At 33.2% G+C, this 45,171-nt stretch carries 46 protein-coding genes and 2 pseudogenes; 25 read left to right on the top strand and 23 right to left on the bottom strand.

Translation table 11 applies throughout. From position 1 onward, the window contains the following. The 4 genes from D0817_RS26310 to D0817_RS23645 form a co-directional block, all read left to right on the top strand. Positions 1–282, top strand: a 282-nt coding sequence (locus tag D0817_RS26310) for a helix-turn-helix domain-containing protein (RefSeq protein WP_238160938.1), incomplete at its 5' end; no start/stop codon positions are given. After that, the gene (locus tag D0817_RS23655) at positions 279–1,538 is read left to right on the top strand and encodes a site-specific integrase (protein WP_127340811.1); all 1,260 of its coding nucleotides are present in this window, start codon (positions 279–281) and stop codon (positions 1,536–1,538) included. The genes D0817_RS26310 and D0817_RS23655, both read left to right, overlap by 4 nt. Beyond that, positions 1,535–2,284: a hypothetical protein gene (locus D0817_RS23650; protein WP_127340810.1), complete on the top strand. Its 750-nt coding sequence runs from the start codon at positions 1,535–1,537 to the stop codon at positions 2,282–2,284. The genes D0817_RS23655 and D0817_RS23650 overlap by 4 nt, the downstream gene beginning before the upstream one ends. A 108-nt stretch (positions 2,285–2,392) precedes the next feature. Beyond that, positions 2,393–2,734, top strand: coding sequence for a helix-turn-helix domain-containing protein (locus tag D0817_RS23645; protein ID WP_127340809.1), 342 nt, complete (start codon positions 2,393–2,395; stop codon positions 2,732–2,734). Between the two features lie 1,156 nt (positions 2,735–3,890). On the opposite strand, the pseudogene D0817_RS23640 reads toward D0817_RS23645, so the two are convergent. The 11 genes and pseudogenes from D0817_RS23640 to D0817_RS23590 form a co-directional block, all read right to left on the bottom strand. Then, positions 3,891–4,931: pseudogene (locus tag D0817_RS23640) on the bottom strand (aldo/keto reductase). Between the two features lie 297 nt (positions 4,932–5,228). After that, positions 5,229–5,588 carry a cupin domain-containing protein gene (locus D0817_RS23635; RefSeq protein WP_127340808.1) on the bottom strand — a complete coding sequence of 120 codons (360 nt, stop codon included), beginning with the start codon at positions 5,586–5,588 and terminating at the stop codon, positions 5,229–5,231. A 109-nt stretch (positions 5,589–5,697) separates the two neighbouring features. Further along, a complete protein-coding gene (locus D0817_RS23630) occupies positions 5,698–6,420 on the bottom strand; it encodes an SDR family oxidoreductase (RefSeq protein WP_127340807.1) in 723 nt (240 codons plus the stop codon). Between the two features lie 161 nt (positions 6,421–6,581). Further along, entirely contained in the window at positions 6,582–7,430 is an 849-nt protein-coding gene (locus tag D0817_RS23625) for an SDR family NAD(P)-dependent oxidoreductase (protein WP_202866508.1), read from the bottom strand. 79 nt (positions 7,431–7,509) lie between these two features. After that, the gene (locus D0817_RS23620; RefSeq protein WP_127340813.1) at positions 7,510–8,079 is read right to left on the bottom strand and encodes a Crp/Fnr family transcriptional regulator; all 570 of its coding nucleotides are present in this window, start codon (positions 8,077–8,079) and stop codon (positions 7,510–7,512) included. A 527-nt stretch (positions 8,080–8,606) separates the two neighbouring features. Further along, positions 8,607–8,771, bottom strand: a complete 165-nt coding sequence (locus D0817_RS25750; protein ID WP_193555370.1) for a hypothetical protein — start codon at positions 8,769–8,771, stop codon at positions 8,607–8,609. Between the two features lie 251 nt (positions 8,772–9,022). Beyond that, entirely contained in the window at positions 9,023–9,355 is a 333-nt protein-coding gene (locus tag D0817_RS23610) for an antibiotic biosynthesis monooxygenase family protein (RefSeq protein ID WP_127340806.1), read from the bottom strand. Positions 9,356–9,457: 102 nt separating this feature from the next. Next, on the bottom strand, positions 9,458–9,862 hold the full coding sequence (locus D0817_RS23605; protein WP_127340805.1) for a DoxX family protein: 405 nt from the start codon (positions 9,860–9,862) through the stop codon (positions 9,458–9,460). Between the two features lie 35 nt (positions 9,863–9,897). Next, entirely contained in the window at positions 9,898–10,479 is a 582-nt protein-coding gene (locus D0817_RS23600) for an ester cyclase (protein WP_127340804.1), read from the bottom strand. A 94-nt stretch (positions 10,480–10,573) separates the two neighbouring features. Beyond that, positions 10,574–11,407 (bottom strand): helix-turn-helix domain-containing protein, encoded by an 834-nt coding sequence (locus D0817_RS23595; protein WP_127340803.1) that lies wholly within the window; start codon positions 11,405–11,407, stop codon positions 10,574–10,576. A 147-nt stretch (positions 11,408–11,554) separates the two neighbouring features. Then, a complete protein-coding gene (locus D0817_RS23590; protein ID WP_127340802.1) occupies positions 11,555–12,244 on the bottom strand; it encodes an aspartate/glutamate racemase family protein in 690 nt (229 codons plus the stop codon). Between the two features lie 450 nt (positions 12,245–12,694). On the opposite strand from D0817_RS23590, the gene D0817_RS26570 reads away from it, so the two are divergent. After that, the gene (locus D0817_RS26570; RefSeq protein WP_127340812.1) at positions 12,695–13,012 is read left to right on the top strand and encodes a DDE-type integrase/transposase/recombinase; all 318 of its coding nucleotides are present in this window, start codon (positions 12,695–12,697) and stop codon (positions 13,010–13,012) included. 77 nt (positions 13,013–13,089) lie between these two features. Here D0817_RS26570 and D0817_RS23580 read toward each other — a convergent pair whose 3' ends face one another. Together D0817_RS23580 and D0817_RS23575 are read right to left on the bottom strand one after the other, a co-directional pair. Continuing rightward, positions 13,090–15,612: an Ig-like domain-containing protein gene (locus tag D0817_RS23580; protein ID WP_127340801.1), complete on the bottom strand. Its 2,523-nt coding sequence runs from the start codon at positions 15,610–15,612 to the stop codon at positions 13,090–13,092. Between the two features lie 663 nt (positions 15,613–16,275). Beyond that, complete coding sequence (locus D0817_RS23575) at positions 16,276–16,584, bottom strand: LacI family DNA-binding transcriptional regulator (protein ID WP_262708243.1); 309 nt, start codon at positions 16,582–16,584, stop codon at positions 16,276–16,278. Positions 16,585–16,925: 341 nt separating this feature from the next. On the opposite strand from D0817_RS23575, the pseudogene D0817_RS26305 reads away from it, so the two are divergent. Together D0817_RS26305 and D0817_RS23570 are read left to right on the top strand one after the other, a co-directional pair. Next, positions 16,926–17,374 (top strand): annotated as a pseudogene (locus D0817_RS26305) (beta/alpha barrel domain-containing protein); the annotation flags it as partial. Between the two features lie 365 nt (positions 17,375–17,739). Continuing rightward, on the top strand, positions 17,740–18,744 hold the full coding sequence (locus D0817_RS23570) for a LacI family DNA-binding transcriptional regulator (protein WP_127340799.1): 1,005 nt from the start codon (positions 17,740–17,742) through the stop codon (positions 18,742–18,744). A 77-nt stretch (positions 18,745–18,821) separates the two neighbouring features. On the opposite strand, the gene D0817_RS23565 is transcribed toward D0817_RS23570, so the two are convergent. Together D0817_RS23565 and D0817_RS23560 are read right to left on the bottom strand one after the other, a co-directional pair. After that, entirely contained in the window at positions 18,822–19,535 is a 714-nt protein-coding gene (locus D0817_RS23565) for a LytR/AlgR family response regulator transcription factor (RefSeq protein ID WP_202866507.1), read from the bottom strand. Next, positions 19,532–20,668 (bottom strand): sensor histidine kinase, encoded by a 1,137-nt coding sequence (locus D0817_RS23560; protein ID WP_127340797.1) that lies wholly within the window; start codon positions 20,666–20,668, stop codon positions 19,532–19,534. The genes D0817_RS23565 and D0817_RS23560 overlap by 4 nt, the downstream gene beginning before the upstream one ends. A gap of 190 nt (positions 20,669–20,858) precedes the next feature. On the opposite strand from D0817_RS23560, the gene D0817_RS23555 reads away from it, so the two are divergent. The 5 genes from D0817_RS23555 (at position 20,859) to D0817_RS23535 (ending at position 26,055) form a co-directional block, all read left to right on the top strand. Beyond that, complete coding sequence (locus D0817_RS23555; RefSeq protein WP_127340796.1) at positions 20,859–23,345, top strand: outer membrane beta-barrel family protein; 2,487 nt, start codon at positions 20,859–20,861, stop codon at positions 23,343–23,345. Positions 23,346–23,595: 250 nt separating this feature from the next. Further along, positions 23,596–24,159 carry a Crp/Fnr family transcriptional regulator gene (locus tag D0817_RS23550; protein WP_127340795.1) on the top strand — a complete coding sequence of 188 codons (564 nt, stop codon included), beginning with the start codon at positions 23,596–23,598 and terminating at the stop codon, positions 24,157–24,159. Positions 24,160–24,233: 74 nt separating this feature from the next. Beyond that, positions 24,234–24,773 (top strand): YceI family protein, encoded by a 540-nt coding sequence (locus D0817_RS23545; RefSeq protein ID WP_127340794.1) that lies wholly within the window; start codon positions 24,234–24,236, stop codon positions 24,771–24,773. A gap of 83 nt (positions 24,774–24,856) precedes the next feature. Continuing rightward, positions 24,857–25,549 carry a helix-turn-helix transcriptional regulator gene (locus D0817_RS23540; protein WP_127340793.1) on the top strand — a complete coding sequence of 231 codons (693 nt, stop codon included), beginning with the start codon at positions 24,857–24,859 and terminating at the stop codon, positions 25,547–25,549. Positions 25,550–25,638: 89 nt separating this feature from the next. Next, on the top strand, positions 25,639–26,055 hold the full coding sequence (locus tag D0817_RS23535) for a DUF1761 domain-containing protein (RefSeq protein ID WP_127340792.1): 417 nt from the start codon (positions 25,639–25,641) through the stop codon (positions 26,053–26,055). A 347-nt stretch (positions 26,056–26,402) separates the two neighbouring features. Here D0817_RS23535 and D0817_RS23530 read toward each other — a convergent pair whose 3' ends face one another. After that, positions 26,403–26,762 carry a winged helix-turn-helix transcriptional regulator gene (locus D0817_RS23530; protein WP_127340791.1) on the bottom strand — a complete coding sequence of 120 codons (360 nt, stop codon included), beginning with the start codon at positions 26,760–26,762 and terminating at the stop codon, positions 26,403–26,405. A 126-nt stretch (positions 26,763–26,888) separates the two neighbouring features. Between D0817_RS23530 and D0817_RS23525 the strand changes: the two genes are divergently transcribed. Both D0817_RS23525 and D0817_RS23520 read left to right on the top strand, forming a co-directional pair. Further along, on the top strand, positions 26,889–27,833 hold the full coding sequence (locus D0817_RS23525) for an NADP-dependent oxidoreductase (RefSeq protein WP_127340790.1): 945 nt from the start codon (positions 26,889–26,891) through the stop codon (positions 27,831–27,833). A gap of 138 nt (positions 27,834–27,971) precedes the next feature. After that, the gene (locus D0817_RS23520) at positions 27,972–29,936 is read left to right on the top strand and encodes an L-dopachrome tautomerase-related protein (protein ID WP_127340789.1); all 1,965 of its coding nucleotides are present in this window, start codon (positions 27,972–27,974) and stop codon (positions 29,934–29,936) included. 469 nt (positions 29,937–30,405) lie between these two features. Here D0817_RS23520 and D0817_RS23515 read toward each other — a convergent pair whose 3' ends face one another. Next, a complete protein-coding gene (locus tag D0817_RS23515; RefSeq protein WP_127340788.1) occupies positions 30,406–30,810 on the bottom strand; it encodes a tRNA ligase subunit PheS family protein in 405 nt (134 codons plus the stop codon). 560 nt (positions 30,811–31,370) lie between these two features. Here D0817_RS23515 and D0817_RS23510 point away from each other — a divergent pair. The 9 genes from D0817_RS23510 to D0817_RS23470 all read left to right on the top strand — a co-directional run bounded on the left by D0817_RS23510 (position 31,371) and on the right by D0817_RS23470 (position 39,675). Beyond that, entirely contained in the window at positions 31,371–31,886 is a 516-nt protein-coding gene (locus D0817_RS23510; RefSeq protein WP_127340787.1) for an RNA polymerase sigma factor, read from the top strand. A 49-nt stretch (positions 31,887–31,935) separates the two neighbouring features. Continuing rightward, a complete protein-coding gene (locus tag D0817_RS23505) occupies positions 31,936–32,835 on the top strand; it encodes a FecR family protein (RefSeq protein ID WP_127340786.1) in 900 nt (299 codons plus the stop codon). A gap of 84 nt (positions 32,836–32,919) precedes the next feature. After that, complete coding sequence (locus D0817_RS23500; protein ID WP_238160936.1) at positions 32,920–35,370, top strand: TonB-dependent receptor; 2,451 nt, start codon at positions 32,920–32,922, stop codon at positions 35,368–35,370. 326 nt (positions 35,371–35,696) lie between these two features. Next, positions 35,697–36,602, top strand: a complete 906-nt coding sequence (locus D0817_RS23495; RefSeq protein ID WP_127340784.1) for a COG4315 family predicted lipoprotein — start codon at positions 35,697–35,699, stop codon at positions 36,600–36,602. 283 nt (positions 36,603–36,885) lie between these two features. Next, positions 36,886–37,290 (top strand): OB-fold protein, encoded by a 405-nt coding sequence (locus D0817_RS23490; RefSeq protein ID WP_127340783.1) that lies wholly within the window; start codon positions 36,886–36,888, stop codon positions 37,288–37,290. A 7-nt stretch (positions 37,291–37,297) separates the two neighbouring features. Then, complete coding sequence (locus tag D0817_RS23485) at positions 37,298–38,140, top strand: DUF5777 family beta-barrel protein (RefSeq protein WP_127340782.1); 843 nt, start codon at positions 37,298–37,300, stop codon at positions 38,138–38,140. A gap of 19 nt (positions 38,141–38,159) precedes the next feature. Then, on the top strand, positions 38,160–38,543 hold the full coding sequence (locus D0817_RS23480) for a c-type cytochrome (RefSeq protein ID WP_127340781.1): 384 nt from the start codon (positions 38,160–38,162) through the stop codon (positions 38,541–38,543). Between the two features lie 5 nt (positions 38,544–38,548). Beyond that, positions 38,549–39,103 carry a YceI family protein gene (locus D0817_RS23475; RefSeq protein WP_238160935.1) on the top strand — a complete coding sequence of 185 codons (555 nt, stop codon included), beginning with the start codon at positions 38,549–38,551 and terminating at the stop codon, positions 39,101–39,103. Positions 39,104–39,261: 158 nt separating this feature from the next. Further along, complete coding sequence (locus D0817_RS23470; RefSeq protein WP_127340779.1) at positions 39,262–39,675, top strand: hypothetical protein; 414 nt, start codon at positions 39,262–39,264, stop codon at positions 39,673–39,675. Here D0817_RS23470 and D0817_RS26565 read toward each other — a convergent pair. The 3 genes from D0817_RS26565 to D0817_RS26450 are packed head-to-tail and all read right to left on the bottom strand — an operon-like array spanning position 39,646 to position 40,161. Continuing rightward, a complete protein-coding gene (locus D0817_RS26565) occupies positions 39,646–39,801 on the bottom strand; it encodes a hypothetical protein (RefSeq protein ID WP_368773383.1) in 156 nt (51 codons plus the stop codon). The two genes, D0817_RS23470 and D0817_RS26565, sit on opposite strands and share 30 nt — an antisense overlap. Positions 39,802–39,832: 31 nt before the next feature. Continuing rightward, positions 39,833–39,961 (bottom strand): hypothetical protein, encoded by a 129-nt coding sequence (locus D0817_RS26455; RefSeq protein ID WP_262708242.1) that lies wholly within the window; start codon positions 39,959–39,961, stop codon positions 39,833–39,835. Further along, complete coding sequence (locus D0817_RS26450; RefSeq protein ID WP_262708241.1) at positions 39,958–40,161, bottom strand: SDR family NAD(P)-dependent oxidoreductase; 204 nt, start codon at positions 40,159–40,161, stop codon at positions 39,958–39,960. The genes D0817_RS26455 and D0817_RS26450 overlap by 4 nt, the downstream gene beginning before the upstream one ends. A 55-nt stretch (positions 40,162–40,216) precedes the next feature. On the opposite strand from D0817_RS26450, the gene D0817_RS26295 reads away from it, so the two are divergent. Beyond that, positions 40,217–40,495: a MerR family transcriptional regulator gene (locus D0817_RS26295; RefSeq protein ID WP_306462231.1), complete on the top strand. Its 279-nt coding sequence runs from the start codon at positions 40,217–40,219 to the stop codon at positions 40,493–40,495. Positions 40,496–40,805: 310 nt separating this feature from the next. Here the strand turns inward: D0817_RS26295 and D0817_RS23455 are convergent, their stop codons facing one another. The 3 genes from D0817_RS23455 to D0817_RS26560 all read right to left on the bottom strand — a co-directional run bounded on the left by D0817_RS23455 (position 40,806) and on the right by D0817_RS26560 (position 43,993). Further along, complete coding sequence (locus tag D0817_RS23455; RefSeq protein WP_127340778.1) at positions 40,806–43,208, bottom strand: T9SS type A sorting domain-containing protein; 2,403 nt, start codon at positions 43,206–43,208, stop codon at positions 40,806–40,808. 184 nt (positions 43,209–43,392) lie between these two features. Continuing rightward, the gene (locus D0817_RS23450; protein ID WP_127340777.1) at positions 43,393–43,752 is read right to left on the bottom strand and encodes a cupin domain-containing protein; all 360 of its coding nucleotides are present in this window, start codon (positions 43,750–43,752) and stop codon (positions 43,393–43,395) included. Positions 43,753–43,828: 76 nt separating this feature from the next. Continuing rightward, a complete protein-coding gene (locus D0817_RS26560; RefSeq protein WP_368773382.1) occupies positions 43,829–43,993 on the bottom strand; it encodes a T9SS type A sorting domain-containing protein in 165 nt (54 codons plus the stop codon). Between the two features lie 142 nt (positions 43,994–44,135). On the opposite strand from D0817_RS26560, the gene istA reads away from it, so the two are divergent. Beyond that, the coding region (istA, locus tag D0817_RS23440) for an IS21 family transposase (RefSeq protein ID WP_127340775.1) at positions 44,136–45,171 on the top strand (1,036 nt) is incomplete at its 3' end.

Below are 45,171 nucleotides of genomic sequence, written 5' to 3'. Positions count from 1 at the left end.
AAAAATATAGTTTTTAATCAAAACGGAGGTGCTCACTTTGCACCGGAATTAGGTGGTCATTTTGAACTGGAATCAGGTGCTCACTTTAAAACGGAATGGGGTGATCAATATAACCGGAATTTGCATTCTATCGGCGAAATAGCTGAAAGATTTCAAATTTCTGAAGGTTCTGTCTACAATCATATCAGGAAATATTCAATCCCTACCAGACAGATCGGAAAGTACGTATATGCCCCCAAAATGGAAATTGACAACTTGTATAACGGAAATGATTTTATATGAAGCAATTAGCAAAAACCAAGGTGACTGTGCGTCTTCGAAAAGCAGAAGACCGAAAAGAATGGTATGTTTACATAGAAAGCTATCCTGTAGAGATTTCCGAAAAGAAAGCTCCCCAGAGAATCCGTGAATATATAAACCGATCCGTAACAACAGTGGAGTGGGACAAAAAAAGAACTGCCCGGACAGATGCAGCTGGATCAAAGTCGTACAAACCCAGACGCAGCGATAACGGAATTATAATCTGCAGAAGCGAAAACGACCGTGAAATTATGCTGTATGCTGACGGAGTGCGTAAAATTCGGCAGAAAGAATACGATAACACAGATTTGTACAGTGATGCTGAGAACCTATTGGCTGAACAAAAAGAAAAAGGAAAAGAGGATTTTATTAGATATATTTCTGCCACTGCAGCTAAAAGACATGCCCGAAGTTCGAAATCTATTCAGATCAATTGGGAGCGGTCCAAAGAATTTTTAAAAAGCTATTCGAAAGGCAGCCTTATGTTTTCTCAGATTGACAGCAGAATGGCGGAAGATTTTAAACTATTTCTGCTAGGTGCTCCACTCGGAGGAGGCAAAAAAGGAACCATTTCCCGCAACACTGCGGGTACCTATTTTTCCATATTTAAAGCGGCTTTAAAACAGGCCTTTATCGAGGGATATCTAACAGTTGATTTATCTTCAAAAATAAAAGGCATCCCGGAGCAGGAGTCAAGACGTGAATATCTGACCATTGAAGAATTGAATACACTGGTATCAACACCATGTGAAAAAGACGTCCTTAAAAGAGCCGCACTTTTCTCAGCGCTTACAGGACTGAGGCATTCCGACATTCAGAAGCTCCGCTGGAAAGAGATTAGTCTGGAAGATGGTATGGCTAAACTGCATTTTACGCAGAAAAAGACAAAGGGCGTTGAATATATGCCTATTTCTCAGCAGGCTTTGCAGCTCTGCGGAGAACCGAGGCTTCCCGCGCAGCTTGTTTTTGAGGATCTGCCGGACCCATCGTGGATTTCGCGCCCTCTGAAAAAATGGGTTGAATCTGCTGGCATTAAAAAAAATATTACCTTCCACTGCTTCCGCCATACATTTGCAACACTGCAGTTATCGAGCGGGACAGACATTTATACGGTCAGTAAAATGCTGGGACATACCAACGTAAAAACTACTGAAATCTATGCAAAAGTAGTGGACGAGAAGAAAAATAAAGCTTCGCAGGCAATACAATTGGAATCTTTAAAGAACAAGCCGCAATGAAAACAAAATACTTTGAATATATTGTTATTTACCTGTCTGTTTTTTTAGTATGTGTTTTTGTCGGCATAATAGGAAGACTGGTGCTGCTGGAAAAAGGTGCGGATGAGTATACAGCCGGCGCTTTTTTTTGGATCAGCACTGGATTTGGAATTTTAATGTTTGCAATTCTAAGTTTATTTCTAAACGAATTGGCCGCTCGCGTACTGAATCGTTTTTTGAAGGTTAAAAAAAATGAATCGCCTGAAAACCATATTCCAAGTGAAGACCTTGAAAAGATCGAAGAGGAGCGTCAGGATACTTTAATTAAACCCGAATTGTCTGAAAATAAAAATTCAGCCAGATATATTGAACAGATAAGAGAGCAGCAGCAAAATGTAATCAAAAATCAAAAACAAGCCAGAATTGATATTGTAATTCGTTATACGCAGGAAAAATTTGCCATATATGCTGCAGATGATGATTTGAAACAATTGTGCAGGAATATAATAATATATGCTGAAGAGATAAATTTTGAAAATATTAAACAGGTAAAAGTAAAAGATTTGTCAAATCTCGATTTGTATCATTTTGGCTGGAATATCTGGAATTGTTTTAAAGTAGGAAAACAGGACAGTATCGCACAATTTTTAAAATTAACTTTTGCGGAATCCTTAAAGGATGTTGAAGAGAACAGCATTAAAACGCATCTGAAAGATGATGATCAAAAAGGCATTATAAAAATTATGGAAGACTTTACTTATTTCTAATTATCAGTAATTAGAAATGCACTGTGTTTTTTAAGTGTTTTTGTTGTGGCTTAGGACACAGTGAAAACACTTTTTTCATTTGCTCTATAACAATTAAAAACGATAGTTATGGACATAAATGAAATCTCATTTGAGAACCTGCCCAAAGCAGTAGCACAATTAGCGATTGAAATTGCCGAGATTAAACTTATGATTCAGAATGTACAAGTATATGAATCTAAAGAAAAAAGTGTTCCTATTGGTATTGAAGAAGTAAGCCGGTTAATAGGAAAAGCAAAGCCTACAATTTACGCTCTTGTAAGGCAAAGAAAAATCCCGTGTTATAAGTATGGTAAAAAGCTGTATTTTTTTGAAGAAGAGCTTTTAGAATGGATTTCTAAAGGGAAAAAGAAAACAATACAGGAAATCGAATCAGAAGTATTGAAATATAATCATAATCGAAATAAATAGATGGATTATAGCCAGGAAGAATACTTATTGTCATTCTATTAGATCATAGTGAAAAATTCATATTGTGGTTTCATGAATAATTAGGTCAGTAATACACAAATTTTGTTGATTATTAGATAGGAAATTTTCAACGGATAATTAGGGATTCGAATTCTTCTTTAGACCCAGTTAATATAGGTAATGCAATGCTGATTATTTCAGGGATACTTCTGAAATTTTAATAGAATAAATATACATTTTTTTATTATTTAATAGGTATTTTTGGATCAACTTGATGTGTAAAAGCTGGATAGAGTAGAGCAGGATTCGAACTTAATCGTTCAAACCCGTTTCTATGTTACGTTTTTATAATGTCTTAAACCTAAGTGCACCGATTCTGCACCTGAATTACAATTGTTGCTTTTTTACTGTTTATTTATTTCAAAAACAGCTTTGTTTTTATGTTTAACAGACTCTTATTCAGTGATATTATTCTGAATAATTTGTTTGTAAATATATCATTATTTTTCGATTATTAATAATTTAATTTTTGATGATTCTTTGTAGCGGGAAGCATTCAAATATTGATGATTATGCTAGTATTATTGAATGCGCATCTTAAATTTGATTTTGAAAAATTAGGATAACTTTTTTGAATAATAAAAATAAGCCTCACTATTTTGAAATATAAACTATTGAAAGATTAAAAAATTATTATTAAAAAATGAACCTTAATTTTTTCGATACAGAAAGTAATATTCCTTTATTTATAAGGTTTTTCCAACCATGAAATACAAATGAGGTACAAGTTTTTAGCTAATAAAACAAAGTAACAACAAATAAAAAATTATAGATATAAGGATCGTTTTTGTTTGACCTTTTTTACTTATCTCAAAGAATACATTAACCCAACGGTTAGCACGAATATATTTAAAATATTCTATTTCAATAGATTTTAATTGATCGCTTGTAGTCTATTGTATTAGATCTGATTCTTTTATTCAAATGACTTGTTTTTATTCTTTATACTATGATAGACATCATGTCTATGGCAAACCATTGAAAGTATGTAGCTCTTTTATCGAACTTATTTTGATGATATTTTGCTCAGAATTTTTCATATTTTAAAATTCGCAGACAGTTTTCAAATACTGTCTGCATTTAAAAATCTATAAATTTAAGCATTTAAAAAATTACTCCCAGATGCACTTCGGTCTTGTGTCATTACTTCTAAAACACCGCCCGGATATTCGCCTGGTAATTTGCTTACTTCATCCAGTTGTGCTAATTCTTCTTCTGTAAAAACCACATCAATTGCTTTTAAATTATCCTCTAACTGATGCTGTTTTGTTGCTCCAATGATCACACTTGTTACTACAGGTTGGTTTAAAGTCCAAGCCAATGCCAATTGTGCAATAGTTGTATTTTTTTCTTCTGCCATTGGCGTTAAAACGTCTAAAACATCATAAGCTCTTTCTTCGTGAAAAGATGGAAAAGGAAAATTATTTAAACGCCCTTCTTCTTTTTGTCCATCTCTTTTGTATTTTCCAGTAAGCAAACCACCACTTAAAGGACTCCAGATCATCATTCCAACTTTTTGGTCTAATAATAATGGAACTAATTCTCTTTCTGCATCCCTCACATCTAATGAATAATTTGCCTGTAACGAAGAAAAACTGTCTAAATGATTGTATTTAGAATAAGACAACGCTTTCATTAGTTGCCAAGCTGCAATGTTACTTGCACCAAAGTATCTAATCTTACCACTTCGCACCAAATCATCTAAAGTTCGAATAGTTTCCTCTATTGGAGTTAATGGGTCTGCTGTATGAATTTGATATAAATCAATATAATCTGTACCTAATCTTTTTAGACTGGCATCCACTTGTTGAATGACATGCTTTTTTGAAAGCCCGAGGTCGTTCTGGCTTTTACCCATTGTTCCTCTAACTTTTGTTGCCAAAACCAAATCGTCTCTGTTGATACCAAGGTTTTTTATAGCTTGACCAATCATTACTTCCTAAAGTCCTTCGGAATAAATGTTTGCAGTGTCAATATAATTAACACCTGCCTCTGTTACCGTTTTGATTTGTTCGTCCACTTCTTTTTGGTCAAGATTGCCCATATAACCAAAAAATCCTTTTCCGCCATAATTCATTGTACCTAAACAAATGGTTGAAACTTTTAACCCTGTATTCCCTAAAGTTTTGTACTTCATTTTTTCTATTTATTTAATTGTGAAGTACAAAGGTCAGCAGTTTAATAAATTTGGCTGTGTCCAAATAAAAGATATTTGTGTTCAAAATGAATTACATACAAGCTAATTAAAAGAATTTCTAAACTCTAATGGTGTAAAATTTGTTTTAGTCTTCTATACTTGTTAATTTCAAGCTTGTTTCAGTTTCCTACTCTTGTATGAATTCCAGATTTGGGAAATAGTTTGGCACCAATATTAAATGATATGGCAAATTGGGGCAAAGAAAATGTATTGAAAACAGAATGATAAATAACAAATTTAATAAGACTGTTGTTCGATTGATTTTGTTATTGCAGACTTAACTTCTCCCGTATGTTTTGTTGTTTTGGTTTCTATCAACATAATTGAGCATTCTTCAATAGATGAAACTCTATGATTAATACCTTTTGGGACTACAAACATATCTCCAGATTTCATAGTTAGATTAGCTTTATTTTCAATTTCCATTAAAAGTTCACCTTCTATAATGTAAAATAGTTCATCTTCGTTTTCGTGATTATGCCAAGGAACTTCTTGACCTTTAATTTTGGCAACTTTTACATATTGGTCATTAACTTCAGCAATGATTTTTGGAGAGAAGTAGTCTTTAACGTCTTCTAGTTGATCTTTTAAATTCATAATATAATATTTTAATAGTTTACCGTATATGTTGCTAAGTACACAATGCCGACAATCAATCCTGTTGCAATGGCAGACTGGTAAGCAAAATGGATATAATTTTCAATAACTATGGATTAAGCAGCTTCAGGTACTCTGAAATTGTTTCGTTGTTCGCTTTGGCTCTTGTTTCGCTGCTGCCAAAGGTCAGTTCGGTTTTGCCTTCTTTCAATTGCTCAAATATTGATGCCACAAAATCGCTCACTTCAGGTAAGCCTTTGTGAACTACTTGTCCGCCCAATGCTGTGTTTATTGCAGGCGGTATCAATTCTATTACTTCTATATTTTTGTCTTTTAGCTGATGGCGTAAAGAAATTGTGAAAGACCTTGTAAAAGCCTTCGTACCGCAATATACCGGCACTTTGGAAAATGGTGTAAACGCAAGTCCTGATGATACATTGATTATTGTATTTAATGAAGGAATACTTAAAAAGAGTTTTGTAAGATGGATAGGTGCCAAAATGTTTATGTCCACTTCCGTTTTAGCCCTTTCATAAAAGTCATCGTCAGACACATTCATCCAGTTTTGAACGCCCGCATTGTTTACAAGCACATTTAAGTCGGAATGATTTGCTGCAACCCATTCATATAATTCATTGCGGCCTTCTTCACCTTCCAGATCACATACTTTTGTGATAACGGAAGGAAATTTTTCTGCCACTTCTTTTAGTGCAGTTTCCCTGCGTCCACAAATAATAACTGTATTGTTTTCGCTGATAAATCTTTCCGTCAATCCTAAACCGATACCGGTAGCACCACCAGTAATTAAAATTTTGTTGTTTGCTAATTTCATTTTTTTTTATTGATATTGTTAAATTGGAAAATAATGTAAACCGTGCTTTAGAGCTTATATTTTTTTTTGTGTGTAAATAAGGTTATTTTATTTTAAATCACTCTTTTATATTTGTTAATTTTAAACTTGTTTCCCAAAGATTTTTTTGAAACTCCAAATTATTAAGAATCAACAGAAGATTTCACTACTTTGCCATCTGAAAAATAAATTCCTTTCAAATTGCTAAATTCTTTAGAAAACGCAAGGTTGGCTAATCGAGTTCCTGATTTTGACGGTGTGTTGGTATTTCGCTTAAAAAGCGTCATTGAGGGCATGATGTTTTTCCATACAAATCTCAAAATCGCAGGATAATTTTTTGCAAGTCCTGTTCCTGGAGTAAGTCCGGGATCAAAAGCATTAACCCTAATTTTTGTATTAGCTAATTTTTGTTGTAAGCTGTAAACCGTGAGTACATTTGATAATTTTGATGTTGAATACCTTCTTTGTCCTGTTGTCGTTTTCTTTTCATTGGTTTCCTTTGGATAAGCCAGCTCATTGGCACTTTTATAAACAGGTGGTTCTATTCCTGTTTTTTGTAATGGGTCGTGAGTATCACTTGCAGTAAAGGTTATACTTGCATTATTATCCATAAATGGTAAAAGTAATTGTGTCAACGCGAATGGACCTAGATGATTTGTTCCAAAAGTGATTTCAAATCCGTCAGCCGTATATTCTGTTTCACCAATATTTTGTATGCCTGCATTGTTTACTAAAGCTGAAATTACAGGTTCTTTTTCTTTACTAAAAGTACTAGCAAATTGACGGATAGATTTTAGTGAAGCCAAATCTAATTGTAAACATTTCAAATTTTGATGTCCTGTTTTATTCTTGATTATTTGAATTGCTTCGTTTCCTGCTTGTACATTTCTGCAAGCTAAAATTATTTGCTCGTTTGTTGCGATTTTTGCCATTTGTAAGGCGCACTTAAAACCAATTCCGCTATTGGCTCCTGTAATAATAATTGATTTCATTTTTTATATTTTTAGTTTATGATGCAAAATTGCCTCAATTAAAAATGAAATTATTTGCCATTTGGCAAAAAAAAACGATTTAGCGAATGTTTTTTCTAATTCTACTTAATGAAGATTGGGTAATTCCCAAATAAGAAGCCAAATAAGATAGTGGTATTCTATTAGCAAGGGTTGGGAATTTATCTAAAAATTCCTGATAGCGTGTAGTCGCATCTTCGGATAGCATCGGACTTAATTTATTTACTTTCTCTATTAGTGCTTTAGAGGTAATTTGACTAATTATATTGTCCCAACCGATAATCGTTAAAGACAATTCCGTTAATGCATCCGTTGAAAGGATTAAAAGTGAACAATCTGTGATGGCTTGTACATATTCTGATGATGGTATTTTTTGGTTAAAACTGTTTATGTCAACTGCAAAATTATGTTTGTCAATAAAGTATTTTGTTATTTCTTCGCCTTTGCTGTTGTAATAGCAAACCCGTAAAATTCCTGTGTCAATAAAAGCAACCCTTTTGGGTATTTTCCCAGCTTCAGAAAAATACTCGTCTTTTTTTAGTTCCAAAACTTTCGCTTTACTTTTAATTAAATCGATTTGTTGTTGATTTAGTTGACCAAATTGCAGTAAGTAGTTTATTAAATTATCCATAGCGATAAAGGTCATTAATTTAAATTTGTTTTAATTTGTCAAATGGCAAAAAAGATTATTGCAATACAATTTCTTGTTTTTTTAGACAAGGTTTGGCATAGTTTGAAGGTTTGCTCACAGCATTACGCATAAAGTTTCGACAACCTTTTTTATAGGCAGAATTTTTGTTTGCCTATATTTTTACAGAGGGCAACTTGCTGGTTCAGGAAAATATTCTTCACTGATAAATTTTCCGGTTGGACCATTTTCATCAATAGTAGCATATTTAACAATACGTTTCCCTGCTTCTTCTGGTGTACTTGTGCCTTGATGTCCTGTAAAGTCAGTTTGGGGATAACCCGGTCAAACCATATTGACTTTAAATGGATTATTCTGTAATTCCTGTGCCTTTTGGATGTCAATAAGTATTAACGCAGGTCTATCTAATTTTGTCATAATTATTTATTTTATTTACCGTCATATGATTTTTATATATGAAAATTTTTTATCAAAATGACGGCTTTGAATTTTAAAATCTATGACATATTTTATTTTCCGTAAATAGTTTTTAGAAATTCTTTTAGAGAAATTGGCTTTCTGCCTAACAACATTTCTACCTCACTTCGATTTGTATCAAATTCTCCATTTTTAATAGCTTCTGCAAAAGTGGCAAAAAAAGCAGCATTACCTTCTGGAACTCCTGCATTCACCAATTGTTCTATATATGTTTTACTGTCTGGTTTGTGATAATTAACCTCTTTACCAGTAATTTCCGAAAGAATTTCAGCTATATCCGAAAAAGAGTATGCAGTTTCATTAGCTATGGCATATTCCTTATTATGCCAGGGAACTTCTAGCCCTTTAATTTTGGCAACTTTTACGTACTGGTCATTAACTTCAGCAATGATTTTTGAACAGAAATAGTGTTTAATGTCCCTTAGTTGATCTTTTAAATTCAGTGAAATTATTTAGAGTTTGCTTCTCTTGTATCAAAAACAGTACACAAAAAACGCTGAGACGACAAGGCAATTTTACTGCCCTCAGTTATCATCCTTTTTCCACCTTCGCTATTAATCACTCCTTGAAAAGCTTCCATATTTTCGTATTGAGCATAAAGTGCTACATTGTTTCCGTCTAAACTTTTATGATAAGTTGCGGAAATAAACCCTGGGCAACTCGCAATAAACTCGTCGGTGCAAGAAACAAGTAAATTGATTAATTCATCTTGTTTTTCTGGTGCTACTGTAAAAAGACTAACTAAAGTTAATGCATTTTGTTCTTTTGAAATTGTGATCATTTTTTATTTTTTAAATTTATGATTTGGTTTTAAAATTAAATTATTGAGTGAATATGTGTATATTTTTTTAAATAACTTTTATTCTAACGTTTTTTTATTTAATCAATTTCTTTTCGCTATTATACCTAATGAAAACGCTGCAGCAGATGCACAAAATACGGAATAATCAAGTGGTGCTTTTATATTAGTTGAAAATGCCATTGACAATCCAAATAATAAAAGTAAAAAGCCTGTTGCCTTGGCAAAAAATGTGGTTTTAAAAGTAGAAAGTAGCCCTATTGCAAATGCTATTTCTAAAATAGTAGCTAATCCTCCTAAAAATGGAATTAATGATGGAGGAAACATTGGATTTATTTTTTGTGTGTAAGCCAAAAAACTTTCCCAGTTTCCCCAAGCCGAAAGTTCTTTACTCCAAAATCCAAATCTATCGGCAACAGCTGATAAAAGACCAACACTAAGAGCGATACGTATAAACCATTCAACAATTTTTGTTCCTGATATTTTCATATTGTTTTAAATTTAACTATAATTTTTTATTGAAATTATTTTCCAAGACCAATTTGATCCATATAGGTTTTATTGTCCCAATACAAAAATTCTTCAATCATTACACCATTTTTCCATATTCCGATGGTAGCCATTGGCAGTTTAAAACTTTTTCCTGTGGGTTGAATGAATTTTCCCTCTCCAATAGGCATTGGTTTTGTAAAAGTTCCTTCCATTATTCCTGCTACTGCGGTATATTGTCCAGAACCAAAACGGATAGGATGTTGTTTAATTCTCGTATCTGGCGCATATACAAACATTGCTTTCAAATCTTCAATATGTTTTTCGATACCAGTTGTGAAATGACCATCGGGCCAATTTACTTTAATGTTTTTGGCGTGACTTTCGTGTAATCTTGTCCATTCTTGATTTGAAAAAACGGTATAATCAAGCGTGTCAAATTTTATTAAATTTTCATTTACCAAAGTACTATTAGCAGTTAGTTCTGTAATTTGTTTTTGTAGAGATGTAATTGTTGCTTGACTTTCAGAATCAGTATTAGCTTCTTTTTTACAACTTATAAAAGTTGTTAGTGCGAAGGCAAGTATGATTGCGTAAATTGCTTTTTTTGTTTTCATATTTTTTTTAATTGGTTACCAGTAAATTAACAATGCAAAGATAGAGACGAGGCCCACTTTATTTAATACAATATTCGGTAATTGAATTGTAGATTTAGGAAATAAGTCTGTTTTTCATTTCTTCTCTAAACTCGGTTGGTGATTGCCCAGACTTCTTTTTGAATACATTGGAGAAGTATGAATTTTCATTATATCCTAATTCATAAGCTATTTCAGAAATTGTTTTTTCAGTTGAAATCAATAAATTTTTAGCTTCAATAAGCTTACGTGTTTCTATGATTTCAAAAACACTTTGTTCTAAAATAGTATGGCAAATTAGATTTAGGTTTCGGGAAGACATAAACAACTTTTCGGCATAAAATTCAACCCCAACGGGGCTTTTATAATTTTCTTCAAGAATTTTAAGAAAGTTTCCAAATGAAATGTGTTGAGTTTTTTGTTGAGATTCATTTGACCATTCAATTTTTCTTCTTTCGGCTTCTATCATCGTTAATAAAACACTTAGAAGCTGCTTTATGATTGCATAATTTGGATTTTCTTGAGTTGTTTCATCCAACATCATTTTACAGAGTTCAACAAACCTTTGAAAACGTTTGTCATTTTGTAATTTTAGGTTGGCTTGTTTGTGATAAAGAGAATACAGCTGAAACGTGGTTTCTGGAATAAATTCGCTTTTGAAACGAATCACCCAAATATCGCATTCACCATTATAAATGCTAGGAATAATACGGTGCATTTTTCCTTTGGTAATAAAACTAACAAAAGGGGCTAGGGTTTTGGTAGAATTAAAATCTATAAAATGTTCTAGTCCTCCATTTAATCCTATCAATAATTCTTCGAAATCGTGATTATGTGGCGCATCAGGTTGGTCAGAAATCTTTTTGGCTTCCAATTCGTCAACTTTGAATATGTGGAATATCTTATTCATCAATATTAGTTTATGGAAATGTTTAGTTTCCTTTTGAAATTGTGATCATTTATTTATAATTAGATCAATATATGAATTAAAGATATTTATTTTACTTCAAATTACTTTAGCCTCACTATTACCAAATTGTTGTTGCTTGTAACTTTTTTAACTTAATTGAAATTCAATCGCTGCTTTTGAATGTAATAATGCCGTGTCAAATACCGGCACCTTAACGTCATTTTGATGAATAACTAATGGGATTTCGGTACAACCCAGAATAATCCCTTCAGCTCCGTTTTCTACAAGCTCCTCAATTATTTTTAAATACCTTTTTTTTGTTTCGGCAGTTACAAGACCTTTTCCTAATTCTTCAAAAATTGTATTATGTACAAATTCCCTATCCGCATCATTTGGAATAATTGTTGCAATTCCTTTGTCTGCCAATTTAGATTTAAAAAAATCAAGTTCCATTGTGAATTTTGTCCCAAGTAAGCCTACTTTCTTTAATCTTTTTTTCTCAATTTCTGTCGCAGTGGCCGTAGCAATATGAATAATTGGCAAACCAATTTCATTTTCAAGTCTGTCTGCTAAAAAGTGCATTGTATTGGCACAGAGTACAATCGCTTTTGCTCCACAAAATTTTAAATCATTACAGGCCTTTAAAACCATTTTAAAAGTTGTTTCCCAATCGTTTATGTCATTGTTTTTTTTAATATCCGCATAATTGAACGAATATATGAGACATTGAGAGTAGTTGAGCCCGCCCAATTTTTCATTAATCCCCTGATTAATTAATTTGTAGTAATCAACTGTTGAAACCCAGCTAATTCCGCCGATAAGACCAATTGTTTGCATATTTTTGTTTTAGTGTTTAATAAAGTTAAACCGGAAATTCAACGTTTAATAGTAGCTGTAACATTCTGGATGAATTCTATCGACTAAGATATAATTTATTAATAAAATTAAATTTTATTTTACCTGCACTTTATTTTTAAAATGTATATGCTTGCTATTCGGTTCTGTCTTATTTAAAGCTTAATTTTATCTTCGCCATATAAATTCTTAAAACCGATTAATACTAAAAGGTAATTGATAATCGAAATCTATTATACAACATCAGTATATTTTAAATTTAGGTTTATATTAACCTATTGGGATGTCAATACTGGGAGTAAAAGTTCTCCTGCCCTGCATATTATCAGCAGAAAGTATTTTCTATACGAGTTACTTCCTTGTTCGTAGTAATTCTATCAATTGATTGTCCATGTACATAAAATAGAGACTTAGAAAAAACATGCTTCCAATATTTTTTTTAATATTAAATCAGGCAATACAGTAGATTTTCTTTTGACCAGAAAAAGGCAGAGAATGAACATGCAGTCATTTCCAATTAAAGCACTTGGTAATAACTACAGGCCAAGAGTGATTAATATTGATAAAAGTGGCTCTAATATTGCCGCTATCAGAGTCTATAACAAGTATTCTTTCTCAAAGATTAAAACCCGACAGTGTAAATATCTCAACAATATTATAGAACAAGATCATCGTTTTATCAAGTGGCTCATACAAAATGTTTTAATTTATATTATTCTACTACGCAACTTTTTAATTAATTTTTTATAGCCGAACCATTCAATTTTTTTCTGTGGCTGATCCATTTATAAAAAGATTAAAAGTCACGCAGTAGAATGACCATTTGTTTATTCCACAACTATTTTTTGAATTCTCGCTTTGGTAGAATTTGTAGTTCTTAAAAAGTAAATTCCTTTATTTAAATTTGGCAGCTGAATCTTTACAGCGTTTTCCGTATTCATAAATTGTGAATACACGATACTACCATTTATATCCGAAAGAACAACATCAAAAGGCAGTGCGTCAGTTGACGTAATATTTAACTGCGAATCTGACCTTACCGGATTTGGGTAAGCCATAAAATTTTGAGCTCCTAATATACTTTGATCTTCATTTACAGCCGATGATACTTTTTTTGAACTAAGTGTGGCATTCGAAGAAACAGCAGAAGTAAGGTAAAATTCAATATCATCGTAATCTAGCCATTTATTAGCTGCCCCGGAATATTGATAAAAACCCAGTTCACAGCTGTTATTGGTTACTAATATATTATTTATTTGTACTTCTGTCCAAGTGGCGATACTTGTATTTAGAGGATATTCTATCGGACCAGCCCCATAATTTTTGGCATACATAACGGCGGTGCTTTGTCCGCCTGAACTGCGAACCCATGCTTTCATGGTATAATTTCCGTTTACGATTCCCGAAAGAGATTGAAAAACGGACACCTCAAATTCAGTATTTCCCCATTGAATTCCTTTGTAATTTGGAGAATGCGGAGCATCTGCAGAAGTTTGGGCATTTGCAATGCCCGGTCCGTATTCTGTCCAGCCTGTTGGTGTCTGGGTCGCTGTTGTATTAGCATCAAAGTTTCCGTTTACCAGTTTATTTACATTTACCAAATTTTGTACAGAGACTGTACATGTTGCAGTTTTACCGTCTGATGCTGTTCCGGTAATTATTGTAGAACCTGCACTTACTGCATTTACGATTCCTAAATTGCTTACTGTCGCCACAGCAGTATTGCTTGAAGTCCAGGTTACGCCTTGGTTACTTGCGTTGTTTGGGGAAAAAACGGTATTTATTACCCTACTGCTTCCAATAGGCATTGTCATACTGCCCTGTGAAAATGTAAATCCTGTTATTGCAATAGGCGAAAGATAAAATTCGACATCATCGTAATCTATAAAATTATTAGCCAGTCCTGATTGATAGAAACCAACTTCGCAGGTATTATTGGTAACTTTAATATTGTTGATCTGCACTTGTGTCCAATTTGGTATACTCGAAGCTATAGAATAGCTTAGGTCACTTCCGCCATATCCTTTGGCATACATGGTTGCCCAAGTTTGTCCGCCGGAGCTTCTAACCCAGGCTTTCATCGTGTAATTTCCATTGGCTAGTGCGGTTAAGGTTTGTGATACAGCAACCTCAAAAGGAGCCGCTCCTGACTGTGTTCCTTTATAATTTGAAGAATGTGGCGATAGATTAGAAGTTTGTGCAGTTGTGACACTTCCCCATTCGTTCCAGCCTGTGGGTGTTTGGGTCGGTGTTGTATTGGCGTCAAAATTTCCATTGACTAATTTATTGACATTGGCAAAAATTTGAACAGATACAGAGCATGTTGAGGTTCTTCCGTCGGAAGATGTTCCAGTTATTGCTGCAGTTCCCGCGCTAACTCCCGTAACCATTCCCCAATTATTTACAATAGCTACAGAAGTATTGCTCGATGTCCAGTTTACAATTTGGTTTGTTGCATCAGAAGGTGTAAATGTTGTATTGATAACTTGTCTGCTGCCTATGTTTAATGTTAGGTTAGCTGGGGAAGTTGAAAAACCTGTAATTGCTTTTTGAGTAGTGTCTATATTTTTGTAAACCCTAACATAGTCGCAATACATAGTAGCCGGCAAAACTGTTGTTGCGTCAGGATCGCCCGGCCAGCTTCCACCAATAGGCAGGTTTATTAAAATATATTGAGGCAGATGGTACTCTGCAGTATAATTATATCCATCTGTAATTCTAAATTGTTTGTAAAGCACATCATCGACATACCATTTGATATAGTTAGCATCCCAGGTTATCGAATAAACATGCCATTGCGTAACATCAACAGTGTAAGAAGTTCCATCCTGCACATGCAGTTCATTGGCACCTGCCCAATGTGCCGTACCGTGCGCTACAGTTTCGCTGTTAACATGTTCGAAAATGTCGATTTCACCACACCTTGGCCAGCCAATTTGAGGAAAGTTTGATCCTAATGTCCAGAAACACGACCATAATCCTTTACCTTTTGGCATTTTAAAACGTCCTTCGATTTTTCCGTAAGTCCAGGCAGCTTTATTCAAAGTAATTACACTTGCCGAAGTATAATTTTTTCCGCCTACATTTTCTTTAACAACCGTAATTTCCAAATTTCCATTGTTTTGTTTTATGTTATTAGAATTTGTTGTGTAATACTGTAACTCGTTGTTTCTGATATTTCCTCCTAATTCATAACCCCATTTTTTGGGATCTGGAGCACCAGTGCCGTTAAACTCGTCAGACCATACCAATTGGTAGTTTTGGGCTTTTGCGCTAAAATTAAAAAGCAGCATACATGATAAAGTGCAAAAGAAAACTTTTACACTAATAAAGGTTAGTGTTTTTTTCATAAAAATGATTTGGTTTATAGTTAGTAATGTATAAAATTAACAATGAGTCTTTAGAATTCGGATTTGTAATTTGAAAGTCGAATTCTTTTAAATTAAAATTTAAGTACTTAGTTTAGAGACTTGTATTGTTGGATATTTGGCGAAAATTAAATAAAAAAATTATACATGCAATAAAAAATCTCGGAAAAAATGCTATTTATTTGCGCAAACGTAAATTAAATTTGCGCAAATTATTGTATTTGTATTTATTGAAGAAAAAAACGATTACTATTAAAGGTATGCCTTGAAAAAAATAATATTATATTTCGACAGTTTCCAAGTCAATATAAGATCCTTCGGATATCATGGGGAAGACAAAACAGATTGTAAGAGAAGATTTTAAAATATTCAATTAAGCCAATAAGCGCTCTTCGGTAATGGTTAGAGATTTTGGTACCAGGATCATTCCGAATCTTTTGTATCCCTGTTGTAAAAGATGTTCGGTGACTTTTTCAGCACCTTCTATATTTTTGCCAAAACTTTTGATGTTTTAGCCGAAGGGCTTATTCTGTAGACATTGATAATTGCAATTCCTTTTTGCTGTAGTTATCGATATAATCAAAATGCAGTGGTACTTGCGGAATGACAAACCAAAAGTCCGTCAACAGGGCTGTCCATTAATGCCTATACATTTTCCAATTCAGTTTGGTAATCTTCATTCGAAAGGCAGATAGTTACTTTAAACCCATTTTTAGAAGCAACCTTTTGAATTCCGCCAAGCATTGAAGAAAAAAAAGTAGACTGAAGATGCGGAATAATCACCCCAATGGTTTGAGTTTGTTTGTTGGCGAAATTTCTTGACATTAGATTTGGGCGGTATTCCATTTCCAATGCTACTTGTTTTAAGGCCTGAATAGTCGCCGGACTTATATTCGGATGATTTCTTAAAGCGCAGCTTACCGTTGTTGCCGAAATTCCCATTGCCTGACCAATATCTATAATAGTGGTTTGGTAATTTTTCTTTGTTTTATTTTTTGCTTTTCGGCTTTCATGATTTAAGTGAAATTACAATAATAACGCTGCTTTTGTCTGATAAATCCTGACTTTAAAACAGCCTCTACTTTACTGCATTTCGGGCTTTTAACTCCCGGCATGACATTTTAGATTGATTTTGTTTTTCGAAGACAGAAATTTTCTATCTATCGAAAACGATCGTGTAAACGTTTGAGATAGGAAAAACATTTGAAACGCTGTAGTGCACATTGTCAGCATATGCTTTAAATTCTACATTTGGAATAAGACTTTCAACGTGCTGAAAGTTTCTAATGACGTAGGGGGCTAGTTTAATGAAGTTTACCGCCATGGTTAATTTTAGTCATGAACTCTTTGATGCGCTTAGAAAATACGCCATCAAAGAGTTACCGAAATGATTATGGGATTAGGGTCAGTTATAGATGTATCTTCGGCCTCATTGTATATCAAACTGGGAGCCAACTTTATCGTAACCCCTGTTTTAAGAGAAGATATCACAATAGTCTGTAACCATAGAAAGTATTATAGTCATTGTAGTGGCAACTTAACGGAGATTACAAAAAGCAGAATAATTAGGATGCGAAATTGTAAAGCTTTTTTCAGGTTATCTATATGGACCTGAGTTTATCAAAGGAGTAAAAAGACCACAACCATGGACTTTAATTATGCCTACAGGAGCAGTAAATCCAAGTGAAGAAAATCTTACGGGCTGGTTCAATGCGGTGTGACTTGTGTGGGTATCGGCTCTCAATGAATAACTTAAGAAATCATTGCAGACAAAGATTATTCGGGGTTACCCAAAAAGTTAAAGAAGTTTTTGAAAATATAGCAAAATTGAGGTAAATGCAATTTGTTTTTAAGAAAATAACGCTGAAGAATTTTTTGGACAGAGTGTCGATTAAAATAATAATATAGTCATTTCAGATGAATGATCCGGATTGGCTGAATATGAAGTAATCAAAGTCTTTTGCGGGTTTTGGCTACTGTTAAAAAGGAAGTTTTTATTTGTTTATTTTGTTTTTAAACGGTGGATCTGAGTTTTTGTCCACCGTTTTTTTAGTTTCCTTGTTTAGGATTAAAAAATAACTGTGTTCTTTTCAAATTATAACTTTTCAAATGAAAAAAAAATCTGTTTCCATCAATACAATTGCCAAGGATTTAAATATTTCTATAACGACTGTTTCTTTTATTCTTAACGGAAAAGCAAAAGAGAAGCATATTTCAAAAAAACTCACTCAGTGTGTATTAGATTATGCCCAAAAGTTAAATTACAAGCCAAACCAAATCGCACAAAGCCTAAGAACCGGAAAAACCAAAACCTTGGTTTTTATGGTAGAAGATATTTCTAATTATTTCTTCTCTAAATTGGCCAGAATTATCGAAGAAATTGCGTATTCTAACGGCTACAGAGTTGTATTTTGCAGTAATGAAAATCAAGATGCCAGATCAATTGAACTTATCAATTTGCATAAAAGCAAACAGGTTGATGGTTTTATAATTGTCCCGTCCCCGGGAATAAAAAAAAATATAGCAGAATTAATTGAGGACAATTTACCCGTTATACTTTTTGATCGTTGTTTTGCTGATTTGGATTGTAATAGTGTTATGCTCAATAACCTTGATGCAGCTTTTAATGCAACGAATCATCTGATTTCAAATAATTATAAAAACATCGTTTTTATAACCACAGATTCGAATCAAATGCAGATACAGGATCGTTTAACAGGCTATAAAAAAGCGATTAAGGCTCATAATTTAAAATCCTGTTTTCTTAAAATTCCATACCAGGAAATCACTAATGAAAAATCAAAAGATCTCATCAGAAGATTTATTGAAACCAACAACGAGTTGGATGCTGTGTTTTTTGCAGCGAATCATCTCACGAAGACTGGATTGGAAGTTTTCAAAGAAAGCAATCCGGATTTAATCCAAAGTTTAGGCGTTATTACTTTTGATGATAATGAACTTTTCAAAATTTACAGTCTTGCAATTATAGCCGTTCCCCAGCCTCTGGAAGCTATGGGGGATAAATTAATGGAGGTAATGATGCGATTGTTGAATCAAAAGGAAGTGGGTGAAGCATTTGAAAAAATTGAATTTAATGCTGAATTAAAAATTTGACCATTTTTATTCTTTTCAGTTTTTCTTTCCGCTAAAACAGGGTTGAAGTAACGATGCAAAAAACAAAAAATCAACCGTTAATCCTGAGTTTTTTTGATCAGTTCTTCCTTGAAAATCCTTCCCAATGGTAGTATCTTTCCATCTATGGTGACCCTGTTGCCTTCTATAGTTTCAATTTTTTTCACGGCAGCAATAAAAGATTTATGAATACGTAAAAATTTAGATTCCGGAAGTTTTTCTAAAATTTTATTTAATGAAGAATATGTAACTAATTCCCTGTTTTTAGTTTTTACTCTTACATAATCTTTTAGGCTTTCGATATACAAAATATCATTTATAGCAATGCGGATTAATTTTTTATCCACTTTTACCCATAAATCTTCATCTTCACCGGTAAAATTTGATAAATCGGTTTTTTCTGTCGCCGGCGGTATTTCAGATATGATTTTTATTACTTTAGAAGTGGCGCTTATAAAACGCTGAAAACCAATTGGTTTTAGTAAATAATCTACAACATTCAATTCGAAACTTTCTACAGCATAATCCCGGTAAGCAGTTGTCATAATAATAGCAGGATTGTAATTTAAAGTTTTTGCAAATTCTAAACCATTAAACAAGGGCATTTCTATATCAAGGAAAAGAAGATCGATTTTGTTTTTTTGTACATAAGTTAAAGCATCCACAGCACTTGTGAAACAGGCTGAGAGTTCAAAATCTGATAATCTTTCAAGATAAGTTTGTATTATTTCAATGGCGAGTGGTTCGTCATCAATGATTACACATTTGATCATGATAATTGAATATGGAGTTTAGTTATGAATTGATTGTTTTTTCGTTCCTGAAAAAGTGTGTACGATTGCCCGTAAGTTAAGTCAAGTCTTCTCTTTACATTTCGAAGTCCGATACCACCTTTTTTTGTTTGATTGAATACCTCTGAAGAGGGATTGATAACTGTTAAATCAAGTACATTTTTACAAATCTGAAGCTGAATCGTTATCTCTATATTTGCTGTAGCACTTTTAGGGCTATGTTTAAAACTATTTTCAATAAAAGGCAATAGCAATAAAGGTGGTAAATAGATATCTTCTGATTGAGCATTAATTTCAAAAATGACCTTAGGACTTACTCCGAATCTTAAACTTTCCAAATCAATAAAATTTTGGATATAGCTGATTTCTTTTTTTAAAGAAGTCTTTTCCTGATCTGTTTCATATAAAACGTAACTCATAAAATCTGATAATTTTAAAACTACTTCTGGGGCAAGGTCAGATTTCTTTAAGGTCAATGCATACAGATTGTTTAATGTGTTGAAAAAAAAGTGAGGCTGCAATTGTGATTTTAAGAAAGAAAGTTCTGTGGTCAACTGTTCTCTTTCCATCTCTTCTGCTTTTTGTCGTTGCAGGAAATAATCTTTAGATAATTTAATTCCGGTTGTTAATACCATTACAGTAATCATAAAAATCTCCTTACCGATAAAACTGAAGGCTGTAAATTGGGAATCGGCTTTTAAAGCAGTTGGGAGTATGCCCGACTTCATCAGTATCCCGAAAATAAACAGATTAAAAGCATTTGTAAACAAAGCGCTTAAAATAAATAATGTTACATAAAAAATGAGTTTTCCCTTGTAATAAAACAAAGGCAAGAGGAGATAGAGATTAAAATAAACTACTGCTGCAATAAAGGGCAGTCTTATACCAAAACAGATTATATTATATTTCAATGCACCTGTCAGATACCCCTGGGAGACAGCGGTCAGTAAAAACAGCATGATCCAGAAAGCGATGTGATAATAAATACGAACTGTAAAGGCACTCGTAAAGTAGTTAGTGCGATTGGTATTCAGTTGATATAAAAATCTGTCTTTTGAAAAAATCCCGGAATCAGAAATATCCATATTATTTTTTGCATTTGTTAGTGTCAGCATATAAAATTACATCATTTCAACTGAAAAAAAATCATATTTTCTACAAACGGCAATTTGGCCCGGACTAAAGGCTTATAATACTTATAAACGGTATAGTGCTCAAAAACTTCATTGAAAGGGAAAAAAAAGACGTTCAGCTAATAAATTTTCAAGACGGATTAAGGCGCAATATTTTTGGCAAAAATTAAATATGAGAAACTTTAAAACAAATCCGAAAATATGGTTGTTCTGCTCCACTATTACTAATTCAAAATACGTATTGGAGCTGGTTGTTTTTTTTATACTTATATCAGTAAGTAGTGTAAAAGCGCAAGATCTTTCGGTTAGTGGTGCTGTATTGACAAAAGAAGGAAAACCTCTTAATTACGCAACGGTTTCATTAATAAATGCCAAAGACTCGGCTTTGATGGAAACAGCGTTTAGTGATGCTAACGGCATTTATAAATTTATGCCCCTTAAAGCCGGAGAATATATTGTTAGTGTTGAAGCTATCGGTTTTAATACAAAAACCAGTCTTCCTTTTCTTTACGCACTAACACAAGTTGTCGTGGATACGATCACTATTGAAGAGTCATCCGAAAATTTAAAAGAGGTTGTAGTTACGACAAGTAAGCCAACTATTGAAAGAAAAGACAACCGAATGGTCATAAACGTTGCCGGCAGTGTTTTGGCTGCGGGTAATAATGCAATTGATATTTTGGAAAGAGCACCGGGTGTTTCGGTTGACAGAGATGGTAATATCAGTTTAAATGGTAAGGCGGGAGTTACTGTGATGATAAACGATAAACTGAGTTATCTTTCGAACAGCCAATTGGCGGGTATGTTGCGCTCCACAAACGGTAATACAATTCAGGCAATAGAAATCATGACTAATCCGTCATCGAAATACGATGCAAGCGGAAATTCGGGTATTATCAATATCAGACTTAAAAAAAATAAAGAAAACGGATTTAATGGCAGTCTGATTTTAGGAGTTGGACATGGACATTATGTATCAGACAATGCGAGTCTTTCCTTAAATGCAAAAACAGGTAATTTAAACAGTTTTGCTAACATAAGCAGAATCAATGACAAGAAATTCATAAACCTGTCATCCGACAGAATAATAGACAGTTCAGGGTTTAAAACTATTTATTCACAGAAAAGTAGCATAAAGGATGTAGCAATTAATAATTCTTACAGGATAGGAGCGGACTACGAAACAGGGAAAAATAATACATTAGGCATTGTCATCAATGGATATTTTAATGATAAAAACATTGCAAATAAAGGGATCGCCACCATAATTGATCCACTGAATAAAAATTTGACTAAACAGATTTCAGTATCTGACGATAACCGAACGTTGAATAATGTTGGAATTAATCTGAATGACCGATTTCGTCTGGACACAATCGGACAAGCGTTGAGTATTGACCTGGATTATATAAAATACAAAAATAATGGTGATGCTCTTTTAAGTACTTTATATGATAATTCCGAAGGCAATAGGCAACAGCAATCGCCCTATTATTTACGGCAGAATACATCGGCTGCAATAGTGGTACATGCAGGAAAAGCAGATTATATTTCCCCGGATTTTAAAACTGTCAAAATAGAGACAGGGATAAAAATTAGTGAAGTAAAAACAGACAACACCCTTGAGGTGCTAACAAGTTCTGATGATGTAGATTATGTTTTCAATCCGCAATTAAGTAATCAATTTATTTACAAGGAAAGAATACAGGCGAGCTATATTAACCTGACAAAAAAAAGGAAACAAACAACTATTCAGCTTGGACTCCGTTCTGAACATACCACTTCTAAGGGAACTTTACTCAATAGCAATGAGCCATCGATTACACAGAAATATTTAGACTTCTTCCCTAATCTGTTTGTCTTACAATCGTTAAATGCAAAAAATAAAATCAGTCTTAATTTAAGCCGTAGGATTGAGAGACCGAATTATCAAAGCCTGAATCCATTTGCATACTATATAGATCCATATACCCGTCAGCTTGGAAATCCATTTCTGAAGCCTCAATACACTAATAATATAGAACTGAATTACAGCTACAGTCGATTTGATGTTGGCTTGAGTTATGCTCATACAACGAATGTGAGTACAGAAACTGTAGTTACAGATACAATTTCTAAGATTTCTTCTGTAACGTTTATTAACTTAAATTCTCTTGAGCGTTATACAATTAGTACAAACTATTCCTATAGTTTAGCCAATTGGTGGAGCGGTAATATTAATGGCTATTTAACGTATAATAATTACAATTTAAATGGTTCAAGTGGTGTAAATCAGGAAAATAAAAATCTGTCTTACAATATTAAATCGACACAGAATTTTCGTATCAGTAACAATTATAAATTAGAAATTAACGCAAGGTATCAGTCTCAGTTCGTCTATGGTCTTTATCATTTGCGTCCTTTCTCGAGTATTGATGCCGGAGTCAGTCATTCCTTTTGGTCTGACAGAGCCAATTTAAAGATTTCTGTGAATGACATTTTCAATGAAAGAAAAACAGATTTAACACTCGAAACAAAGGGAAGTCATATTCATGGTTACCAAAAGAATGATACCCGCCTAATAAGATTTGTATTCACCTACAATTTCGGAAGCAAAAGTCTCAAATCCACCAGTCATCTAAGCTCAGCTACTGATGAAAAATCAAGGGCAGGAAATTAACCTGAGATTACAAACGAGCGTCACAGTACATTAAATTTAACATATATAAAAAATCATGATTATTCTATAAAAAAATCCTAAATAAAAAAACCTAATATTGAAAGCTATGCTGAGATAAAATTTCCTACGAAAGATAAACATGAATTTACCACATATTTCGCAATTTCGGTACAAAAGAAAGATTGTAATTATTACAGATTAGTTTTTGATTTTGAGTATTTTTCGGTAACATTGCCTGTAACTTAAAAATATGACAGACTTTCAACAATTTTGCAACCAATTTTCTGAACTTAATGAACTTGCTTCATTAGAATTAGTTCAAACTTTGAAAACCAAAACATTTCAAAAAGGTGATTTTATCCTTAAAAGTGGCATGGTTTGTAAACACTTCTATTTTGTAAATAGCGGTCTAGTAAAAATGTTTTCTACTAAAGATGATAAAGAATTTATAGTTCGTTTTTTTTCTGAAAATCTTATGTTCACCGCTTTTGAAAGTTACTTAACACAAACAGCTTCAAATTTTGCTATAATTGCATTAGAAACAACCACCGTAACATTAGTGTCTCAAAAAAAATTAGAAGAACTTTGTAAAAAGCATCACAGTATAGAAACGTTTTTTAGGAAATTAGTTTCTGTTGCAACTTTAAAAATGACAAAAAGAATTCGAGAAATGCTTGAAGAAAATGCCACTAACAGATACAATCAATTTATGATTGATAATGATTTAATTGTCCAAAGAATAAGCCTTGGAGAAATTGCAAAATATGTTGGCATCACACAGCAATCTTTGAGTAGAATTAGAAATCAAAAGTAATTATTTACCATTTGATAAATAATAGTCTATTTTGAATTTATACTTTTGCTTATAACAAAATAAATATTAAAGCGATGACAGCAATTAGAAATTCAAAATGGGCGGTTGATCAGGGACATTCCGAAATCCAATTCAAGGTAAAACATTTAGCAATATCCAATGTTTCTGGCATTTTCAAAACATTTAATGGAACATTCCAAACAGAAAATGAAGATTTTACTGATGCGGAAATCCAATTTGAAGTGGACACGAATAGTATTGATACCAACAACTCAGATAGAGATGGACATTTGAAATCACCACTGTTTTTAGACAGCGAAAAATATCCAAAAATTAAATTTGTAGGCTACTTCCGAAATCAAAATGGCAATAAATTTATTGAGGGTGATTTGACAATATTGGAAACTACAAAAAATATAAAAATGGAAGCCGAACATACTGGTATTGGTACAGGACGCTTTAACGACATTCGAGCAGGTTTTGAGATTTCAGGAAAAATTAATCGAAAAGATTTTGGATTAACTTTTCATTTGCTGAACGATGCAGGAAATCTTGTAGTCGGAGAGGACGTTAAACTTCATTTTGACATTCAATTAATAAAGCAAGCCGAATAAATTCTCAGAAAAAAAACATTATTAACATCCATTTAATGCAATGTTAGAAGCGCCCTACAAACATCAACAGTTAGAAAAAATAGATGAACGAAAACGATACTAAACGTCTTTCTAGGCTAACGGCAATTTTGACACAATTGCAAACGAAACGTCTTATTACATCAACAACACTTTCCGAAAAATTTGGTGTTAGTGTCCGGACAATTTATCGGGATATTAGAGCGCTGGAACAAGCAGGAGTTCCCATTTTGACAGAAGAAGGGAAAGGGTATTCTTTGATGGAAGGGTACAAAATTCCACCTATAATGTTTACCGAAAGCCAAGCAAACGCATTAATTCTTGCCGAACAATTGGTTTTGAAAAACAAAGACGCCTCTTTCATCAAAGATTATTCAGAAGCGATTGACAAAATAAAGGCAGTATTAAGACAAACAGAAAAAGACAAAGTAAACTTACTTGCCGATAGAACTCGTTTTGAACAAAACATAAATGGAGAGAGAAACAGCAATAATTTATCACAGTTTCAAAATGCACTAACAAATTTTTTCGTTACAAAAATAGATTACACCAACGAAGAAAACAAAACTTCAAGCAGACTGATTGAACCATTTGCATTATTAAGCACACAGGAAAATTGGTTATTGGTTGCTTGGTGTCGTTTACGCAAAGATTTTCGGTACTTTCGTTTGGACAGAATAACAAAATTGGAAATTCTTTCAGAGAAATTTGCACCACACAAATTAACCCTTCAGGAATACTTCGATAAATATTATTAATTATTTTTTGACCCCTGACATAAGGCTGTCATTTGCCTATTTTATCTTTGTAAAGTCAATAACGACAAACAACTATAAAAAATATAATTATGATCGGTCAACTAGCAAATTTAAACTGGATTAGTATAGCAATCGCTTTTGTAGCTTATTTTATACTCGGAGCATTGTGGTTTACTTTGCTTTTCAAAAAGCAATACCTTATTTCGTTAGGAAAAGAAAATGAACCAGAACAAAAACCTGCACCTATTTTCATTATTGGTCCAGCAATTTGCTCACTCTTTATTACAATTACGACTGCAATATTAATGTATGTTTTAAAAATTGATTCCTACCAATCTACAATTGAATTAGCATTAGTTGTTGGTATTGGATATTTAGTTGCCAACACCGTAAACATTGCCATTAATCCCAACATTCCAAAACCAATTTTTTATGGTTTGATCAGCGGAAGCTATCATTTATTGGGAATTTTTATTGTTTGTTTGGTTCTTTTTGCAATGAAATAGTAATAAACAAGCAATAAGTAAATCTTTATCGAAAGCCAAGCTATTTGAACTTTGGCTTTCGATAAAACATTAAAGTTATCTATTTTTTTAAACAGGATTACATTATTTTCAAAACTATATTTCTGAATTAGATAACTTGCTCAAATAAAAAATTGAAGAAGTTTTTTTGTTCGTAAAATCTGTGGGCATCCCACTATGAAAGTATATTGAATTTACATATTTTTCAAACAAATGAAACGTATGATTGATAATTCTTTATCGTAATAAAGAAATAAACCAAAACTAAATAACAAATGCATAATAATTGTTTTGCTAATTGGCCACCTTCAACTTAAAATTGACATCATTCATTCATTCAATAAAACCTTTACCTTTTTTTCCACTTGTTTGTCACCCCAAAGTTTTAGATGAGTTATAAAAGGGATTAATTCTTGACCAATGTCAGTTAAAGAATATTCTACTTTTGGTGGTACTTCGTGATACACTTTTCTCGATACCAATTCATCATCTTCCAACTCTCTCAACGTTTGGGTAAGCATTTTTGGTGTGGCATCGGCTATTATTCTGCGAAGCTCTCCATATCTTAATATTTTACTCTCACCCAAATGCCATAAAATCCTGCCTTTATATTTTCCGCCAATGCGTTTAAAAGCAAAATCTACGGAGCAAACATAATCTTCACAAGTGTTCTCAAAATTATTTTTCATTTATTTTAATTTTTAAATCATTGATAATCAGTAATAGTATTGTTTTGGTGCATAGATTACTTAAATGTGCATACTTGTGGTAAAGATAGCTATAATATACATTTGTCATTCAATTATATAAAAAAAATGAAAGCAATTATTTTAAACAATAGCGGAAGTGTAGATAATTTTAATTATGTACATGTATCTAAACCATCTATTAAGGAAAATGAAGTTTTAGTGAAAGTAACTTCAGTAAGTGTTAATCCGGTAGATTACAAGGCAAGGGAAAACGAAGGAACCTTGAATTGGCTTTTTGGAGAACAACGACCTGTAATATTGGGCTGGGACTTGTCCGGAATCATTCAAGAAGTTGGTAAAAATGTGAGTGATTTCAAAATCGATGATGCTGTATTTGGAATGGCGAATTTTCCTGGCAACGGAAGTGCTTATGCCGAATATGTTGCAGTGCCCTCTTCCCATTTAACATTGAAACCTGCAAATATTTCACATCAAGAAGCGGCAGCTGCAACACTTGCGGTGCTCACTGCTTGGCAAGCATTGGTAACAAATGGAAATATTAAAAAAGACAACAAGGTTTTAATTCACGGTGCTTCTGGTGGTGTTGGACATTATGCCATTCAAATTGCCAAACATTTTGGAGCTTACGTGATTGGAACTTCTTCTGAAAAAAATAAAGAATTTGTGTTGCAAAATGGTGCCGACCAACATATTGATTACTCAAAAGTAAACTTTGAAGAAGTTGTTTCGGATGTTGATTTGGTACTAAATACCGTTTCGAATGAAATCAATACTCGTTCGGTAACCGTCACAAAATCAGGAGGGAAAATCATTTATATTTTAGGAGCAGTACCACAAGAAATTTTGGATGCTGCTAAAAATAAAAGTATTGAAATTAAATCCATTCTTGTACAATCATCGGGCGAGGATATGAAAACCATTGCTGATTTGATGGAACAAGGAATTATCAAATCCCATATTTCCAAAGAATTTACTTTTGATGAAATGGCTAGTGCACATTTACAATTAGCAACAAGTCATACCGTGGGAAAAGTGGTGGTGAATATCTAGATCTTCAAAAACGAATCAGCTCGCAAACGTAAATAAAATTGTTGTAACTGCTCACTTCAAAAAATTTTATAACAAAAACAAAGGAAGTACTTTCAGAACCATTAATACATACAAAACAATACATTTTAACATAAAAAAATGAAAAAAAACATCTTGATTATAGCCGTATTTTTTATACAAACGCATTTTATAAATGCGCAAAAATCCAATACAGAACTTCAAATAGTAGCTGAATTACCTGTGAGACCTGCAAATATTGCTGTTACCAAAGAAGGTAGAATATTTGCAACCATCCACCCTTTGGGAAGTAGTGAATTACAGTTAGTTGAAATAACCGGGAAAAACAAATTCAAACCCTATCCTAATGACGGATTCCAAAAAAATGGAAAACCTGCATCGGAAAAAACATTTGACGCACCACTTGGAATTGCAGTAGATAAAAACGGCAATTTATTAGTTCTTGATATGGGATTAACATTAGGCAAAACGAGATTATTTCGCTTCGACACTAAGAAAAATCTCCTAATCTCTTCAATTGAATTATCAGAATCGGTTGCGTCAAAAGGCAGCTTCGTTCAGGATCTTGCCGTTGATGAAGTTAATGGATGGGTTTATATGGCAGATATCATAAACCCTGCAATTATAGCCTTGAATATTAAAACTAAAGAGGCTAGAAGATTCGGAAATCATCCCTCATTACAAGCGGAAGACAAGGATATGATTATTGATGAAAAACTTATTAATTTTAATGGAGGCCCTGCACGAGTTGCCATAGACCCAATAACTATTTCAAATGATAAGCAAACGCTTTATTACGGGGCAATGAATGGTACAAGTTGGTATGAAATAAGTACAAAATTTTTTAGAAATAATGCTGATGACAAAACTATCGCTGACAATATTAAAACAGCGGGCAGAAAACCCATAAGTGATGGTGCACTAACCGATGATAAAGGAAATCACTATTTTACCAATACAACAGAGCATGCTGTTAGTAAATTAGACACAAACGGAAACTTATCAAATATTCTACAAGACAAGCGTTTACAATGGCCTGATAATTTAGCCATAAATAAAGAGTGGATGTACATTTGTACCAACCAACTCAATACAACACCTGCTTTCACGGGAGGAAAAGATGAAGGAAAAGCACCTTATTACATTTATAAGTTTAAATATAATAGTATCGAAAAAAGCGTTATTCAAGATAAATATACCTTAAATAGCCCAAGTCTTTATCCAGAAGGCATTGATTATGACTACAATAACAACCGATTTATTATAGGTTCATTATATAAGGGAGAAGTTTTTACACTATCCTTAGATGGAAAATTGTCTAGTTTGATAAGCCAAAGCAAAATAACTGCCATTGCTGGAGTTTTTACTGACGAAATTAGAAATCGTTTGATTGTTGTAGGTGGAGATATTGGAATTTCTAAAAAAAGTTTACCAAAAGGCGCAAGTGCTGGTAAAAATGCTTATGCGGAAATTTATGATTTAAGGACAGGTATTTTAATCCGTTGTGTAGATTTAAAATTTTTGACACCTAACGGAGGTGCCGTAGCCAATGATATTGCTGTAGATGAAAATGGAAATATTTACATAACTGATTCCTTTTCACCAGTGATTTATAAATTAGACAAGTATTATAAAGCAAGTATTTTTGCCGAAAATGAATTGTTTAGACCAGCTCCAGGTACTTTTGGATTAAACGGCATCTTGTTTCATCCGGACGGTTATCTGTTAGTGTGCAAGACCGATAGTGAAAAACTATTTAAAGTCAACATAGCAAACCCAACACAAATTAGTGAAGTTGTTGGCATTTCTTTTAAAGCACCTGATGGTTTAGAATTTACCAAAGACGGCAAACTTGTTCTAGTAGGAGATGCGGTAAAAGGCGACGGAAAAGCATACACTTTCACCAGTAATGATCATTGGAAAACTGCCAGCAAGGTTAACGAAATGTCAATTGGAAAAGATGAGTTTCCTACAACTGCTGCATTGTTGCCAAATGGTGAAGTATATGTTGTGTCCGCTAAATTAGGAAAATTATTAAGTGGGGATACTGACCAATCTGTTTTTGCAATTCAGAAATTGAAATAGTTTTATAATAGAATTAAAGGCATCAGTCAATATATTATTTTTGGCTGATGTTTTTTTATATGGTACATTTTTTTGATTAGTTTTTAATACCTGACAGTTTTCAATGTTTTAAGAATTGATGCATTGCAATATAAGATCATTTCTTTCTTTGGTGAGGCAGTCAGTACATTTTGATTACCTCATTCCATGGGGTTACTACTATTTTTATTGTTGCAAAATGGTAACAAGTTATATTTTGAGATTAATATTTCTTCCTGATATTCTTGTTTCCTTAATATATTTCTAAATTTTCAATAAGATTATTGCCTGTTTCCCTTGCAGTCTAACAAAAGTTATTATGTTAATCCTACATACCTTAGTGGTTCTTTAAAGGTTGGCAAGCTATTACATAACTGTTCATGAAAACGTTTATCATCGGTTCATAAATACCCTTATATCAGGAATTGTACAGTAATTAATAAGCAAACGGTCAATACTCAATCCAAATGCCCAGTAAGTTTCTTGTAATCTTACAGTTTTTCAGTATAGCTGGACCTACCGTGGCACCTAATACTTCTATCCAGTCATCGTTTTGTTTTATCTCTGCCTGTATGGATGGCTGCGGAAAGTAATCGTCAATAGAGCGATCTTCCGTGTCAAGAAACAGATATAACATAAGGATCTCAAGCGTTTTTTGCAAATCTGCGAGCGCATCTGCGCCCTCAGGCAGGAGTTTTACCCCTGCCATCTGTTGAAAAATAGGATAATGGGGTACGTCTATGGTGTCTTTGCGATAAACATTGCCGGTTACTAAAAACTTAGTATGATCCTGTTTCATCAAGTTATTTTGATGTCCGGAGGTATGGGTGTGTAATAAATGTCCCTTTATCCACATAATAAGTATTATTAACTTAAGTTTGCGGGATGATCTGCAGGAATAATAAGTTCTCCAAAATTATTAAATATGGTTAACACTTCGCTCAAAGAGTCAAACAACTCAAAGCCTTTAAAGTACAGTTGAATTACTTTTTTTAAGAGACATATAGGATGTCCCTCTGAGTTGTAGAGTTTAAGCGTTCGTTTTTGGTTTATCGATGGGGTTATATTATTCATAATTTACCTTTTATATTAAAATTATTTGCATACATTGTGTATCCTGAATTGATGATACAATTAGTACGGGGTGATATATATGGGAAAGTTTGGCTCCTCGAGATCCAAAAGAAAAAAGAAAAAAAGAAAAAGTTGAAATAATTTTCATATTTACAAAAGTATTGTTTGAATATGCAAATTTTTTGATGGTAATCATAATACTACGATGTTGCCTTTGTTTTTTTGGGACATAATATTCAATGTAAAACAACATTCATTATTTATATAGAACAATCAGTTTTACTTTTGCCGTACTTAAGATAAAAATAAATATTTTTACAACGTACAATTCGAAAAATTTCCATGCCAAATAAAAATCAATCAAACACTTGCGACGAAATAATTTTCTCGTCTTTTTTTAAAAGTCATGTAAAAGCGCTTCGGAATTTTCTTTTTTACAAATTTGGCAATATGGGTCAGGCTGAAGATTTAGCACAAGAAGCATTTCTGAAACTTTGGCAAAATTGTTCTTCTGTATCCATAGAAAAAGCAAAATCATATATTTATACTATCGCCAATAATAGTTGTCTCAACGAAATCGCACATCAGAAAGTCGTTTTGAGATACGAAAAAAACTTCACATGGCTACATAAAACAAATGAAAATCCGGAATATATTTTGGAGGAAAAACAATTTCAGTTCAAACTTTTGAAAGCTATCGAAAACTTAAACGAAAAACAGCGTATTGCCTTTTTGATGCATCGTATTGACGCAAAAAAATACAGTGAGATTGCTTTAGAATTAGATATTAGTGTAAAAGCAGTAGAAAAGCGAATTCACTTAGCTTTAGTAAGCTTACGTAAAGAAATTGATCTATAAAAGTAGGGGAAAAGTAGTTCCAATTGTTTTAATGATATAATCCAGCATTATGAAAAAAGATCGTTTATTAGCAAAATGGCTCAACAATGATTTGTCTGAGGATGAATTGGTTGAATTTAAAGCAACTCCCGATTTCGAAAAATACCAGAAAATAAAAAATTATACAGACCATTTAGCAGTAGAAGCTTTTGATGAAAATACTATGTTATCAAACATTCTTAAGCAGAAAAAAGAGGTTCCAAAAGTGATTCCTTTATACAAAAACTGGATGTTTAGAGCCGCCGCTGTCTTTGTTTTAACGCTTGGAATTACCTTTGCATCGAAAAAATTTGTACAGCAGACACAAACGGCAGATTTTGGAGAAAAAACAACTTTTGCTTTACCTGATAATTCTGAAGTAATGCTGAATTCCGGTTCTGAAATAAAGTATAAAAAATGGAACTGGGAAAATAACAGGCGTCTTGAACTAAAAGGAGAAGCTTATTTCAGGGTAGCCAAAGGAAAACGTTTTGAAGTGCAGACCAGTCTTGGAAAAGTATCGGTTTTGGGAACTCAGTTCAATGTTAAAGCCAGAAAAAACAGGTTTGATGTTGTTTGTTATAAAGGACGCGTAAAGGTAAATTATTCAAACAGTCAAATTTTGTTAACGCACGGACAAGGCGTTAGTTTTGAAAACGGAAAACAGGTTAAAATCATAATAAAGTCATCAAAACCAGAATGGATAGATGGTCAAATATGTTTTAATCAGGAAAATATCAGAACTTTATTAGATGAAGTTGAAAGACAATATAATATTAAGATCGAATTAAAAGCGAATGACACAACCTCTTTGTTTACCGGAAAATTGCCTGCTAAAGACCTGGATGTAGCTTTACAAATTATTAGTACAACTTATAATTTAGAAGCAAAAAAAGTTTCAAAGAACAAAATAATTTTTGACGAAAAATAAATGTTATTCCGCAAACGATTTTATTTTTCATTTTTTTTATTTTTTCATGTGCTGAGCTTTTTTGCTCAGGACAACGGGAAAGTTGTGCCTTTAAAAAAAATCATAAACAATATTGAACATCAGCACAATGTTAGTTTTAATTACACCGAGAATATTATTTTTGCAGTGCAGTTAAATCCGCCAAAAAAAGCACTTTCGTTAGATCAAAAGTTGCAATATCTAGCCAGAAAAACCAATTTGTCTTTTGAAAATATTGGAAATAAATTCATTAATATCTATAAAAAAGATAATCCGTCCAAGATGATATGTGGATATGTTTTTTCTGCTACGGATAAGCAAACTATTGAAAACGCAAATATTACTTTCCTTAATAAAACCCAGATTCAAACAGATTCACACGGGTATTTTAAATTCGAAAAAGAAGATGCGGCTATCTTTTTAATCAGTCACATCGGATTTATTTCCAAAAGAATTGTAGCCGATAATTATAATTCTAAAAATTGTCTCGAAATAACCTTAGAACCTGAAATTACGGAACTTGAAGAAATTAAAGCCAATGCTATTCTGGCGTCGGGAATTGCCAAAAATAAAGATGGATCATTTGAAATTAAGCCCAAGAAATTTGGTATCCTGCCTGGACTTATAGAACCTGATGCTTTACAAGCAATGCAGCAAATACCAGGTGTAAACAGTCTTGATGAAAGTGTAGCAAGCATTAATGTACGCGGTGGTACACACGACCAAAATTTGTTTTTGTGGAATGGAATACGAATGTTTCAGACTGGGCATTTTTTCGGTTTAATATCGGTCTTTAATCCTAATTTGGCCCATACTATTTCTATTTATAAAAACGGGAGTTCTGCCTTTTTTGGAGAAAGTGTATCGAGTGTAGTAGCTATTTCGTCTACCGCTGATACAACGGAGAAAAATTCTTTTAGCGCCGGAATCAATATGATTAATGCTGATGTATACGCACAATATAATATTTCGAAAAAGGGTTCTATCGAAATTTCGGCACGTAAATCCATTACTGATTTTGTCGAAACTCCAACATATAAACAATACTTTAACAAAGTGTTTCAAAATACTACCATTACCGATTTTTCATTTAACCATAATGTTAATTATCAAAGTGATAAAAAATTTGGTTTCCACGATGCTACTCTTAAATATATTCAAAAAATAGGACGTAAAGACCAACTGGTATTAGACTTAATAACGATAAAGGATAATCTGGAAGTTTTTCAAAGCGCTACTGTATACAATATAAACAAAACGGCAAACAATGTTTTACACCAACAAAACTATGGTGGAAATTTGTTGTGGAAAAGAAATTGGAATAGCTTGAATACCACTAAAATTAACATATATAATTCTTCTTATGCACTTTTAGCTAACCAACAAATTACCATGGGAAATCAAATTGTCCTTCAGGAAAACAAAGTTCACAATAACGGAATTAATTTAGAGAATTCTCATATCATCAATTCTAAATCGAGTTTTAATGAGGGATATCAATTCAATGAAATAAGTATTGCTAATTTGGAACAAATAAGTAATCCTGATTTCTACGTTAAAGATCGCGAGGTGCTGAGAACGCATGCCTTAATTTTGGAGGGGAAATATAACGATACACTTTCCAGAATATATTTTAAAGCAGGAACCCGAATTAATTACATTGAAAAGTTTAAGAAGTATATTGTTGAACCTCGTATACAATTTCTCTACGGCATTAGCAAAAGTTTAAATTTAGAAATGTTGGGAGAGCTAAAAAGTCAAAATACCCAACAAATCATTGATTTGCAAAAAGACTATTTCGGCATCGAAAAAAGACGGTGGATTATATCCAATAACACTACAATCCCTATTCAGAGAAGTAAACAACTATCCTTGAATTTATTCTATACAAAGAATGACTGGCTGGTGGATATTGAAAACTTTTATAAAAAAGTAACAGGAATTACCACCTCAAGTCAGGGTTTTCAAAACCAGTTGGAATTTGTTCGAACAACTGGCGATTATGAAGTTTTAGGAACGGAGATTTTAGTTCAGAAAAAAATAAATCATTTCCTGACCTGGCTAAGTTATACGTATAATAAGAATAATTACCATTTTTCGAATTATTCGTACCCAAGTTTTCCGAACAACTATGAGTTAACACATACAATATCTTGGGCAGGGATTTATGAAAAAAACAATTTTAAAATCGCTTTAGGGGTAAAATGGTCTTCTGGCAGACCAAAAACGTCTCTTGATGACTCGCTGATTGATCCTTCAAATCCTGTGCTCATTTACAAAAAACCCAACGAAACTAACCTAAAAGTTTTTTCTCAGATTAACCTTTCCTCTACTTACAAGTGGGAAACTACAAATGGAGTTCAATTTAAAGTAGGAATCTCGATCTTAAATATTCTAAATAGAAAAAATGCAATCAGCGAATCTTACAGAATAAATTCTTTAACAAATTCTATAGAAAAAGTCGAAACATTCTCATTGCAAAGAACCCCCAATGTGAGTTTTAGAGTCTCATTATAACCTTGTTTAGATAACGTTTACACAAAGATCATTTCTCTTTTCATTTTTTAACAAAAAAAATCAATTCTTTGGTAGGGTAATCTGCTTCAAGACTGTTTTACTATTGAACCTTACCAAAAGAATAAAAAATGACTTTAATAAAATACTTTATCGCCTATATGGCTATTTTTTATGACAGTTCGTAACAATAATAATTAAAAAATATGGGACAAAATGCGTATTGCAAATGCGCAAAAATTCCTGATATATAATGTTATTACAACGAAACACTTTACTAAATCGGTAAAACTTATTTCCCATTTCGATATAAATTAAATTAAAGAATCATGAAATTAAAACAAATTAAATTTACTTTGATCACTCTTGCGGCAACAACATTTTTCGTAAGCTGTAGTAATGATAAAGACAATGACAATAACAATGTTACTCCTGTTCAAGTAAAACCAGAAATTGCACTTTCTACAAGTGCAACATTAGGTTCTTATCTTTCTGATAAAAATGGAAGATCTTTATATTTTTTCGCAACTGATGCAAACGGACAGGCGTCCTGCACAGGAGGATGTGAAGCCTTATGGCCGGCTTTTACTGTGGATAATTTAACCGCTGATAAATTAGGCACAGGATTAACATTATCAGATTTTGCAACTATAACCACTGCATCGGGTAAAAAACAAATAACGTATAAAGGCTGGCCGCTGTATTACTATGCACCGGTTTCTCAAGGCGATGCATATGGTAACGGTGGCACCAATACACCGGAAGCTGCAGGTAAAACAACCGGAGACGGAGTTGGCGGTGTTTGGTTTATAGCAAAACCGGATTATTCTGTTATGCTTGTAAAAAGTCAGCTTTTAGGCCATGACGGAAAAAACTACAAGTCAGATTATACTGTTGGTGATGGTTTGACTACTTACTTTACGGATGCTAAAGGAGTAACGCTGTATGCTTTCAAGAATGACAATTTCAAAAAGAACAATTTCACAAAAGCAGATTTTTCAAACAATGCTGTTTGGCCAATATATGAAACCGATAAAATTGTTGTTCCCTCTATTCTTGATAAATCTAAATTTTCTGTTATTACTGTATTTGGCAAATCACAACTGGTTTACAACGGCTGGCCATTGTACTATTTTGGACAGGATGCAGGCGTAAGAGGCGCTAATAAAGGAATTAGTTTCCCTAGCCCCGGTGTATGGCCTGTACCGGTAAAAGATATAGCTGCTGCAATATAAAATCAAATCCATTTATTGGATTCGTTTTATAATCTAAAAGTATTTCAGGTTAGTTTAAATACACTATTGAACTAACATGAAATAATACAAGGAAGTTGCAACGTTTTTTTCGCTGCAAACAACTCCAAATGTGAGTCTTAGGATTTCTTAACAATGCTCTTTGTGCAAGTTTTGCAAAAAAATCCTTGTCTCCCCTTTTATTTTTTTTATAAAATAACAATTCTTTGGTAGGGTAATCTGCACCAAAGCTGTTTTAGTATTGAAACCCATCAAAAAATAAAATATGAAAAGAAAAAGAATAGCATTTATAATTGTAGCCTTGCTGTTAGTGACTTCTGCCGGCATTTATTTTTATTACGGTTTTCTTTTTAAGGAAGCACGCAATATAGAATCAGAAGTGCCGGATTTTAATGTAGCAGCGACAAAACTACTTAAGGATTATGAATCCGATCCAAAAATAGCAGATTCATTATACCTCAATAAAACTATTGAAATAACGGGAAAAGTAACCAAAGAAACCGATTCTGTAGTTGTCCTTGAAAACAGTGTTTTCTGCCTGTTTACTCAAAAAATAAAACAGAAACTTATCGGTAATAAAGTAACTGTAAAAGGGAAATGTATTGGTTATGACGAACTCTTTCAGGAGGTTAAATTTGACCAGTGCTCTATTAATAAACAAAACAATTAATTAATTTATGAAGAAATTTTTAGTCCCAATCTGCCTTTTTCTGGCTACGATGGCATATTCGCAAGACGACTTACTGAACAGTCTTGATTCTACTCAGGTAGAGGAAAGCTATTCTACAGCAACTTTTAAAGCTTTACAGCTGGTCACCTTACAAACCACAAAAATGCCTGCAAAAAAGGAATTCTATTTTGTGGTCTCGCACCGCTTTGGAACTGTAAAAGATGGTTTTGACAGCTTTTTTGGTCTTGATAACGCTACTACAAAACTGGGCGGTATTTACGGCGTTACGGACTGGTTATCTGTCAGCCTTTCCCGACATACCTTAAACAAAATGTATGAGACCGGAGTGAAATACCGACTGATGAGACAAGACAATAATTTTCCGCTGGACATTGTCGGCTATAGTGTAGCCGATATTAATACCTTTTTGGAAAAAGACCAATATCCGGGTTTAGAATTTAAGCACCGTGTCGCATACGTACAACAGTTGTTACTGTCCAGAAAAGTCAGTGAAAAACTATCGTTGGAATTAGTACCGTCATTTATTCACAAAAATCTTTACAATCCTGATATAGAAAGAGATAATCAGTTTTCTTTTGGAGGAGGAGGTCGTTATAAAATCACGAAAAGATTATCTGTCAATTTAGAGTATGCACACAATTTTGACAAACCAACTTTTTATAACAACCCATTATCAGTAGGTCTTGACGTAGAAACCGGAGGACATGTATTCCAGTTAATATTTACGAATTCGCAATCTATGAGTGAAAGCGGCTACCTCACAAATGCAGCAGGAGACTGGGGCAAAGGAGATTTCTTTTTCGGATTTAACTTATACAGAGTATTTTAAAAACCATAAACAACAAATTATGAAAAAAGCAATAGCATTTACAATTTTACTGGCTGCCCTTACGAGCTGCAGCGATTCTGACACTGTTCAGGATATCCAAACGCCACCAGAAACCGGAACGCCAGGTACAGATCCTACGGTAACCACAATCAGTTATACTAAAAACGTAAAATCAATTATTGATGCCAATTGTATCTCCTGTCACCAATCCGGAAGATCTGCAGCTTTCAGGCCTCTGACTACTTATGCTGAGGTAAAAACAGCTGTTGAAAATGCGAATCTGTTAAACAGGATTCAGCTGCAAAATGGACAGCAGGGACTTATGCCACAAGGTGGAAGAATGTCACAGACCAATATTGACCTGATTGTAAAATGGAATACAGACGGACTAAAAGAAAATTAATTATTATGAAAAAACCGCTTATTAATTTCTTTGTATTACTGCTGATTATTGTTGCAAATACAGATGCGTTTGCACAAAAATTAATCACAAAAACAGGCAGTATAAGATTTCAGGCCTCTATGCCTTCTTATGAAGAAGTTGCGGCCGAAAATAAAAGTGTATCTGCCGTTTTAGAACAATCCACGGGAGATTTCGCTGCTTTGGTCCTTATTGAAGGGTTTCGCTTTAAGGTTGCTCTGATGGAGGAACATTTCAATGAAAACTACATGGAATCTGAAAAATTTTCAAAAGCAACTTTAAAAGGCAAGATAGCCGATTTTGATAGTTCTAAAATTACAAATACAGCCAAAAATTTTACTTTAAAAGGAGATCTTACCATACACGGAAAAACAAAACCTGTAACAGTTACCATAAAAATTTCAAAAGCTGCCAACGGCGTTATTGCTCTGGGTTCATTTGAAGTAAAACCCGAAGATTTCGATATAGAAATCCCAGGTGTAGTAAGGCAAAAAGTGGCAGATAAAATAAAAGTCAGCTACAATTTCTTATTAGTTAAATAGTCCTTTGACTTAAATATTTAGAAAATAAAGAGTACCCATTAAATTGGCTAAATAGATCTCTTTTTGATTTGGAAGATCATTAAACATGGCTAATGTTATGAGGTCAGTTTCATCATAAACTGGCCTCTTTTTTTTAAACAATCCTAACTAAATTTAAAATGACCTGCAAAAATTATATTGTTACCGGCGAGGATGTAAATGACGCTATGGTAATGGAAAGTACGGCGTACATTTCATACACACTTCGATTACTGTATCATTTTTTGTTTGCTAACGGATATTCAAAAGAGAGGCTTAATGCTTTGCATCTGGGCTTAAGGGAAGGAAATCAGGAGTTAGTCATTCATAAGAACTTAATGTTTACCGAACCTTTTTTTGTTGAGATGAAACATTGTTATATAGAGGATAAAATCAATATTAAAAGTTGCTTTTTCAACTCCATAAACGAATGCTGCGCAGAAGTTACTAAAGAAGTAGAATGGTTTGACCCTATCCGTAAACAAGTTATTGTGGCACCGAAACAAATTCTGCAGCATTTTAATTCAAATTTTAAACTTTCCATGAAACCTTAAAGAGCCCATTTTTGTGCCATGGTAAACATTGTACAAAGTGATAAGTTCACCCATAGAAGTGGTGTTGATAATAATTCCACCTTTTTTAGCTCTAAAATAGGGTAAAATAGCTCTGGTTACATTCATCACTCCAAAAACATTAGTATCAAATTGTTTTTTAAATTTGTTCATTTGTCATTGCCTCAAATGCACCTACTAAAGCATAACCTGCATTATTAAACAAAAACATCAATGTCGCCAAATGCTTCAATATTTTCGTCAATTGCTTTTTTGATACTTGTTTCATCCATTACATCTAATGCAAATATTTTTTAGATTAGGATGGTTTAATAAATCCTGACCTTTTTCAACGTTTCGCATTGTGGCAGAAACATTCCATCTTTTTCGCATGAAATAAGGGGCTGTTAGCTTACCAATTCCTGTTGAAGCTCCAGTTATTAAAATTGTTTTTTTTATTTTTATTGCTCTGATAATTGATTTAAGCAAAAGTAATTATTAAATTTGCAACCGTAAAGTATGAAGTATAGTTTATAGTTATTGAATTAATAAAAAACTAACGAGCATTAAATTAATTGGTCAACTTTCCAAGGAAATAGGAATTCCAATAGCGACGATACGTTTTTATGGAAAATCGGCTTTAATTGCTTGCAAGAAAAAAAGTAATGTGAAAAGTAATAACTATGGTTATTATGATGAAGAAGTAATCACTAAATTAAAATTAATAAAAGACCCAAAATCTGTAGGTTTTACTTTATCCGAAATAAAGGAACTTATTGATGCATGGTACAGCAACCACATAACAAAAGCAAAAAAAAATTGAAAATTTTGGATACTAAATTAGCTCAAATAGAAGAAAAAATAAAGAAATTAAAAGGAGTGAAAAAGCAAATTGCCTACCTTAAAAATGAAGTTGAAAAAGAGGATTGTTGAATTGTTGTTTTTGACTTGCACCGTTTTTGGGATAGTGCCTTTTTCGACAATATTTTTAGAAATTTAGAGCTTTGAATTTAATTATAGCTGAGTTCATTCATAAAAATACCCTCAAAGAGATCTAACTCTTGAGGGTAGTTTTCAATATTGTTTTTATTTTTTTAAAGTTTGATTATCAAATTTTTACCTGATGAAGTCAATTATTTGACTATCAGCTTCTGAGTTTTGCTCATAGTTGCGCCTTGAATTTTAATTATATAAATGCCTGATTTGAGTAAATTTGAGGTATTAATGTTTAAATTATTTAAACCTGTCGAAGTTTTTCGATACAATTCTTTCCCCTGTAAATCCATAATGCTTATTTCTACCTTGTCCTGACTATTATCTAAATTAATATTAACCGAACCATTAGTTACGGGATTTGGGTAAACAAGTAATTTCGTCTCATCAGCTACTTCTTTATTTTCAATTTTGGTATTAGCTAGCTTTTTTGCTAGTGAAGTTGTTGTTGCTATAATTTCAACATCGTCAATATAAACAGCTGAAGTATTATTGCCTAACAAAAATCTAAACTCATTGGTTACATCGGTTGTTGTACAGTTAAATGTATATGGACCAAATATTTGTGGCGTTGTGGTCAAGTTGATTCCATATTGCGATTTCCAAACATTTTTTGGTAACACGCCTTGTTGAAACATTAAATCTATTGTACGTGCTGCGTCAGCGCTTGCCTTAAATTTTACAGTATAAGTTGTACCAGCTACAAGAGGTATTGTTTGTTTCAATTGTATGTTCCAGCTGGCATTTCCCATATTAGTAATTGTAGTTTTACTTGCTTTATCTGTATAGCCAGTTCTGGTAACCGAGGCAATACCGGCCGATGCAGGAGAGGTCAGATGGGTATTCCATCCAGTGGTATTTAAGTTAAAACATGGATTTGTAACTAAATTAGGCAGTACCGTAACGTTATCCTGTACCCAGCGGGCTTTCTGTACATTGCTAAGGTTTCGAAAAGAAGCATTCCAATGCAAACCAGTATCAACAGCTACATCGGTCAGCGTTATGGGTATGGTTAGCGTACCGTTTCCAGCATTTACAGATACTTCATTACTTGAGTAATAATTTGCCCAATTAGGACTAAAAAGACCGATCCAAATTTTACCATTTTCCGCAGTGACATAATTAACCGTTATATTATAAGTATCGCTTTGATATACTTGTGCAGGTGCTGCGGTTATTGTAACAGTATTTGTTACAGATGATTCATATGCACCCATATCAATAACTCCTCCTTTTACTCTTGTATCTCCGGCCAGATCAAGTGAAGAAACTCCATAAGATGAAGTCCCTGCATTAGCTGCTGGGCTACTGTTTTGCAACTTAAAGTTAGTTGTTGGGCTGATGAATAAAGGATTTACGCCTAAGATGTTGGGTGCATCAATGCTGGTTGTAGTGGTTTTGTTAATTCTTACAGATGATTGACCCGCAGTGCCATTGAACGAGAGATTGTTCTTCCAGGTGATGTTTGCATTATTTCCCCATGCACCGTCATCAACTATTGCATAGACAGACCCGTAGGAAGGATTTGCCCAACCGATGTTGTTCACCCAAGTTACATTTTTACTATCGTAGCAAACCAATTCACCAGCACCAGTACCTTTGGCTTTTTCGGTAGAATTCCAATAGGATGTATTATTTCGAAAAAGAGCGTTTTCGGAACTCATAATGTAAACGCCATTTCCACCGTTAGAATAGCTTAAGTTGTTTTCAACTAGAAAACTGCCTTTATAGGGAGCACCATTAATTTGTGTATTCATATTATCGTCTATAATAATTCCATTTCCATCAGAATATTTTTTTACATCAATCCACTTTACTAGAGTTTTATTGTTATAAACAATATTGTTGCGGACAATCATTGAAAAATCAGAATATGAATCGACACTGTTTGAGCTGTGAAATATACTAATGCCACTAGTTCCATACATTGCATACCATGAAGTATTGTAAACTTTATTGTTTTCAAGGGTTATAAAATCAGTTTTTATTGCAGATATACCACCACCTGCAAAATCATGTACTTTACAATTTCTGACTTCAATATGGTGAGGCACTATATTACTATTGCCAATTGATATACCATTTGTATTTGTTCTGCCATATTTTGCCGAATCGGTTCCTCCTGCAACGGCTTCATTGTAGTTAGACTCCCCTTGGGCAAGCGTAATGTTGGCATTATTGCCTATTAACTCAAGCCCTTCAATTTTAATATAATTGGCTTGAACATTTATGGCATTCCATAATTCACAAGGATTCTGACATTGTAAAACAGGCAAAGCACCTGGTGCAGCTGAATAAGTAATGTAAGCCGAAGGTGTTCCTGATCTATTGATTGTCAGCCCGGTAAAATTGTAAGTTCCAGTAAGGAAGTACACAATATCACCAGCGTTTGTTTTATTGGCAGCTTGCTGAATAGTCAAGGGGCTATCTTGGGTTACTTTGTTGGTACTGAGGCCATTGGGTGAAACATAATAGGTTGCCGCATTTACAAAGTGGATGCCCACAAGAGCAAACATAAAAAATGTAATTTTTATTTTTTTCATTTGTTTGATTTAGTTATAATGGGTATTTAATTATAAGTAAAATTTAAAGAGAACTCATTGTTGGTTTTGCAAGCCTAACTAAGCCATAGTCCTTAGTGGCAGTATTTGTCTGTCACTAAGGTCATATTTTATGTCTTTCGTACTTGTCAATATCTTTCCCAATGTGTCCCTATTTTTTTTAAATCTAATAAGACTGTTCTTTAATTGATTTTATTATTGAAGATTTAACTTCGCCAGTATGTTTGGTTGTTTTAGTTTCTATCAACATAATGGAACATACTTCAACCGATGAGACCTTATGATTTATTCCTTTTGGAACTACAAACATATCTCCGGAATTCATAATTTTAGGGATTCCATTTTCAATCTCCATCAAAAGTTCGCCTTCTATTATATAAAATAGCTCATCCTCATTTTCGTGATTATGCCAAGGAACTTCCTGACCTTTAATTTTTGCGACTTTTACATATTGGTCATTAACCTCCGTAACGATTTTTGGAGAAAAATAGTCTTTAACGTCTTTCAACTGTTCTTTTAAATTCATTTATCTTGTATAATTAATTATTTTAGAATTTGCTTCACGGGTGTCAAAAAACTTAACTTAGGAATTCATTGAATAATTATTCAATGAATATTTTCTTAATTTTAACTTTATTAGCGCTTGTTAATCTTAAAAAATACAGGCCTTTATTTAAATTTGGCACTTTTAATAGGGCAGAATTATTACTGTTCAACTCTGAATAAACTACCTTACCTGCAAATTCTGGCAAAAGTGAGCATCCCATTCCGGTAAAAGAGAGCAATTTGTTCCGGTTTAAAGTGACCACCCTATTCTTGTAAAAGAGATCAGTTGATTCCGGTTCAAAGTGACCACCTCAAAAAGTAGTGTTTATAAAGAATATCTTACTTGTTTTTAAAACAAAAGATATGGCAAATAAACGACTGGATATGAGAAACATTTTGCAATTATTACGTTTATATACTCAAGGAGTAAGTAAGCTCCAAATAAGTAGACAATTAGGCTTATCGCGCAATACTGTAAAGAAATATATTGAATCATTTCATCAAAATTCTTTTACCTATCAAGAATTATCAGGTCTTAGTAATGAAGATCTGGAAGAACTCTTTGATGGCCAGATAAAACCCGTTCCCGAAAAAAACATAGTTTTAGAATCCTTATTTCCCACGATAGAAAAAGAATTAAAGCGAGTTGGTGTTACCCGACAATTGCTCTGGGAAGAGTATAGGGAAAATCATCCTGATGGCTACAGTTATTCTCAGTTTTGCTATCATTATCAAAATTGGCGAGGCAAACTCAAGCCCTCTATGCATATGCATCATAAGGCAGGAGATAAAGTTTTTGTAGACTATACAGGAAAGAAATTATCCGTTATTGACCAGTCTACAGGAGAAGTGTGTGAAGTAGAGGTTTTTGTAAGTGTACTGGGAGCAAGTGGACTTACTTTTGTAGAAGCTACCAGGACTCAAAACAAAGAAGACTTTATGGGAAGTCTGGTAAAAATGCTAGACTACTATCAGGGTGTTCCAAGTGCTATTGTAACGGATAATTTAAGAACAGCCGTTAAAAAAAGTGATAAATATGAGCCCTTAGTCACGGAATATTTATTAGACTTTGCATCTCATTACGCAACTACAATACTTCCCACAAGAGCTTATCACCCAAAAGATAAGGCTCTGGTTGAAAATGCAGTAAGAATAATCTATACCCGTATTTTTGCTCCTTTACGCAAAGAAGAATTTTTTACTATAGAAGCCCTTAATGATGCTATTTTACCACTTTTAGAAAAGCATAATACAATGTCTTTTAAAGGCAGAAAATACTCAAGATTAGATTTGTTTAATGAGATAGAAAAAGAAGCACTATCATTTTTACCTGTTAATCCCTATCAGCTCAAAGGTTTTGCTAAAGCAACCGTTCATAAATCCAGCCATGTTTATCTCA

Source organism: Flavobacterium cupreum, from assembly GCF_003996965.1.
GTDB lineage: Bacteria > Bacteroidota > Bacteroidia > Flavobacteriales > Flavobacteriaceae > Flavobacterium > Flavobacterium cupreum.
Note: the sequence above shows the minus strand (reverse complement) of the source record. Positions and strands in the feature narration are given on the sequence as shown.

Excerpts from the sequence above, each read along its gene's own strand:
- D0817_RS23455 (WP_127340778.1), bottom strand. The coding sequence starts at position 43,208 with ATGAAAAAAATAAAAATTACATTTTTTATGTTTGCTCTTGTGGGCATC.
- D0817_RS26455 (WP_262708242.1), bottom strand. The coding sequence starts at position 39,961 with ATGAAACAAGTATCAAAAAAGCAATTGACGAAAATATTGAAGCATTTG.
- D0817_RS26565 (WP_368773383.1), bottom strand. The coding sequence starts at position 39,801 with ATGAATGTAACCAGAGCTATTTTACCCTATTTTAGAGCTAAAAAAGGT.
- D0817_RS23450 (WP_127340777.1), bottom strand. The coding sequence starts at position 43,752 with ATGAATTTAAAAGAACAGTTGAAAGACGTTAAAGACTATTTTTCTCCA.
- D0817_RS23490 (WP_127340783.1), top strand. The coding sequence starts at position 36,886 with ATGAAAAGAAAAAGAATAGCATTTATAATTGTAGCCTTGCTGTTAGTG.
- D0817_RS23655 (WP_127340811.1), top strand. The coding sequence starts at position 279 with ATGAAGCAATTAGCAAAAACCAAGGTGACTGTGCGTCTTCGAAAAGCA.
- D0817_RS23625 (WP_202866508.1), bottom strand. The coding sequence starts at position 7,430 with ATGAAATCAATTATTATTACAGGAGCCAATAGCGGAATTGGTTTTAAG.
- D0817_RS23610 (WP_127340806.1), bottom strand. The coding sequence starts at position 9,355 with ATGATCACAATTTCAAAAGAACAAAATGCATTAACTTTAGTTAGTCTT.
- D0817_RS23590 (WP_127340802.1), bottom strand. The coding sequence starts at position 12,244 with ATGCAAACAATTGGTCTTATCGGCGGAATTAGCTGGGTTTCAACAGTT.
- D0817_RS23565 (WP_202866507.1), bottom strand. The coding sequence starts at position 19,535 with ATGATCAAATGTGTAATCATTGATGACGAACCACTCGCCATTGAAATA.
- D0817_RS23505 (WP_127340786.1), top strand. The coding sequence starts at position 31,936 with ATGAAAAAAGATCGTTTATTAGCAAAATGGCTCAACAATGATTTGTCT.
- D0817_RS23535 (WP_127340792.1), top strand. The coding sequence starts at position 25,639 with ATGATCGGTCAACTAGCAAATTTAAACTGGATTAGTATAGCAATCGCT.
- D0817_RS23620 (WP_127340813.1), bottom strand. The coding sequence starts at position 8,079 with ATGGATAATTTAATAAACTACTTACTGCAATTTGGTCAACTAAATCAA.
- D0817_RS23540 (WP_127340793.1), top strand. The coding sequence starts at position 24,857 with ATGAACGAAAACGATACTAAACGTCTTTCTAGGCTAACGGCAATTTTG.
- D0817_RS23605 (WP_127340805.1), bottom strand. The coding sequence starts at position 9,862 with ATGAAAATATCAGGAACAAAAATTGTTGAATGGTTTATACGTATCGCT.
- D0817_RS23485 (WP_127340782.1), top strand. The coding sequence starts at position 37,298 with ATGAAGAAATTTTTAGTCCCAATCTGCCTTTTTCTGGCTACGATGGCA.
- D0817_RS23595 (WP_127340803.1), bottom strand. The coding sequence starts at position 11,407 with ATGAATAAGATATTCCACATATTCAAAGTTGACGAATTGGAAGCCAAA.
- D0817_RS23515 (WP_127340788.1), bottom strand. The coding sequence starts at position 30,810 with ATGTGGATAAAGGGACATTTATTACACACCCATACCTCCGGACATCAA.
- D0817_RS23480 (WP_127340781.1), top strand. The coding sequence starts at position 38,160 with ATGAAAAAAGCAATAGCATTTACAATTTTACTGGCTGCCCTTACGAGC.
- D0817_RS23510 (WP_127340787.1), top strand. The coding sequence starts at position 31,371 with ATGCCAAATAAAAATCAATCAAACACTTGCGACGAAATAATTTTCTCG.
- D0817_RS23470 (WP_127340779.1), top strand. The coding sequence starts at position 39,262 with ATGACCTGCAAAAATTATATTGTTACCGGCGAGGATGTAAATGACGCT.
- D0817_RS23530 (WP_127340791.1), bottom strand. The coding sequence starts at position 26,762 with ATGAAAAATAATTTTGAGAACACTTGTGAAGATTATGTTTGCTCCGTA.
- D0817_RS23475 (WP_238160935.1), top strand. The coding sequence starts at position 38,549 with ATGAAAAAACCGCTTATTAATTTCTTTGTATTACTGCTGATTATTGTT.
- D0817_RS23650 (WP_127340810.1), top strand. The coding sequence starts at position 1,535 with ATGAAAACAAAATACTTTGAATATATTGTTATTTACCTGTCTGTTTTT.
- D0817_RS23520 (WP_127340789.1), top strand. The coding sequence starts at position 27,972 with ATGAAAAAAAACATCTTGATTATAGCCGTATTTTTTATACAAACGCAT.
- D0817_RS23600 (WP_127340804.1), bottom strand. The coding sequence starts at position 10,479 with ATGAAAACAAAAAAAGCAATTTACGCAATCATACTTGCCTTCGCACTA.
- D0817_RS23560 (WP_127340797.1), bottom strand. The coding sequence starts at position 20,668 with ATGCTGACACTAACAAATGCAAAAAATAATATGGATATTTCTGATTCC.
- D0817_RS23645 (WP_127340809.1), top strand. The coding sequence starts at position 2,393 with ATGGACATAAATGAAATCTCATTTGAGAACCTGCCCAAAGCAGTAGCA.
- D0817_RS23495 (WP_127340784.1), top strand. The coding sequence starts at position 35,697 with ATGAAATTAAAACAAATTAAATTTACTTTGATCACTCTTGCGGCAACA.
- D0817_RS23570 (WP_127340799.1), top strand. The coding sequence starts at position 17,740 with ATGAAAAAAAAATCTGTTTCCATCAATACAATTGCCAAGGATTTAAAT.
- D0817_RS23580 (WP_127340801.1), bottom strand. The coding sequence starts at position 15,612 with ATGAAAAAAACACTAACCTTTATTAGTGTAAAAGTTTTCTTTTGCACT.
- D0817_RS23635 (WP_127340808.1), bottom strand. The coding sequence starts at position 5,588 with ATGAATTTAAAAGATCAACTAGAAGACGTTAAAGACTACTTCTCTCCA.
- D0817_RS23555 (WP_127340796.1), top strand. The coding sequence starts at position 20,859 with ATGAGAAACTTTAAAACAAATCCGAAAATATGGTTGTTCTGCTCCACT.
- D0817_RS23545 (WP_127340794.1), top strand. The coding sequence starts at position 24,234 with ATGACAGCAATTAGAAATTCAAAATGGGCGGTTGATCAGGGACATTCC.
- D0817_RS23630 (WP_127340807.1), bottom strand. The coding sequence starts at position 6,420 with ATGAAATTAGCAAACAACAAAATTTTAATTACTGGTGGTGCTACCGGT.
- D0817_RS26560 (WP_368773382.1), bottom strand. The coding sequence starts at position 43,993 with ATGGGATGCTCACTTTTGCCAGAATTTGCAGGTAAGGTAGTTTATTCA.
- D0817_RS23550 (WP_127340795.1), top strand. The coding sequence starts at position 23,596 with ATGACAGACTTTCAACAATTTTGCAACCAATTTTCTGAACTTAATGAA.
- D0817_RS23525 (WP_127340790.1), top strand. The coding sequence starts at position 26,889 with ATGAAAGCAATTATTTTAAACAATAGCGGAAGTGTAGATAATTTTAAT.